Raw genomic sequence first — 55607 nt, 5'->3', positions numbered from 1 at the left:
TCGGCCCCGGTGGCCTCTACCACAACGTCGCTGGCGTGCCGGCCACCGATGGCACGGCCAGGGGCGTCGACGCGCGCTTCCACCCGAACATGCCGGTGCAGAACCACAATTCGGTGTGGACCTTCGACGGCACCCTGCCGCCCAAACTGTTGATGGTGCGCTACGGCCAGCCGGTGCTGATGCGTCACTACAACGGCCTGCCGATCGACCCGGCGGCGAACATGGGCTTTGGCCTGCACACCATCAGCACCCACGAACACAACGGCCACGCGCCGGCGGAAAGCGACGGATATGCCAACGCGTTTTTCTTCCCCGGGCAGTACTACGACTATCGCTGGCCGATCCAGTTGGCCGGCTACGACAGCATCAACACCGACGCCCGTGACCCCCGTGCGGCATTCCCCTGCGCACCCGGCGAAACCCTGTGGACCAACGACCTGAGCCCCAGCCGCAAGACCTGCGAGAACGGCACGATCAAGATCCGCGGCGACTGGCGCGAAACCATGAGCACTCACTGGTTCCACGACCACATGCTCGATTTCACAGCGCAGAATGTCTACAAGGGCAACGCGGCGATGATGAACTACTACAGCGCCCTGGACCGTGGCAACGAGTCGGTGAACGACGGCGTCAACCTGCGTTTCCCCAGCGGCAGCGTCTTGCCGTGGGGCAACCGCGACTACGACGTCAACCTGGTGATCGCCGACAAGGCCTGGGATCAGGGCGGCCAACTGTGGTTTAACCCGTTTAACACCGACGGCTTCCTCGGTGACCAGATACTGGTCAACTGGCAGTGGAAACCGACCCTCGATGTGCGCGCCCGCAGCTATCGCCTGCGCGTTCTCAATGGCTCGGTTTCGCGTTACTTCAAGCTGGCCATCGTGCGCGAAATCAAGGGCAGCAGCGGCGAGTTCCAAGGCCCGAAAAACTCCGGGGTGTCCTATAGCCGCGTACCGTTCCACATGATCGGCAACGACGGCAATATCATGGAGCACAGCGTGCCGTTCGACGGCAGCATGGACCTCGATGCCGACGGCGACAAACAGAATCACAACGCGATCCTGCCCACCCAGGGCATCGCCGAGCGCTTCGATATCATCGTCAACTTTGCGAAGAACGGTATCAAGCCGGGGGACAAGCTGTTCGTGGTCAACCTGCTGGCTCACGACGATGGCAAGGGCCCTAAAGAGCCGATCCCCCTGGGCGATGTGCTCTCGGAAAAATACCTCGCCGTCATCAAGCAATCGAGCAAGGGCCCGCAGTGGGACAAGGGTGACCCGGGCGTGGGCAAATTGCTGCAGTTCAACGTCAAGGCCTACACCGGCCAGGACCTGGCGATGGACCCGGCGGCCTATGAACCGGCGAAACCGGGCAAGGCCGAAGGCATGGTGATGATCCCGCTGAAGATCCATCGCGACAACGCCGCCGACAAGGTGCTGCTGTCCCAGGCTCGTCACCGCACGTTCACCTACGGTCGCTCCGACGGCACCGATGCCGCGCCCTGGACGGTCAAGACCGATGGCGGCTTCGGCTTCCACATGGACCCGCGGCGCCTCAACACCTCGATCCAACTGAAGACCGGGCCCACCGACGCCGGTGTCAGCGGTTTCGGCACCCTGGAAGTGTGGAACATCAAGGCCGGCGGCAAAGGCTGGAGCCACCCCGTGCATGTGCACTTCGAGGAAGGGATCATCCTCAGTCGCGGCGGCAAGGCGCCGCCGGAATGGGAAAAATGGGCGCGCAAGGATGTGTACCGCATCGGCTCGGAAACCGATGGCCTGGATAGCGTGGAATTCGCGATCAACTTCCGTGAATTCGGCGGCACCTATATGGAGCACTGTCACAACACCCAGCACGAGGACAACTCGATGCTGCTGCGTTGGGACCTCGAGAAGCCCGGGCAATTGCAGTTGATGCCCACCCCTCTGCCAAGCTGGGACGGCGTGCGCTACGTCAACTCCGCTGCACTGCCAACCTTCCGCACCGGTGACGGCTTTGGCCCGCAAGTAACGGTGAAAAAATGAACCGCCCGGGAGCCGACAAGCCACTCTACACACCGCGCTCCCGCGCCCTGGGCATGCACTTGGTGCTGATGTTGGTTGCATGCCTGCTGGGCAGTCGGTTGCTGGTGGCGCACGAGGTTGCGCCGGCGTCGACCGCCTCGGCGACCCCCTGGGGCGGCGACTATTTCCCCAACACCCTGCTGACCAACCAGGAGGGTCGGCAGGTGCATTTTTTCGATGACCTGATCAAGGGCAAGGTGGTGGTTATCAATTTCATCTTCACCTCTTGCAGCGATTCCTGTCCGCTGGAAACTGCGCGCCTGCGCCAGGTACAAAACTTGCTTGGCGATCGGGTAGGCAAGGACATTTTTTTCTACTCGATCAGCATCGATCCGCTGAGCGACACACCCGAGGTGCTCAAGGCTTACGCGCAACGCTTCAAGGTGGGTCCGGGCTGGCAGTTTCTCACCGGTGAATTCGAAGATGTGACCGAGCTGCGGCACAAGCTCGGGCTGTTCATCGAAGGCGTGGACAATGGACGCAACAAGGACCACAACCTGAGCCTGATCGTAGGCAATCAGGCAACCGGGCGCTGGATGAAAGCTTCACCTTTTGAAAGCCCGTGGATCCTCGCCGATCAACTGGCCAACACGCTGCAGAACTGGAAGCAACCGAGCATGGAACAGAGCTACGCCGACGCGCCGGACATTCGTCCACCGAGCAGTGGCGAAGAGTTGTTCCGCACCCGCTGCGCTTCGTGTCACAGCCTCGGCCCGCAGGACGGCCAGGGCATTGGGATGCGCAGTATCGGCCCGGACCTGATCGGCGTGACCGGGCAGCGTGACCTGGCCTGGTTGAGTCGCTGGATTCGCGAGCCGGATCGCATGCTGGCGGAGAAGGACCCGATTGCCACGGCACTGTTCGAACGCTTCGAAAAAATTCCGATGCCCAACCTGCGACTGGATGAAAACTCGGCGCAGGCGATCATCGATTTTCTCAAGGAAGAGACCGATCGCCAGCAAACACTGGCGGCGCAAACTCAATAGCGGCTATTTACTATCATTGCAGCGCCAGTGGTGGTGAATGCCACCTACACTGATTTGGAACGGGCTCCTAAAAAACCGGGATCAGCTCATGCAGACACCAGAACAATCAAAAGTATCTGCGCCACCAGGGGCAGCAGTGCGTGAGGGCTGGCCCGGACGGTTCAATCTGCTGCGTTGGTTTTCCGTGGGCAGCTTCGTCATCATCGCCGCCGTGGCCTTGGGCCTGGGCTACATTTCCACGCGTTTTGTGGTTGAGGAGAGTATCGAACGTGACTCCATGCTGACCGCGCAATTTGTCCAGGCCATCGGCGAGGCCGAGATCCGCCACGCCTCGATTAATCCGAACCGGACCATGGGCGAAATGCTCGACCCTCGGGACGACAACGCCTATCCCGACGTCGTTGCGGCGACTCGCGCCTCGGCGCGCACTGAATTTCTCGATCACGTGGAGCACCTGCCGGACATTCTGCTGGCCACCGTGTATGCCCTGGATCGCACAGTGGTGTGGTCGACCAACCCCGAGTTGATCGGCGTGCGCATCAAAGACGACGATGAGCTCGACGAGTCGTTCGAGATGAAGGAGGCGGTGTCCACCAGCTACCACGAGGTCGATGACGAGCGGCCTGAGCAGCGCCTGCTGCGGGAACCGGATTACCTGTTCATCGAGAACTACATCCCGATGTTCAATGCCGACAGGAGCAAGGTCATTGCCATGGTGGAAATCTACAAGGAGCCCGTGGACCTGGTTGCGCGCATCCAGCGCGGTTTCAAGTTGATCTGGCTGGCCACTGCCCTGGGTGGGGCGGCCATCTACCTGGGTTTGTTCTGGATCGTGCGCCGCGCCGCGAGCCTGTTGGAAAGCCAGCAAAAACAATTGATCTCCAATGAAACGTTCGTCGCTCTCGGGGAAATGTCCTCGGCGGTGGCGCACAGCCTGCGCAATCCCCTGGCGAACATTCGCTCCAGTGCCGAACTGGCCCAGGAAATCGCCAGCCAGGGCGCGCAGAAAAACATCGGCGACATCATCAGCCAGGTCGATCGCATGTCGCGCTGGGTCCGGGAATTGCTGGTGTCTTTGCGCCCGGCCAACGACGACTCCGAGGCGGTGGACCTGCTGCTCGCCATCGAAGACACGCTGAGTGCCTTTGAGCCACTGATCCAGCGTTCGAACGTCGAGGTGCGCTTCACTCCACGATCGGTCGAACCGGTCGTCAGCCAGCGGGTGCTGCTCACACAAATTCTCAATAGCCTGTTCGCCAATGCTTTGGAAGCCATGCCCAAGGGCGGCGTGTTGACGATCGACGTCGATTCGTCGCAGCCCGGGCAGTTGAGCCTGACGTTGGGCGACACCGGCAAGGGCATGAACGTCCAGCAGCAGCAAATGGTCTTCAAGCCGTTTTTCACCACCAAACAAGGCGGGTTGGGCGTGGGCCTGGCTTTGGTCAAAAGAATAATGGAGCGTTTCGCAGGCTCGGTCGAACTGACCAGTCGTGAGCAGGAAGGAACCCGCGTATGTCTCAACTTCAAAGTGGCAACGGGAGGGGAATATGGAGCACAGCATACTGCTGGTCGAGGATGACGAACTTCTCGCCGAGAATATTCAGACCTACCTGGAGCGCAAGGACTTCGAGGTAACGGTCTGCCACTCGGCGGAAGATGCACTGGAGCAATTGCGCACGTTCGCACCTGATGTGGTACTGACCGACAACTCGTTGCCGGGCATGAGCGGCCACGACCTGATCCAGAAGCTGCGCATCAGCGCGCCGGATCTGAAAGTGATCATGATGACCGGCTACGGCAATGTCGAAGACGCCGTGGTGGCGATGAAAGAGGGCGCGTTCCACTACGTCACCAAACCGGTGGCCCTGCCAGAGCTCAAGCTGCTGCTGGACAAGGCCCTGGCCACGGACCGGATGGAACGTACGCTGTCGTTTTACCAGGAGCGCGAGGCGCAGAAATCTGGCGTGCAGGCGCTGATCGGCGACTCGGCCCCCATGCAATACCTCAAGGGCACCATCGCCCAGTTGCTCGACGCCGAGCGGCGCATGGCCAACACCGATCTGCCGCCGGTGCTGGTGGAAGGTGAGACCGGCACCGGCAAGGAACTGGTGGCACGGGCCCTGCATTTCGACGGGCCGCGCAGCAAAGGCCCGTTCATTGAATTCAACTGCGCTTCGATTCCGTCGAACCTGGTGGAGTCGGAGCTGTTCGGTCATGAGAAGGGCGCGTTCACCGATGCCAAGGACCGTCGGGTCGGGCTGGTCGAAGCGGCGGACGGCGGCACCCTGTTTCTCGATGAAGTGGGCGAGATGGACTTGTTGCTGCAGGCCAAGCTGCTCAAGCTGCTGGAAGACCGGACCATCCGACGGGTCGGTTCGGTGAAGGAGCGCAAGGTCGACCTGCGGGTGATCAGCGCCACCAACTGCAACCTCGAACAGATGGTCCAGCAAGGCAAGTTCCGTCGCGATCTGTTCTTCCGCTTGCGCATCATCTCGATCAAGGTGCCGCGCCTGTATGCCCGCGGCGAAGACATCCTGCTGCTGGCCAGGCACTTCCTCGCCGCCCACGGCAAGCGCTATGGCAAACCGCACCTGCACTTCAGCGATCAGGCCGAAGAACTGCTGCTGAGCTACAGCTGGCCGGGCAACGTGCGCGAGCTGCGCAACATGCTTGAACAAACCGTGCTGCTGGCCCAGAGCGACACCATCGCCGCCCATCAGCTCAACGTGTGCCTGAGCCTGGTGGACGATCCGCCGATCATCCAGGAACCGCAGCACCACGAGCCGCGCCCGGTGTACAGCGGCGGCGAGTCGATGAACCTGCCGGAGGTCGAGCGCGACATGGTGCGCAAGATGCTCGACAAGACCGACTGGAACGTCACCAAGTCCGCACGCCTGCTGGGCTTGAGCCGCGACATGTTGCGCTACCGCATCGAAAAGCTCGGCCTGTCACGCCCGGACAAACGCCAGTGGTAACCCGGTTACAACGCCGGGCCCTGGCGGCTCAGGCAGGCAAGCAGGCACGTCGGGTCGAGAACTTCCTCGTTGACGTACACCCCGCGCTCCGGGTCATAGGAGCGAATGAACACCCGCACGCTGGCGTCCGCAATGGTCGGCAAGCGTGAGTCGGAAAACTCGTGCTGGGTGGCGATCGGGATAAAATCCTGCGGCGAAGTCGAGATATACGCCCCGGGCGGCACGGTGCTGATCGATGGCGGCGAGGGGTGGGCGAAGGGCTGATCCGCCCCGTAGTAATCGAACTCGCTGTTATAGGTTTGCGTCTGCATTGGACTGTCATCGGCCTGGGCGCCGTTGGCGGCGAGCAGGCATACACTGAGCATCAGCATGATTTTTTTCATGGCATCACCCGGTTTTCGGCGTTTCCCCAAGGTCATTAACTATAGACCCTGCGCTCGATACACACGTTCAACTGCCTTGCACAGCCCTGTAACTGTGGGAGTGAGCCTGCTCGCGATGACGCCAGTACAGTCGCCCCAAATCCAAAATGTCCACAGCACCCACTTACAACTACCCGACAATCCCCCAATAGAATTCCCCGAAACCCTCACCTAAACTCCCCCGGCCAATCAAGACCCGCCTCCTGGAGCCTGCAATGGAAATGCCGACCAAAGAAAACGCCATCGCCAGCAACCGCGAGGCCTGGAACGCCTCCGCCCGTCATCATCGTGACAACCCCGAATGGCCCATACTGCTAAAAGCTGTCGAACACAGCGACTTCAGCTGCATCGACGACACCCTGCGCAGTCTGCTGGAGCAAGTCGGCGTCGCGGACAAAGACCTCGTGCAAGTGGGCTGCAACAACGGCCGTGAAAGCCTCTCGCTGTTCGCTCTGGGCGCCCGCAGCGTGGTGGGCATCGACCAATCCGCAGCGTTCCTCGAGCAAGCGCGGGAACTGGCCGCACGCTCACCCCATGCCGCGCACTTCATCGAAGCCGACATCCATCACCTGCCAAGCGAACTGCACAACCGCTTCGACGTGGCGCTGATCACCATCGGCGTACTGAACTGGATGCCGGACATCGGCGAATTCTTCCGTCATGTGGCCAACATTCTCAAACCCGGTGGCGCGCTGGTGATCTACGAGACCCACCCGTTCCTGGAAATGTTCGACCCCGAGGCCAGCGATCCCTACAGCTTGCAAAGCGCCTACTTTCGCCGCGAGCCGTTCGTGCAAACCCAGCCGATCGTCTATGAAGGCAAAGTCGAGCAGCAGTCGGCGGCGTCGTACTGGTTCGTGCATACCCTGGGTGACATCTTCACCGGCGCCCTCGAAGCGGGGCTGGCGGTCAGCCATTTCAAGGAATACCCGCACTCTAATCGCGAAGAGCTCTACGATCGTTATGAACGGCAGCAGGCGCAGTTGCCGTTGTGCTTTACCTGGGTGGCGGTGAAAAGCTGATTGGGAACCCGTATCCTGTGGCGGCAGGCGCAACAGCGTCTGCCTGATCAGGAGTGAAAATGCACACCAGCGCTGGACTCACGGTTGCCTTGTTGTTGACACTGTCCGCTGCACCGGCCAATGCCGCCGGGGATGCAGAGGCAGGGCAGAAACTGTTCAGCCGCATCTGCGGCGGCTGCCATCAGGTCGGTGAGTCCGCCCGGGCGTCTTTTGGCCCGCAGCTCAATCACATCTTCGGACGGATGTCCGGCACCACCACGGACTATCAGTATTCCGATGCGATGAAATCAGCCGGCATCGTCTGGACCACGCAAACGCTCACCGCGTACCTGGAAGCACCGAAAAAGGTGGTCCCGGGAACCCGGATGATTTTCTGGGGCCTCAGCGATCCCGAGAAAGTCAACAACGTGTTGGCGTACCTGCAGACCTTCCAGAACATGTGACTTGCGATATTCCCTGTAGGAGCTGCCGAAGGCTGCGATCTTGGCAATATTCCCCGCGCTCCAAAAACGCCAGGCATAAAAAAACCCGGCTGCTGAGGCCGGGCTTTTCGTCGAAGATTATTCGTTAAAGCTGCAATCATGCGTTGCGGCTCTCGATCAGACGATCAGAACCACCTTCGGCAACACGGCGTTCCAGCAGACGGTCCGAACCACCTTCGGCGACGCGGCGTTCCAGCAGACGATCAGAACCACCTTCAGCGACACGGCGTTCCAGCAAACGATCCGAACCGCCCTCAGCCACTCGACTTTCAATCAGACGATCCGAGCCGCCTTCAGCGACAACCGGGTGAATCGAAGTAGCGGCAAAAGCGTTAACTGCAAAAACCGAGAAAGCGATGCTGAGGAAGATTTGGCGTTTCATGATGGTGTGCTCCGGGGTGCCTATTGGTTGGTATGGAGCTGATGTTACGCCGAGGATTTTTTATGAGAACTTCATTGAGTTGATGGTGACTATCGACGCCAGCAATGGATGCCGACCACCCATCACTGCGTAGTGATACACAATTCACCGGTGGCCCGGATCAGGCCCTGGCCATGCAAAGTGTCCTTGATCAGCCCGGAGCGCACGGTCTCCAGCCACAGCGGACAGTTCGGATCCGCACGATAGCGCACGAACGCAGCATATTCGGTGAGCAGGCGGCTCTGCAGCTCATCCAGCCGCGGCCGTACCTGCGTGGTCAGGTCCGGCCGTGGCGTATCAGGCGCCTTGCCAGACGCTTGCCAATGGGCGAGTAACCCGTATTGCACCAGCTTGCTGGCTTCAATCTGCGCGGCAATCAACTCGGCGACATCATCCGGATCGAGCTTGCGCTCAAGCGCCTGTTTCCGCGCGTTGGCAATCACCTGCGCCTCCCGCGCACTGTCCTGCGTCGGCTGGCGCGTATCCCACTTGCTCAGCGCCACCTGATCGGCAATGTTCAATCGCTCATTCATCGTCACCAGCAACGGGCGCAAACTGTCAGGCGCCGGGGAGGGCACAGCCGCCTGCGCGCCAAACGAGAACATACCCACAACGACAACAGACGACAGCTTTGACAGTGACGGGCAGAAGCGCATTGGCAAAAACCTCATGGGCAGGGTGTTTACTACTCAGTGATTATGTAACACAGGTGCGCCAGAGGTGATAAGCAGCAATTGGGTGGTTCACCCACAAAAAAGCCCGGCTGCAGAGGCCGGGCTTTCTGTAAATACTGATCCAGAGCGGTTTATCATGCTGCGCGGTACTTGATCAATTGGTCAGAACCACCTTCAGCCACTCGACGCTCCAGCAAACGATCCGAACCACCTTCAGCTACACGACGCTCCAGCAGACGATCCGAGCCACCTTCAGCCACACGACTTTCAATCAGACGATCCGAACCGCCTTCAGCGACGACCGGGTGAGTCGAAGTAGCGGCAAAAGCGTTAACTGCAAAAACCGAGAATGCGATGCTGAGAAGGACTTGGCGTTTCATGAGGGTGTGCTCCGGGGTGTTATTGGTTGGTATGGATGCGATGTTACGCCCCAGGGTTTTTAAGAGAACTTCATTGAGTTGATGGTGACTATCGACGGCAGCGATGACCCCGCCGTATGCTTCGAAACCGACTACCTTTCGCCATAGCCCTTCATTTCACCAAAACACTGTAGGAGCTGCGGAGCGTAGCGAGGCTGCGATCTTTTGATCTCGCTTCCCATACCCACCCCCCAAGAGACGGACCTCCTTTTCATGCCAACCCAGCCCCTCTGGAAAACCTATCTGCTGTTTCTTGCGCCCATGGTGCTGTCGAATTTCCTGCAATCGATGTCGGGCACCATCAACAGCATCTACATCGGTCAGATGCTCGGGACCCAGGCGCTGGCTGCGGTATCCGGGATGTTCCCGATCGTGTTCTTTTTCATCGCCCTGGTGATCGGTCTCGGTGCCGGGGCAGGGGTGCTGATCGGCCAGGCGTGGGGCGCGCGCGAGGCGCATATGGTCAAGGCCATCGCCGGTACCACGTTGTTGCTGGGGGCGATTATCGGTCTGACCGCTGCGGTGCTCGGCAGCGTGTTTGCCAGAGCTGCCTTGCAAGGCTTGGGCACGCCGGCCGATGTGCTGGATGATGCCGTCGCCTATGCCCACGTGATGATGTGGATCATGCCGTCGCTGCTGGTGTACGTGCTGTTTACCCAATTGCTGCGCGGGGTCAGCGATACGATGTCGCCGCTGGTGGCGCTGCTGGTGTCGACCTGCATCGGCCTGGCGCTGACGCCGGTATTGATTCGCGGCTGGCTGGGGTTTCCACCCATGGGTATTCAAAGCGCGGCTTATGCCGGGTTGGCGGGCAACCTGGCGGCGATGGCCTGGCTGGCGTGGCGGTTGATTGCCAGGGAACATCCGCTGGCGCCGGACCGCGAGATGTTTGCGGCGATGCGGCTGGACCGGGTGATCCTCGGCAAAGTATTGCGCATCGGCTTGCCTACCGGTTTGCAGATGGTGGTGCTGTCGCTGTCGGAGCTGGTGATCCTGGCGCTGGTCAATCAGCACGGGTCCCAGGCAACGGCGGCGTATGGCGCGGTGACGCAGATTGTTAATTACGTGCAATTTCCAGCGCTGTCGATCGCGATCACCGCATCGATTCTCGGCGCCCAGGCGATCGGCGCCGGGCGCCTGGAACGCATGGGGCCGATCCTGCGCACGGGTCTGTGGATCAACGTGTGCCTGACCGGTGGCCTGGTGCTCCTGGGTTACCTGTTGTCGCACTGGTTGCTGGGGCTGTTTCTCACGGACGACTCGACCCGGGCGATGGCCGAACACCTGCTGCACATCATGCTCTGGAGCCTGTTGATCTTCGGCTTCCAGGCAATCATCGGCGGCATCATGCGCGCCAGCGGCACGGTGCTGGTGCCCATGGCGATTTCGATCGTCTGCGTGCTGTTGGTGCAGTTGCCGGTGGCGTATGTGCTGGATGCGCAGTTTGGCCTGCAAGGGGTATGGATGGCGTTTCCGGTGGCGTACCTGGGGATGCTGGCGTTGCAGACGGCGTACTACAGGTTTGTGTGGCTGCATCGCCGGATTGAGCGGTTGGTTTAAGAGGGGAGTTACTGTCGGCCTTGGGATGGCCTGGCGCAAATCTGGAGGAGCCGGCTTGCTGGCGATTGCGATGGTGGATGTACCGCCGCCATCGCGAGCAAGCTCGGCTCCTACAGGTTTACAGGGGAACTACCTCACTTCAATACCAGCAAGCGCGAAACACCGTCTTCGGTTTCAATCCCGTGGGTGTCATGGGTGAAGCCCGGGAAGGATTTGTCGAAGCTCTGCAACGCCTTCAGATACGCCAGCAACGGCCCATCCGCGGGTCCTGCGTTTTCGCCCGGCATCAGCAGCGGAATGCCCGGTGGATACGGCACGATCCCGGTCGCGACAATGCGCCCGGCGGCCTCTTCCAGGGTCACCAGCTCGACCTCGTTTTTCACCAGTTTTTCATAGGCTTCCACCGGGCTGAACTCGGCTTGCGGCAGCATGCCGAAGGCCTGGGCCATGGTGGAAGTGGTCTTGTTCTCCTTCATCGCTGCGAAGATATCGGTGGCGAGGTCCTTGAGGCCCATCCCGGCGTAGCGCTGCTGGTTGGCGGCAACCAGGTCCGGCAAACACAACTCCAGCTCGACGTTGTCGTCATAGTCGCGCTTGAAGTCGAGCAGGGCGTTGACCAGCGTGCCCCATTTGCCTTTGGTGATGCCGATGGAGAACAGGAACAGGATGGTGAAGTCGGTGGTTTTCTCCACCACGATGCCTTGGCGACCGAGGTAGGCCGTGAGCACGCAGGCGGGAATGCCGAAGTCCAGCAGGTTGCCGTCGTCGCCCATGCCCGGGCTCAGGACCGAGACCTTGATCGGGTCGAGCATGCAGTAGCCGTCTTCGATGTCGCCGAAACCGTGCCATACCTCGTTCGGGTGCAGGACCCAACAGTTTGGCTCGGATTTCAACAGCACCGGGTCGACTTCATGGAACGGCACCGCAGCCGCGCCCACTTGCACGGTGGGTGGCTGCCAGCAAGTGAAGAACCACTGGTCATTGCTCGCCATCTCGTGGTGCATGCGCGAAATGACCTGGCGGAAGCTGATCGCTTCTTCGATCGATTCGGTGGTGAGGATCTGCCCGCTGGGCGCTTCCATCATCGCCGAGCTGACGTCGCATGAAGCCATGATCGCGTAGTTCGGCGAGGTCGAGGCGTGCATCATGTACGATTCGTTGAAGCGCGCATGGGGGATCGGATTACGACCGTTACGCACATGAATCATCGACGCCTGGGACAGCGCGGCCAACAGTTTGTGGGTTGATTGCGTGGCAAATACGGTCGGCCGTGATTCGTCGTGATCCTCCGGCGCGCCATGCATGGCGAAGCGGTCCCGGTACAGCGGGTTGAACCGCGCATAGCCGTACCAGGCCTCGTCGAAATGCAGGCGGTCGACACTTTCCCCGAGCAATTTTTCCACCCGGGTAACGTTGTAGGTCAGGCCGTCGTAGGTGGAGTTGGTGACGATGGCGTGGACCGGGGTCGGATCGATGCCTTCCTTGACCAGCGGGTTGTTGGCAATAGCGGCCTTGACGCCCTCGGCGCTCAGGGTCTGCGGCAGGATCGGGCCGATGATGCCGTAGCGGTTGCGGGTCGGCACCAAATACGTCGGAATGGCGCCGGACAACGTCATCGCATGTTCAGCCGACTTGTGGCAATTGCGGTCGCACAGGGCAATCTGATCGCGCGTGACGCTGGCCATCAGGATGACGCGGTTGGACATCGAGGAACCGTTGGTCACGTAGTAGGTGCGGTGCGCGCCAAACACCTTGGCCGCGTAGCGCTCGCCCTGGCCGATCGGGCCGCTGTGATCGAGCAGCGAACCGAGTTCGCCGACCGAAATCGACAGGTCGGAGCGCAGCAGGTTTTCGCCGAAAAATTCGTAGAACGCACGGCCCGCCGTGCTTTTCAGGAACGCGGTACCACCGGCATGGCCCGGGGTGTGCCACGAGTATTCATAGGAACGTGAGAATTTCACCAGCGCGCCGAACATCGGCGGCAGTGCGGCCTGACGGTAGCGCTCGATGGCCGCCAGGATGCGCCCGCTGAGGAAACGGCTGGTGTCTTCCGGCAGCCAGATGAAGTCATCGGCATGCTGCATCACCACCAGCGGAATGTTCGACGCGGTGCTGCGGTCGCTGATCAGGAACACCGGTACGCGGGTGTTGCGCTCGCGCAGGGTGGTCAGCAGCTTGATGCATTCCTGATGGCCTTCGCTTTCGTCCATTTCCCAGCTGAGCAACACGCACTGGATGGCCGAGTCCGAGCGCAGGATCGACGTCGCGTCGCTCAGGCTCTCCGACATCAACACGCTGATGGAGCGGTGTTCCACATCGTGGATCAGTTGATCCAGGGCACGCCCGAAGACGGTACGTTTGTCCGGGGGAGTGCCCACGACCAGCGCGAGCATTCCCAGCGAGTGTTTATAATCCGTCATGATCTAACCTCCACAGGTACAGCATTCAAATGATTCACCGGCACCGGTTCGCCCGTAATGTGCTGGGCGCTGACCGTTTGTGTCGGCACGCTATTGTTGCGCGCTTCGAGGGCGATGAGGCGGTTGTTGACGAAGCTGAACAGGGTGTAGCCGAATATCGTCGCCACGCCGCCGAGCATCAGTGCCTGCTCGCCGGAACTGTACAGCGCCAGGTAGCTGTAGGCCGTGGCGACCCCAGCGATGATGTTGGTAACCAGCGCCTTGCCTGCCGGTACGTTGGAAACCTTCTGGATCGTCATCAAGGCCGCCATGGACAGGATGTACGGGATCAGGTTGGTAACCACCGCCAGGTTGACCAGGATGTCGAACTGCTTGCTCAGGTCCGGACTGATGGTGAGGAACCCGATCGCCGTCTGAATCGCCAGCAGGATCAACATGCCGATAATCGGCGTGCCGGCCTTGGTGGCCTTGGCGAAGATCGGCAGGAAGTAACCGGTGTCAGCCGAGCTCTTGAACACCTGGGCAATGGTGAACTGCCAGCCCAGCAACGAGCCGATGCAAGCCAGGATCATCGCCGCCATCACGATGTCACCGACCATCGGGTTGAACATCTTGGCGAACACCAAACCGAACGGCGCGGTGGAGGAGGCCAGTTCCGGGTTGCCGACGATGCCGGCGATCACGTTGGTCGAGACGATGTAGATCACCGCCGCGCCCAGAGTGCCGCCGAGTACGGCGATCGGTACGTTTTTCTCCGGATTTTCCACCGCGTCGGTGTTGGCGCACGCCGATTCAAGGCCCAGGAAGGCCCACAGGGTGATCGCCACGGAGGCGCCCGCTGCTTCCAGATAGCCCATGTTGTGCGGGTTCCATCCCGCAGCGTAGACGCTGCTGTCGAACCAGAACCAGCCGACGGTGGACACCAGTACTACGGGCGCGATTACGCCCCAGACGGTGATCGCCCCGATCCTGCCGGTGATTCGCGCGCCGCCGAAGTTGGCAAAGGTAGTGATCCACAGCAATGCGATGGTCGCCAGGCCTACTTGCAGCGAGTCGAGTTTGACGTCGAACAGCGTCTGTATGTAGCCGACGGCCGTGATACTGATCGCCACGTTGGCAATCAGCAGCGAGACGCCGTAGGTGTAGTTGGTCAGGTAGTTGCCGGCCTTGCCGAAGGTGTATTCAGCGTAGCCGCCCATGCCGCCCGTCTTGCGACTGAGCATCCCGCAGCGCGCGAAGGCATACGCCAGCGCCAGGGAACCGGTGGCTGTGATCAGCCAGGAGAGGATTGAGATACCGCCGACTTCGGCGAGTTTGGTTGGCAACAATACGATGCCGGAGCCCAGCATGTTGACGGCCGTCAACATCGTCAGTTGCCCCACCGTCATTTTTTTTGCGACTGACATTCCGTTGCCTCACTTTAGAACATTGGGAGTGTTAGCTATAGCTAACATTTTGAATGTAGCAAGAAATGTCTTGGGTGTATCAAGAATTATTCCCATGTACAGGTAAGGCATTTTACTGGCCCCGAAAGCTGCAACATTTGATCAAAATCAATTTAATTACAGATTGTTAGGGTCCAATGTAAATGCGCAATGTGATGATCGCGTTAATGTCGTGCGGGCTGGCCAGCTTGGCGACGATGGCCGAAGCCAAGGAGCTGGAGACGCATGATCGTTATATGTGCAGCTGGGGCGCGGGGACTGCGGCGAAAGCCCAGGAATTGAAGCTGGCAGGGGTTTCCCTGTATGCGGCGCGGCAGAAACTGCAAACCTACAGGTTCACCAAGCCATGGATGCGCATGATGGCCATGGGCATCACCGAGCAGACCTACGACAGCCCGTCGCGGATCAAGCCAGCGGCGATTCGCCAGGGTTTTTATGAGGATTGTGTGCGGTACAAGCTGGCGCGCAGGTGAACACCATTCTTGAAATCGCATGGATCCCTGTAGGAGCTGTCGAGTGAAACGAGGCTGCGATCTTTTGATCCTGACAATCAAAAGATCGCAGCCTGCGGCAGCTCCTACAGGGTCAGGGCCGTCCACACGATTTGTGCAGCGCAGCAGAATCAATGTCCCGAACCGTCTCCTATACTGACCCGTCCCAGCAGTTTCCTACCCTTCACAGCGAGGAGAACGCACATGAGCATCCGTATCGGCGACGAAGCACCGGATTTCACGGTCGAGAGCACCGAGGGCACGCTGCACTTCCATGAATGGATCGGCGATCAGTGGGCCATTCTGTTTTCCCATCCCAAGGACTTCACCCCGGTGTGCACCACCGAACTGGGTTACATGGCCGGGCTCAAGCCGGAGTTCGACAAGCGCAACACCAAGATCGTCGGGCTCAGCGTCGATCCGGTCGGCAACCATCAAAGCTGGGCCAAGGACATCGAGGAAACCCAGGGCCACGCGGTCAATTACCCCATGATCGGTGACGAAAACCTGGTGGTGGCCAAGCTCTACGACATGATCCACCCCAATGCCAGCGGCGGCACGCGCACTGCCGTGGACAACGCTACCGTACGCTCGGTGTTCATTATCGGTCCGGACAAAAAGATCAAGGCCATGCTGATCTACCCGATGAGTGCCGGGCGCAACTTCGATGAAGTGCTGCGCCTGCTCGACGCGATCCAGCTCAATGCCAAGCACACCGTGGCCACTCCGGTGAACTGGCGCCCGGGCCAGGACGTGATCATCCCGACCTCGGTGTCTGATGAAGACGCGAAGAAGAAGTATCCGGATGGTTTTAAAACTGTGAAACCTTACCTGCGCACGGTGGCGCAACCCAAGTAGCTCAGTTGCTCATCCCGTCTTCAATCGCGATGCCCTGTGCGCGCATCGCCTTGATCAGCTCGGCGCGGGCGCCTGGGAGATTGAGCATGGTGGTGGCGCGCAGCTGCGTAACTTCTTCAGCGCTGTACGGCTGGTAGTTGGCGGGCATGCTGTTGCCGGCCATACCGTCTTCGCGCAGCAGCCAGTTGAGCAGGTCGGACAGCTGCGCATTGTTCAATGCCGACTGTGACATGCCCGGCACTCGCACGAGAAACTCGCGACCACCCGGCACCTTGAGAAAATTGCCGACGAAGCCGGTCATGCGTGGCGTGTCGTTGGCGGGGGAGCCCATGCCGTTGCCCAGGTGGCAACCGGCGCATTGCAACTGGTAGTTCACACCGACGCTGTAACCGGCTTCAGCGATGGGTTTTTGCAGGTCTTCGTTGCCCGGCGCGTGGCGCTGCGCCGGGTTGGGGATGGCCCGGGCATGAACGAGCGGGGCGGTCATGGCGCAGACGAGAGCGAGGATGAGCAACCTGTGCATCAACAAATACCTCCGCAAAAAATCACGGTTGTTTATGTAGCAGCTGGCGAAGCCTGTGGGAGCAAAGCTTGCTCGCGATTGGGGGCCTACATTCAATATTGATGGTGGCTGACACATCGTAATCGCGAGCAAGCTTTGTTCCCACAGGCTTCGCCAACTGCTACAAGGGGCGCGTTAAACGGCGACGCCGCGGATGATCGAAACGGTGCAGTGATAGATGTGCGATTTGGCGGCCAGGCACCAGTTCACGTCGTTGTTATTGAACGGGCGGTACGCCGGCTCTTCACTGTCGTTACGGGTGCAGGCGCACTGTGCGCAGCTTTGTTTGCCGCAGCAATCGTTGTACGAAATGATGTAGTCCTTGTTGTCGGCCGGGTTGCGGCAGGTGCCGATCCAGGTCACTTGCGAGGCTTCGGTGCCTGGCGGGCAGGACGTCACCGAACCGCCGCAGCAGCTGCACAGGAAGCCGTCGATGGAACAGTAGCGCCAGTAGTCGCAGCTGTTTGGATCACCTGGGTCACCGGCTCTCGGGTTATCGGCGGCCAGCGCCTTGCTGGTGCGATCCAGCGGCAGCAGCAGCGGCAACGCGGCACCGGCCACCATCAGCGAGCCCATGCGTGCCAGCAGTTTGCGGCGCGAGGTGGTGTCAGCAACGCGGCGCGAAGAACGTTCGAACAACAGATCCAGCAATTTCATAACAGTCTCCCTGCCTTATCAGTGGCTATGGCCGTGGCTGTGGTCATGCGCATGGGGACGCGGCTGGCTGTTCAGGTATTCCTGCAGCGTCGCGCTTTTCAGGTGCTCGACTTCGAACAGGCTGTCCAGGTGCTCGCGGGAATTGACCAGGCCTTTGGCGCGCAGGGTGCCGGTCTTGTCGATCAGCGCGGCATACGGCAGCTTGCCGATCTGGTAGGTCATGCCCACTTCCGGGCCGACCACGTAGGTAACGTCATCCAGTTTGTGTTCGCGGATCAGCGCCTGCTGGGCGTCCATGTCGCCGTCGCTGATGAACACCACGTCCAGACGATCCGCCTGTTCCCTGGCAATCGACTTGATCGCCGGCAGCAGCGACTTGCAGATCGGGCAGGTCGGCGAGAGGAAGAACAGCAGCTGGGATTTCTCGCTGGCGTAGCCGAAGTTCACCGGACGACCATTACGATCGGACGCGGTGACTTGCGGTGCAGCCTCGTTCACGGCCACGCCTTTATCAACCATCAGCGCACCGGCCGGCGCAATCCGCCCGTGCAGCACGCCAATTTGCCGAACCAGACCCATCACGGCGAATGCCAGGGCCAAAAGCAAAATCCAGAGCAACGCGTTGGAAACGATTAAGCCGTCCATTGATCACCTACCAATCAGTTTGAGCAGAAGAGGGGAGTTCGCCAGCAAGCCATCGGCTGCGGCGTAAATCAGCAGCGCCACGGCGCTGGCGGCGATGGTCACAAAGCCGTCGAAGACATGCAGGTCACGGGCGAGCGGCGCGAGGCTGGCGAGCAGCGCCAGGCTGATCAGCACGCTGTTGCGCAGCAGCAGCACCGGGCGCAACGGCTGCGCCTGGTCCGGCCCGGCACAACCGCAGTCGATGTCGCGCCGACCGCGCCACAGGTTGATGCCGATGGCGCTGGCGTACAGCGCGATCAGGCCGGCGGCAGCCAGCGCTGCCCACGAACGGCTGATCGGCACCAGCAGCGCGAACGCAATCACCAGTTCCAGCAACGGGATCACTCGGGACGCAGGACGCACCAGGGCGTCGGGCAGTAACTGGTAATCCGCCAGCTGTTGGTTAAAACGTGCCGGCGCGCGCAACTTGTGGGTCGCGGCGCTGGCCAACAGCACGGCGATGGCCAGTGCGCTGGCAATGATAAAGATCGGATCGATAGACATGGCCGAACCTCGTTAGTAGCTCATGACCTGGGTCGCGGTCTTCGCGACTTTCGCCATGCTGCCGGTGAGCTTGTTGGTCTTGAGGTCGAAGATCTGCAAGCCGCCTTCAACATCAGTGCCGAGCAACAGCGGATTGTCGTCGCCGGTCGCCTGCATGCTCCACACCGGAACCGGTGCTTCCAGGGTCGCGATTTTCTTCCCGGTCTTCAGGTCGAACGCCCAGATCAGAGGGCTGGGGTCTTCCCACTTCATCGGCTCATGGGCGTCGTGCATCAGCACGTACAAGCGGTTCAATTTCGGCGCCACCGCCAGCAGCTGCCAGCCACCGGGTGCCCAGCCGGCCTTCTTTTCCTCGTCAGTGGTCAGCGACCAGGACGGCAGGATCTTCGGCGCATCGGCGGCGAAATCTACCGGGCGCACGGTGCCAGTCGTGGTGGTGAAGTAGTAGGTATCACCCACGTTCACCGCGCGCTCGACCAGTTTTTCCGCGTTGGGGTCGAAGAACGGCGTGCGACTGCGCGCAGTTTCCAGACCCTGGTCATTCAGCGTGACTACCTGCAGGCTGCCGTCGCCGCACAGCGAGGCGAAGCGGCGATTGCCCACCGGATAGTTGAGCACGCAACCGGGGATGGCGATCTCCGAGGTAACGGCTTTGGCCTGGGTGTCGACCACCGTCACCGAGGTCGACGGGGTGAAGTTGTAGACGTAGACGAAGCGGTCATCGCCGCTGGTTTTCAGCCCGTAGCGCTGGGTCAGCGACTCGGCACGCTTGGTCGGAATCAGCAATTCCCAAGCGGGCGCCAGGGTCGAACTGTCCCAGGCGGTCAGCACGTCAGTGCGGGTGCCGCGGGTACCACGGGAATAGAAGATGTCGGCGCTGTACAGGGTTTTCTGATCGTGGCTTAGCGTCGAGGGCGCGGCAAAACCGGTTGGCACCATGCCAAGGATGCGTTTTTTATCCGGGTCGACCACGGTGACGCGGCCCGCCACGAAACTCTCGAATTCGACGTCGACGATAAACGTGCGGTGGGCTTCCGGCGGAAAGGCCAGAACGGTCTGGCCGATCGTGTCAGCGGGCAGGTCGGCGCTGGCATTGTTCAAACCGAGTACTAGCAGGCTGAGACTCAGCGCTGACTGTACGGTGATCCTGGTGGCTCGCATTAGGGGGAACTCCCTGAATTATTGTTCACGCGAATCGCGGGTGCAGAGGCAGATTTTTGCAGTTCGATTCTGCCTTGCCGGGCAAACCGGAGAATTGCTGTGGCTGCCAAGTGCTTGTGTGTCTGTGCCAGTCATTGGCAAATGCCTGGCGAACGAGTAAAAATTCTCCGACGGGGAAGGTTATGCGCGGGTTTGCCTGGCGTTTCCGCTCGTCTGGTAGTGGCGCGTCAACCCTAAACAACGCTGGCAAGGCCGCGCGGGAGCCTGAAGAATGACGATCCGGCGGCAGTCAAGGGAGGGGCACGGCCAGGTGCGAACATTTGCCGAACCGCTCGACGAAGCGGTCGAAAAATAATAAATACGTGAGGCTTTGCAGTGATGATGAGTTCTTCGACGGTTCGCAACGAGGCGTTCGAACATTGGTTGAGCCAGGTCAACCAGGCTTGCGGGCGTTTCGATGCACGGGCGCTGGACCGCGATTTTTATGGCGAGCTGGCGGAGTTTCGCAGTGGCGCCATCAACCTCAGTGTCGCCGACATGGCCCACGTGCACCTGTATCGCACCAGCAAGGACGTCAGCGCCAGCAGTGATAGGCATTACTACGCGGTGTTCCAGATGCGTGGCAGCTCGCAACTGGAGCAGGGCGACAATCGTGCGCTCCTGGCCACAGGCGACATCGCCCTGATCGATGCCAGCCGCCCGAGCGACATGACCTACCACGAAGATTCCCGGCAATTGTCACTGATCCTGCCGCGCCAGGTGGTGGAGCGCGGCTCGCATTTCAGCGGCCTCAACTGCGCCACGCGCATCGCCGCCGGCACGCCACTGGCGGCAATGGCCAACCGGCTGGTGCTGGAAACCCGTCAGCAGGATGGCCTGGACATGCAGGAAAGCGAGGCGGTGCTGGATGCGCTGGCCAGCCTGTTGTTGCCGGGCATCAGCGCCCGCGACAGCGGCGGCGATGCCCACGAACGGCAGTTTCGCAAGATCATTGCCTACATCGACGAGCACATCAGCACCGAAGAGCTGTGCCCGGAGTCGATTGCCCAGGACGTAGGGATATCGGTGCGTGGCTTGTACCGGATGTTCTCCAAGCGCGGGTTGGTGGTGGCGCAATACATCAAGCACCGACGCCTGGATTTCTGCGCACAGAACCTGCGTGATGCTCAGGTCGAACAGAAACTTTCGGCGCTGTGTTATGCCTGGGGATTTTCCGATTCCAGCTACTTTTCCTCGGCGTTCAAAGCCCGCTTCGGCGTGTCGCCGGGGGCGTATCGCAAGCGCTATAGCCAGGCCTGAGTGCGCGTTATCGTTCATCGCGGGCAGGCTCACTCCTACAGGGATTGTTGGTGACGCTCCTGTAGGAGTGAGCCTGCTCGCGATGGCGGTGGGGCGGTCACATTCATGTTGAAGGTGCCAGCGGCCGCCCTCTGTAGGAGCTGCCGAAGGCTCGGGCCGCGATCGGACGATCTTTTGATTTTGTTAAACATCAAAAGATCGCAGCCTCGTTTCTCTCGACAGCTCCTACGCAGCTCCTACGCAGCTCCCATCCCGGTCAAAACGTCGTGGCAAAAACCACCTGGCTGTACAGGTTCCTGTCGTTGTTCCCGAGCTGCGTACCACCTTGCTCAACGCTCTTGTCCGGCTGATACAGACCCACCAACGGCATCACCGTCAAGTGCTCGTTGATGTGCCATTCGGCATACAAGTCGATCTCGTGACCATCGGTATTGCCAAGATTGCGATCGATAGTGTCGTAGTTGAAATACATCGCACCGACACTCAAGTTTTCCAGGGGCGCGACCTTCAACGTCACGTTCTGGATTCGTGAGTTGCTGTTGAACGGACCCGCATAGTTACCCGCCACTTCACCCTGGAACCAGGTGCCAAATCCGCGACTGAAACCATAGAACAACGTGTCATAACCTTCCGAAAACCTGCTGTAGCGATAGCTAACGTACGGCGTCCAGGGCACGTCGGCGAAGGTCCAGCCGGCTTCCAGGTACCAGGCGTCTTCGGTGGCGGTGTGGGGTTTGTCCTGCTTCGCGTATTCGCCGGAGAGGAACAGGTTGGGCACCCCTGCATTGCCTTGCGCCCGCAGGCTGTAGGTCTTCATGCCGTCGCGTTCGAGCTGCTGGGGCGAGGCGTATTGCTCGTCGACATCGGTGGTGTCGATGTAAGTCAGGCCCACTGTGCCGGCTTCACTGACGTGCTCAAGGGTGCCGACGTACATCTCGGTTTTCGCTTGCGCGCGATTGTTGGATTTCAGCCACATCAGGTCACTGCGCCAACCTTCCTTGCCTCCCACACGCAACACGGCGGTCTCGTCGAAGGCTTTGCGCGCAGCCAGCCAGTAGGCGCCCCCGCGGTTGAACTCACCGTCCGCCAAGCCCTTGCCGATGTTCAGGGCGTCGCCGTTAATCAGGAAGCCGTCGCCGACCACGATGTTCTGCCGGCCGAACGACAGGTCAACGCCATCCTCGCCCAGCACTTCGAACAGCTTGCCCGAACGCCAGCCGAGGTAGGCGTCTTCGAACTTTGTGGTGCGCTCCGAACCATCGCTGAAGCCTGCCGCATCACCGTCACCCCAGGTGCCGGAACTGAGCAGGTTCGCCGCGCCGTAGGCCGTGCCTGCGCCTGCCAGGCCCTGGTCGAAGCTCAGGCCATATTTGATATAGCCCTCACGCCACGATGACGAGCCCTGATCGAGTCGGCCGGACAGCGCATAGTTTTCCTGGCTGTGGAAAATGCCGAAGACCGCTTCCAGGGTGGCGTTCAGATGGGTGTCGTCATCGGCGTAAAGCTCATGGGCGCCGGCATTGCCCGCGCTGATCAGCAGCGCGAGCGTCGAGAGGCGAAGCAAGGGGGACTTGGGCATCGTGTGGCATCCGTTCTTGTTCTTGAACGCAGGGTTGCGGTCTTTTTCGATACTACGGCGACGAATTTCTCAAGCCTTTTGTGTGGTTGCCAAAGAGTTGGCTGTGCTTGCCAAAATGCCCGGTTTGGCAGCCTCGCCAATACGACTGGCACGCAGGGCAAATCCTCCACGGCGACGACCATCGACAATCCGTACCAACCCTGCCGGTGCCCCGTGTACCGGTATTCTCAGTGATGCTGTTCGCCACCGGCGAGCGCGCGGATTTCAAGGTCGTTTTCCTATGTTCACCTCGCTGCGATTGCCCCTTATCGGTCTGCTCTCATACACCCTGGCCATTGCTGCGCTGGCCGCCGACTGTGCGCCGGACCAGGGCCACGGTGCCCAGGTATTCGCCAATGAATGTGCGGTCTGCCACTCGGTGACCAAGGGCATGACCGGAATGATGGGGCCCAACCTGGCTGGCGTGGTCGGACGCAAATCCGGTTCGCTGGATGGCTTCAGGTATTCCCAGGCGATGCGCAGCAAAGACATCGACTGGCAGGCCGAGAACATCGCGCAACTGATCGCCCAACCCCAGGCCTTCGTGCCAGGCACCTACATGCCCTACATGGGCCTGGCCTCGGCGGACGATCGCCAGGCGGTTGTGTGCTACCTCAAACAACAAAAATAATCGGCCGGTGTGCGCGCCGGACAACTTGTCTGAACCAAAGGTGACTTATGAGCAACGTTGAAATTCTGCCGCAGGTGGCTGCTTTTCTTGAGCGCCGGCATGGCTGCTTTATCGATGGCCAGTGGGTGTTTGCCGAAGGACAAGGCATCGCAGTGATCAACCCGGCCACCGGGCAAACCCTGTGCGAGACCCTTGATGCGCCACTGGAAATCGTCGAGCAAGCCGTGCAGTCGTCCCATGCCGCGTTTAAATCCGGCGTGTGGTCGGGCCTGCGTCCGGCAGATCGCGAACGCATCCTGCTGAACTTCACCCGCCTGGTGGAAGAACACGCCGAGGAGCTGGCGCAACTGGAAACCCTGAGCCAGGGCAAGTCGATCAACATGGCCCGCGGGCTGGATCTGAACGCCACCGTGGAGTTCATGCGCTACATGTCCGGCTGGGCCACCAAGATCGAAGGCCAGACGTTCGACGTGTCGATCCCGCTGCCACCGGGTGCCAAATTCACCGCGTTCACCAAGCGCGAGCCGGTCGGTGTCGTGGTCGGGATCGTGCCGTGGAACTTCCCGCTGCTGATCGCTGCCTGGAAACTCATGCCGGCGCTGGCCACCGGCTGCACAGTAATCATCAAGCCGGCCATGGAAACCCCGCTGACCGCCATGCGCCTGGCTGAGCTGGCCCTGGAAGCAGGCATTCCGGCCGGCGTGTTTAACGTCGTGACCGGTGGCGGCGCCTCGGTGGGCGGCGTACTGACCGCGCATCCGCTGGTGAGCAAGGTGTCCTTCACCGGGTCCACTGCGGTGGGCAAAAGTGTTGGCGTGGCGTGCATGGCCAACATGACGCGCTTTGCCCTGGAGCTGGGTGGCAAGAATCCGATGATCGTGCTCGCCGATGCCGACATCGACAAAGCCATCCAGGGCGCGATCCTTGGCGGCCTGCTCAACAACGGCCAGGTTTGCGCTGCGGCTTCGCGCTTTTACGTGCATCGCTCGATCCACGACCGCTTCGTCGAAGGTCTCGCAGCAGCCGTGTCAGCCATGCCGATCGGCGCGGGCATGAACTGTAACGCAGCGATCAACCCGCTGGTGTCGCGCAAGCAACAGCAGGGCGTGCTCAAGCACATCGAACTGGCTCGCCAGGAAGGCGCGCGGGTGGTCTGCGGCGGTGAGTTGCTGGAAGGCGAGGGCTTTTACGTGCAGCCGACAATCCTCGCCGACATCGACCACAGCATGACGGTGGCCAGGGAAGAAGTGTTCGGTCCGGTACTGGGAGTGATGCCCTTCGACGATGAAGACGCCGTCATCGCCCTGGCCAACGACAACCGCTACGGCCTGGCCGCCAGCCTGTGGACCAATGACCTGGGCAAGGCGATGAACCTGGTCCCGCGCATCGAAGCCGGCACCGTATGGGTCAACGCCCACGTCTTGCTCGACCCGGCCATGCCATTCGGCGGGGTCAAGCAATCGGGCATGGGCCGCGAGTTCGGTCGCGCGGTGATCGAGGCGTACACCGAGTTGAAATCGGTGTGTATTGCGCATTGATTCACTCTGGTTTCTGGGCAAATACCTGACAGAGCCGCACCTACTTCCACTGTAGGAGCGAGCTTGCTCGCGATGGATTTGAGGGCAGCGCGTTTATCCTGAATGCCGGCGTTATCGTTAACGCCAATCGCTTAAGGATGAAGGGCAGCGGGTGCCATTGATTATCGCGAGCGGCGCTGGCCTTGCGGTGTAGCAAAGGCCTGGTTCATTCAGCGCCGGCCGCGACCTGCTCAGTGATCAGCTGCACCAAAATCCGCACAGGCTCGGTGAACGTTTGCCGAGACCTGTGGACCAACCCGATATCGCGATGAAAAGTATGCAGGCCAAGGTCCAGCGCCCGCACACCTGCGGGCCATTCCCGAAGGGTTTCCGTCTGCGGCACCAGCGCGACTCCGACGCCGTTTTCCACCAGCTTGACGATGGCGTCCAGTTCATCCAGCTCGCACACCTCACGCAAAGTCGGACTAGAAGAAGGTCGTTCCAGCAGCCAGTGGGTCGACTTCAACTTCTATGGCCATCAGTTGGTCATCCATGAACATCCCAAGACTGCCTCCCAGGAGAGTGTCCACAGCAACCCGGTCGACGGGCACGATGTTCCCGTTCCGCACTTTGGCATCATTCTCAACTGGGATCAGTGGGAAGCACTGGCTGAGCGCCTGAAGTCGTTCGGGACCGAATTCGTGATCGAGCCCTACATTCGCTTCAAAGGGCAGGTCGGCGAGCAGGCCACCATGTTCCTGTTCGACCCTTGCAGCAATGCCCTGGAATTCATGGCCTTCAAGGATATGAGCCAGCTGTTCGCAAAGTGACAAGACAATGACGCAGCTGTCTGTGGCCAGTTCTTTCAGAGAAAAGGACTTCTCTAGACGACCGGTCTAGTTTGCTGTAGTCTGCTTCCCCTATGAAGAAACCAATCCAGGATATGCGGCAGCACATCATTGATGTTGCGAAGTCGTTGATGACGTTCAAAGGCTACACCGCCGTGGGCTTGACGGAAGTCCTGACCACTGCCGGCGTACCCAAAGGCTCGTTTTACCATTACTTCAAGTCCAAGGAAGAGTTCGGCCAGGCGCTGCTTGAAGAGTATTTCACCGAGTACCTGGGCAGGGTGGATGGGCTGATGAATGCCCAGGGCAATGCGGCCGAGCGCCTGGTGGGCTATTTCCGCTACTGGGCTGAAACCCAAGGTGCCGATGTGCCGAAAGAAAAATGCCTGGTGGTCAAGCTGGGTGCCGAGGTGTGTGACTTTTCCGAAGACATGCGCAACGTACTGCTGGTGGGCACGGACCAGATCATTCAACGAATCAGCGGCTGTATCGAAAAGGGCAAGGCTGACGGCTCGATAGCCGCGACGCTGGAGTCGCACGAGTTGGCGCAGTCGCTCTATCAGCTGTGGCTGGGCGCTTCACTGTTGGCCAAGGTCAACAAGTCGACCAAGCCGTTTGAAACCGCCTTGAGCATGACGAATCGCATGATTGTGTGATTCGTCCTTTTTTTTTCGATTATTTACTAGACGACCGGTCTAATAACTGGAGATACCGATGACTGACAACAGCCTTCGAACCGATCTGTTTTCCCCTGTACAAATGGGTGCGTTCGAACTTACCAATCGAATTGTCATGGCCCCTGTCACCCGTAGCCGTATGGGTGAAGACGGCGTTCCCAACGAGTTGCATGCCACTTACTACGCCCAGCGGGCCAGTGCCGGTCTGCTCATCAGCGAAGCTACCAACATCTGCGCGCAAGGCCGTGGGTATGCAATGACTCCCGGCATCTGGACCAAGGAACAGGTGCAGGGCTGGAAGAAAGTCACCGATGCGGTACACGCGGCGGGCGGGCGGATCGTTTGCCAGCTGTGGCACGTCGGCCGCTTTTCCCATGTTGACCTGCAACCGGACGGGGCACAGCCCGTGGCTCCGTCGGCCATCAAGGCCGAAGGCACTACCTATACCAACGAAGGCATGGTCGAAGTGTCCATGCCGCGAGCGCTTGAGACCGGGGAAATTCCAGGCATTCTCGAGCAGTACAGGCACGCCGCCGAATGCGCAAAGCGGGCAGGGTTTGACGGGGTTGAAGTGCACTCGGCCAACAGCTATCTGCTCGATCAGTTCCTGCGCGATTCCACCAACCAGCGCACCGATCAGTACGGCGGTTCCATCGAAAACCGCACGCGCCTGACTCTCGAAGTCACCGAGGCCGTGGTGGCGATCTGGGGCAGTGACCGGGTCGGCATTCGTCTCTCGCCGGTGACCCCGGACGCAGGCAATACACCGCCTGACAGCAACGTCATGGCGACCTATGGCTACCTGATCGAGCAGCTCAACCGGTTCAACCTGGCCTATCTGCACTTTGTCGAAGGCGCCACCGCCACCTCGCGCACGGTTCCCGAAGGCGTGGATCTGGATGCTCTGAGTGCGCGGTTCGATGGACCGTTCATTGGCAACAACAACTATGACCTGGAGATGGCAGTGCAGCGGCGGGCGCAAGGCCGGATTGACGCAGTAGCGTTTGGCCGCTTGTTCATTGCCAACCCGGACCTGGTAGCGCGCCTGCGTAATGGCCGCGAACTGACCATCGCGCCACGGGAGAGTTACTACGGTGGCGGGGCCGAGGGTTACACCGACTGGCCCGCCGCCAACGCCTGAGTCGCGTTGTTACGCCACACAGTTGCTCCCACAGGCATTTGCGCAGCGACACAACCGCGGGCGAAGCGCTTTGCCTCGCCCTCAAGCAAAGGAAATAACCATGTCGAAGAATATCAAGGCAGTACCCACCGCCGAATACAACGCTGTCATCGCGACCGCCAATCAATACGTCGAAGGGCTGCGTTTAGGCAGTGCTGACGGTGTTGCGCAGGCGTTCCACAAAGACGCAGTGATGTACGGATTCACCAACGGCCGGTTACTCGGCGGCCCAATCAGCAACTTGTTCGATTTCGTCGAGAACAATGGCGCAGCCCCACAGATCACTACCCGACTCGACGTGCTGGCGATCACCCCGACTACCGCTGTGGTGCGAGTGGACATGGAGCACGATGCCATCGGCGCCGACTACAACGACTACCTGACGCTGCTCAAGATTGATGGCGCCTGGAAAGTGATTGCCAAGGTGTATCACCAGTTTGAGAGTTGAACATCGACCGATCCCGGTGATCGAGAATCGGTGTCCTCGAATGAATGCCGTATGTCGGCACTGAGGAACCGCCGGCCACAGCAGACGCCCAACCAGAAACAACCGTTGGGAGTCTGGCCATGAACGATGATCGAAAGCAGCAAGCAATGGCGGCCTGGAACCAACTGCTCAAGGAACCGCTGATTCGCATGGATTGTGAAGAACAGTACGATGAACTGCTCAAGGCCGCCGACGAGATGGAGCGCACTGGGCTGATTACCAGCCACGAGTGGCGCCAGCTGGTGCGCGAAGCCGGGACGGCGTTTGCCCAGGCTAATGAAGGGATTGGTGGCGGCACCTAGGTTTTCAAGGATCGTTTTTCGCTTGATCGGCCTGCTGGGCAAACCACTCGAGGATTAGCCCGCAGGCCGGATGTGCGCTCGCCGAGGGCTGCAGGTTCAGCGCATACACGCCATGAGTCTTCAATGGCTCGCCAAAGGGGATCACCAACACCCCACGATCGACGGATTCGCCCGCCAGGGTCAGGTCCGTCATGGCCACACCCAGTCCCCGCGCTGCCGCATCCAGTGCCAGTTCATCAAGGTTGAAGGGAATGTGCCGGTAGTCCTCCAGCGACCTGCCGCCATTGGCCGTCAACCATTGCACCCAGTCATGCCGGTCCGACGAGCGATGCAGCAGGGTGAAATGCACCAGGTCTTCCACGGCTTGCAGCGGTCGGTCCGGGCACGCCAGCCCCGGCGCGCACACTGGCACCAGCGCCTCCTCGAACAGGGTCAGGCACTGCGGATCACTTGATGGCTGCGCAAGGTAAAGGATGTAGGCGTCGCTATCGGCGCCAGGCTCGACCACCTCGGTGGCCACCGTTTCGATCGACAGCGAAACCTCCGGATGGCACCGATAGAACTCACTCAACTTCGGCAGCAACCAGCGCACCGCCAGTGACACGTGCATGCGAATGCGAAACGGCCGTTCCTGGGGAGCGAGCCTTTCCTCCAGGGTTTTCAGTTGCCCAAGAATGGCACGAGCAGTGTCCAGCACCTGCTCGCCTTCCGCGGTCAGGCGCAGGCTGCGACTGGTGCGCACGAACAACGGCACGCTGAAGTGACTCTCCAGCTGTTGAATCTGCCGGCTCACTGCGCTTTGGGTCAAGCACAGCTTTGCTGCGGCCAGGGTGAAGCTGCCGCAATCGGCGACTTCCACCAGCGCTTGCAGCGCCTGCAGTGACGGCACATGACGAATCTTATCCATGCGGTTTCCGAATGTTTCGATGATTTTATAACGATGGTTGTATCACCCCGGGGCCTATAAATTCCAGTCATGACCGACGCGATATTTCAGTTTCCATGCGCGCGACGCATGTGTTCGAACAATACGCACGGCGCAACGACAGCGAATCGAGGTGATGCATGATCAATGAATGTGGCTGGATTGCGCAGGCGGGCAGCTCGCCCTTGCGCGGCTCCCTGAAGGGCACCGAGAAAGCTGACTGGCTGATTATCGGTGCTGGCATTACCGGGTTGAACGCCGCCCACACCCTCGCACACATGCACCCTCAGGCGCGGATCGTGATCGTCGACCGGCAGCGCGCGGCGCAGGGTGCATCGGCGCGCAACTCAGGGTTCGCCGTGGCCCACGAGCACCCGGGCACCGATGAGCTGCTGGGTGCCAAGGGCTTTGCCGACTACCAGGTTGACACCGAGATCTCCCGGGTCGCCAGCCTGGAAGTGCGCCAGCGCATCGCCCAACACGGCATCGAATGCGATTTTCGCGACGACGGCTACTTCTTTGCCGTGAGCGATCCCGGCAAGTTGACCCACGTCGAAGACAAACTGGAAACCCTGCGCGCGGTGGGTGCGTCGGCGCATTTTCTGCAGGGCGAGGCGCTGTACGACAAACTCGGTACCCGGCACTACCAGGCGGGAATCTGGTGCGGCAACGGCAATGCGCTGTTGCAGCCGGCCAAGTACGTCAAGGGCCTGCTGGACGCGCTGCCCGCCAGCGTCACCCTCTACGAAAACACCGACATTACCGGCCTCGAGCGCCTGAGTCAGGCGCGCGTGCGTGCCAATGGTGTCGCCGGCAGCATTGAAGCGCAGCAAGTTCTGGTGTGCCTGAATGCGTTCATCCCGCGCTCGGGCATTGACGACAGCGCGACCTTTGCCATGGAACTCAGCGCCAGCCTCACCCGGCCGCTGACGGATGCCGAGTACCAGGCCATCGGTGCGGTCGAGCCCTGGGGCGTGCTGTCTACCCGGCCGCTGGGGGCCACCGTGCGCTTGACGCCGGACCGTCGGGTGATGATCCGCAACACGGCGGAATATCGCTCGCGGGATTTGACCGACAGCGAACTGCGAGTACGGCGTGAGCATCATGTACTGGGTTTGCAGCGGCGTTTTCCGTTCCTCGGCGCGCAGGACATCCAGTACACCTGGACCGGCCATCTAAGCGCATCGCGCAGTGGCCAACCGTATTTCGCCAAGGTCGAAGAGGGCGTGTATGCGGTGGCCGGTTGCAACGGTTCCGGCGTGGCCCGCGGCACCCTGTGGGGGCGCTTGCTCGCGGAAATGTCCTGCGGAGTCGACTCCCCCGTCCTGCAATCGGTGATGCGGCGCGCCCAGCCCGGCTGGCTGCCGCCCAAACCCTTGCTGGATATCGGTGCCATGCTGCGAATGCGCGTGGAGGCGGTCAGGGCCAGAACTGAAATCTAGAACATCCGTCGATCAACCAAGAACAAAAACTCAGCCAACACACGGTGACAGAAGATGCGCATCAACAACATTTCCCTGATGGTCATGCTTGCCACGCTTTCAGCAGCCAGTCACGCCGACGAAGTCGTCAATATTTCCAACTGGAACGGCTACATCGCCGACGACACCCTGACCACGTTCACCAAGGAAACGGGGATCAAGGCCACGTACGACATCCATGACAGCAACGAGGTGCTGGAGTCCAAGCTCATGACCGGCAACACCGGTTATGACGTGGTCAGCCCTTCGAACCATTTTCTGTCACGCCTGATCAAGGCCGGCGCCGTGCAAAAGCTCGACAAGAGCCAGCTGCCGAACTGGAAGAACCTCGACCCGGTGTTGATGCAAAAGCTTGAGGTCAACGATCCGGGCAACCAGTACGGCTACCCGTACATGTGGGGCACGGCGGGGATCGGCTACAACGTCGAGAAGATCAAGGCGATCTTTGGCAATACCGATATCACCCGTTCGTGGAAGCTGTTCTTCGATGAAGAGAACATCAAGAAACTCAGCCAGTGCGGCGTGGCGATCATCGACAACCCGACGCAGGTGCTGCCGATCACCCTCAACTACCTGGGCCTGCCGCCCCACAGCCACGAGCCGGCAGACTACAAAAAAGCCGAGCAGGCGCTGCTGAAAATCCGCCCGTACGTGCAGTACTTCCACGCCTCCAAGTACATCAGCGACCTGGCCAACGGCAACGTCTGCGCAGTGATCGGCTTCAACGGCGACGTAGTGCAGGCGGCTGCCAGTGCCAAGGAAGCCAAGAATGGCATCGACATCGCCTATTCGATTCCCGACGAGGGCTCCACCCTGTGGTTCGACATGGTGGTGATGCCCAAGAGCGCGCCCCATGAGAAGAACGGTTATACCTATATGAATTACCTGCTTGAGCCGAAGGTGATTGCCAACATCAGCAACAGCATTCATTACGCCAACCCGAACCTGGCGGCGGATCCGCTGGTGGTGCCAGCGGTGAAGCAGGACCTGGCAATCTACCCGCCGAAGGCCGTGCTGGAGAAACTGTTCACCGTTGAAGAATTGCCAGCGGCGATTGCGCGGTTGAGCACGCGGTTGTGGACGCGGTTGAAGACCAATACCTGACATTGCGCACTGACCACACTGTAGGAGCTGCCGAAGGCTGCGATCTTTTGATCTCCACGGGCACGCCTGGAAAGATCAAAAGATCGTCCGATCGCCGCCCGAGCCTTCGGCAGCTCCTACAGTGCTTCGGTTATCAACGGCGCAGTTCGGCACGTTCGCTGCGAAAATGCGGCAGGATGTGCTCGCCCAGGCGGTAGGCTTCCTCCAGATGCGGGTAGCCTGCGAGGAAGAACAGGTCGACGCCGAGCGCGTTGTACTCACGAATCCGCGCCACCACATTTTCATAGCTGCCCACCAGCGCGCAGCCCGGTGGAATGCCGATGTAGCCGAAGCCGGTCCAGACATTCGGGTGGATGAAAAAGTCGTCGAAATGCTGGGTTTGCACCTTCTGCGCGAACTCGTTTTCATAGCTGAGTTTACGCGCGGTGCGCAGCCCGGCATGCGCGGCCACGGCTTTCACCGCGCCGCGGGCAATGCCTTCATCGAAGAAGCGCTGGGCTTCGGTGCGCGCCAGTTCCTCGGTCTCGCGGGTGATGACGTCGATCGATAAACCGAAGCGAATGTCGCTGCGTCCATACTTCAGCGCGCGCTCACGAATGTCGGCAATCAGCGCGGCGATCTCGTTCGGGTGCTCGGCGCGCATCAGGTAAAAGTGGGCGTGTCTGGCGGCGAATTCCCGAGCCGGGATCGACGAGCCGGCAGTGCAGATCAGCGGCAGCTCGGCTTTTTTCAGAGGCCCGCGCAGGCCACCGCCGTCGGCCTGGTAGAACTTCCCGGCGTAGTGAAAGTTTTCGTTGTGCCAGTAACCCTTGACCACGTCCATGAACTCGATGGCCCGCTCGTAGCGTTCATCGTGCTCGCTGAAGTCGCCGACCTGCCGCTGAATCGCATCCGAACCGCCATTGATGATGTTCCACACCAGGCGGTTGCCGGTCGCGCGTTGATAGGTCGCGGCCTGTTGCACCGCAACCCACGGCGTGTAGTGGTAGGGCTGGAATGCAGTGACGAATTTCAGCGTGCGGGTTTCCCGGGCGAGCAGCGAGCAGACCGTCCACGGCTCTTCGCCGGAGGGCGCGTTGACCATCAACGCGCCGCCGAAGCCGTTGATCTCTGCCGCCTTGGCGATCTGTCCGAGGTAGTCGATGTAGGTGAAATGATCACCGACGCTGAAGCCGGAGACCGCGCCGGTGCTGGGGCCGCCTGCGTGCCAGTCGCCGCGGTTGCGCGGGTCGCCAGGGAGGAATTGGGTTTCGCCATGCAGGGGCAGGCGGGTGAAAAATTCAATGCTCATGTCCAGGTTCCTTGTCACTGTACGCTGGGGCTTCATGGATTGTTGCTGACCTGGCCGCGCAGGGCTGACCAGTAGTCGGTGAGTTGCAGATCGATCAGCGCCTGGTGGGTGAAACCGGTGGCCAGCGAAGGGGTGATGTCGTAGGCATCGCGGATCAGGTGGTTGGCCAGCGCGTAGGCGGTCAAGGCCTGGTAGTGAGCCTTGATTTGCTGGTCACTCTTGGGCGCCCAGCGGTCTTTCCAGGCCACAGGGTCGTCCTGGTCGTCACGGCGCAGGACGCTTTCAGCGGTGCCCGCGCGGGCGGAAAGCTGGTAGTAGGCGTCCTGGTTCTGTTCCTGGGAAATCCACCACGCGGCTTTGATCCAGGCGGTCGCCAGCAATTGAGTAATGTCCGGATGCTGGCTGACGAAGCTGTCGGTGCCCCACAGGTCGGAGATCAGGCGCCAGTCGTTGGCACCTTGCTTGGTCGACCAGATGATCTTGCCGACGCCTTTGTCTTCCAGTGCGTAGGCTTCGCTGAGCAGGACTGCAGCGTCGACCTTGCCGGCGGATACCGCCGCAGCGCCAACCTGTGGATTGAGGTTGGCGATTTTGAAGTCGTCGAGTTTCAGGCCTTTGCTGGCGAGGAAGTTGCTGAAGGCGAACTCCCAGGGACGCCCGCGATGCAGGGCCAGGCGTTTGCCCTTGAGGTCTTCGATGCTGTTGGCACTGGAGCCGGCGGGTACCACCAGGTAGATATTGTTGCCGCTGCCTCCGGGCACGATCAGCTTGCCCGGCACGCCACCGGCGCCGGCAATCACCGAAGGCAAATCGCCGCGCACCGCGAAGTCGATGCTGTTGTTGCTGAAGCCTTCGTTGATCTGCGGCCCGGCGCCGGCGTGGGGCAGGGCGATCCAGTCGAGCTTGACGCCGCGCTGGGCCAGTTGCTGCTCCAGCCAGCCATCCTCGATCACCCGCCCGGCGATCCCGCCAAACACCGGCTTGCCGCCCTGCGTGTACGCCACGATGGCGATCTTCACCGAAGCTGGTGCCTGTTCGGCGAGTGCCGTCGCACTCAGCAGTAACCCGGTCAAGGCGACCAGGCTGTTACGCCAGAAACGTTTCATTGAAATCCCCTGTAGTGCTGTGTGGGAGTGACAGAGCAGATTGCATGCCAGCGATCGAAATAATCGCTGCAGGCCAGGCGCGCTGGGCGTTCTAGCGGAGGAAGAGGATGTTGCGTCGCGGCAGCGCTGTTGATCTGCCAGCACCCCAATGCACACGCGTTGCTGCTCCAGCAGCAAGCCGCCAGCAAGTTCGGCGTATATGCGCAACAGGAATAACCAAATGCTAATTAAGAATTTTTTAGTCTATGTAACTTCATGCATTATTGAGCACGCGCCTTTATTGCCAGGAATGCACCATGTCGCTGATCACTCATCCCAACGCTCGTGAATTGACCAAGTCGGTACGAGCCACCGTTCTGGTGTTCAAGGACCCGCGCTCCCAGGAACTGCTAAGCCGCATCGAACGCCTGGCACCCAGTGAAGCCAACACCTTGATCATCGGCGAGACCGGCACCGGCAAGGAATTGGTCGCCCGGCACATTCACCACCTCAGTCGTCGCGGACGCGAACCCTTCGTTGCGGTGAACTGTGGGGCCTTTGCCGAAACGCTGGTAGAGAGCGAGCTGTTCGGCCATGAGAAGGGCGCATTCACCGGTGCCACATCGAACAAGGCGGGCTGGTTCGAAGCGGCCAATGGCGGCACGCTGTTTCTCGATGAGATTGGGGATCTGCCGCTGAACATGCAGGTCAAGTTGCTGCGCGTCCTGCAGGAGCGCGAGGTGGTGCGGCTGGGGTCGCGTACGCCGATTCCAATCAACGTACGTCTGGTGGCGGCGACCAACGTCAACCTGGCTGACGCGGTCGTTGCCGGACATTTTCGTGAAGATCTGTTCTACCGCCTGCACGTCGCCACCATCCGCCTGCCACCGCTACGCGAGCGTCCGGGTGACATCCTACCCCTGGCCGAATTTTTCCTCGAGGAACATTGCCAGCGCCTCGGCTACAACCGCGCCACCCTCAGTATCGAAGCCGAACGCAAGCTGCTGGAACACAGCTGGCCAGGCAACATCCGCGAGCTGGAAAACTCCATTCACCATGCCTTGCTGGTGTGCCGCAATCAGCGGGTCGCGCCGGCGGATCTGCACCTGGTGGACATGCGTTCATCGGGTATTCGTCAGGAACAGGCCAGTGCATCCTACCCGGCGCCTGCAGGGCCGGTGGATCTGGAAACTGCGTTGAACGCCCTGTTCGAACAGAACATTCCAGACCTCTACGAACACATCGAAGAGACCATATTCCGCGCCGCCTACCGTTATTGCCACGGCAACCAGTTACAGACCGGACGGCTGCTGAACATCAGCCGCAACATCGTCAGGGCGCGTCTGGAAAAGATTGGCGAGTTGAACAAGTCGCTCACGGCAGCGCCTCCCATCTGACCTCGGTCAACCCGCACTGGTGCGCCTGCGCGCGCAGTTCGGCTAGCCCCTGGCTGCCAGGGTCTTCACCATATGCCAGGCCCACGCCGGCGTGCAGGCAGGCGTAGTACCAGGCATCGGCATCGGTCATGTGTGAGTCGGGCTGGACGAAGACTCGTCGAGCGTCATTCAAGCGGTAAGTGATTTGAAAATGCAGGGGGCGCATCCGATTCTCCAGGCGAAGCCACTACGACCCTAATGGCTCATAGCCAGTTCCCTTTCTTTTCGGATGCCCCCTTGGGTGTTCGGCGTCAACCCTGCTCCAGTGCCGATCGATGGACTCAGCGGAACGCCGGCACCACCTGTTTGATGAACAGCTCCAGGGATTTTTTCTTCTCCGCGTGGGGCAGGCTGTTATCGCACCAGAAGCTGAACTCGTCGACGCCCAGTTCCTGATAATACTTGATGCGCGGGATGATCTCTTCGGCCGTGCCGATCATCGCGGTCTTGTGCAGGCTTTCCAGTTCGAACTCGGGGCGCGCGGCGAATTTTTCTTCAGGGCTCGGCTCGAGGAAACCGTTGACCGGCACAGTCTTGTTGCCGAACCAGGCGTCGAACGTGCGGTAGAAGCGCGAGATCGCCTTGGCCCCGACCTTCCAGCCATCCGGGTCGTCGGCGGCGTGCACGTGGGTGTGGCGCAGCACCATCAGTTGCGGGCGTGGCACATCCGGATTGTTGTCCAGTGCAGCCTGGAATTTGTTCTTCAGGTCGAGGACTTCCTCGTCGCCTTTCATCAGCGGCGTGACCATGACGTTGCAGCCGTTGGCTACCGCGAAATTATGCGAATCCGGGTCACGGGCGGCGATCCACATCGGTGGGTTCGGCTTCTGGATCGGCTTCGGCACGCTGGTGGAAGTGGGGAATTTCCAGATGTCGCCGTCGTGGGCGTAGTCGCCTTGCCACAGGGCGCGCACCACCGGGACCATTTCGCGAAGTGCCTGGCCGCCCGAAGAAGCGGGCATGCCGCCGGCCATGCGGTCGAACTCGACCTGGTAAGCACCGCGGGCCAGGCCGACTTCCATACGCCCGTTGCTGATCACGTCGAGCAAGGCACATTCACCGGCTACCCGCAGCGGGTGCCAGAACGGCGCGATGATGGTACCGGCGCCGAGATGGATGGTGGTGGTTTTCGCAGCCAGATAAGCCAGCAGCGGCATCGGGCTTGGCGAGATGGTGTATTCCATGGCGTGGTGTTCGCCGATCCACACGGTGCTGAACCCTCCGGCCTCGGCCATCAGGGTCAGTTCAGTCAGGTCCTCGAACAGCTGGCGGTGGCTGACACTTTCGTCCCAACGTTCCATGTGCACGAAAAGGGAAAACTTCATGACGCTTACCTCGGATCTTTTGTTGGCGGCCTGTCGAGTGCGGGCCTGTTGATTGTTGGTATACCATAATACGCAAATGATGCAAAATTTATCAGATCAAAAGATCGCAGCCTCCGGCAGCTCCTACACAGGAATGCGAACACCTGTAGGAGCTGCCGCAGGCTGCGATCTTTTGTTGTGTCAGGCCAGGACCGGAAGGGCGCCCATTTTGCCGTGGCAGTAGACCAGGGGGCCGGCGGTTTGCCGGGGTACGATCAGGTTCTTCACCGCGCCGACCATGATGGCGTGATCGCCGCCTTCGTATTCGCGCCACAGCTCGCATTCGATCACCGCAGTGGCATTCGCCAGGATCGGATTACCCAGTTCGCTCAACGTCCACTCAATGCCCTGCGCCTTATCCTTGCCCTTGCGTGCGAAGGCATACGCTTCGCTTTGCTGGCCGCCCGACAGGACGTGAATGGCGAAGCGCTTGTTCTTGATCAACACCGGATAAGAATCGGAACTGTAGTTGGGGCAGAACAGCACCAGGGCCGGGTCGATGGACAGCGAGCTGAATGCACTGGCGGTCAGGCCAACGATTTGCCCGTCGTCATCCAGGGTGGTGATCACGGTGACCCCGGACGGAAACGAACCCATCACTTGTTTGTAGATGGCGGCATCGATCATCGGACGGTCCTCTGGCGGTGAAACTGGATTTTTATGGGTTTATAGGTCTGATGGTATACCGTAATACGTCGTTTGCAAGGGCTTTTTGTGTGACCCGATAAACGTACATTTTTGGTTTTAACCCCAATAAATACGGGACTTAACGCCTGCGTGGGGGGGCGGTTAGGTCGCGTTTATACGGATCAGATCGGCATTTCATAACCGGATCAGTCTTGTTTAAAAGTTGGAATACCATAATATGGCTCGCATCTGAGGGGTTGCCGAAGAGCACCCCCGGTTTGGCTTCATACAAATATAAGATCAGACAAACTCGAGTTCATTCCCATGTTCCAGATGTCCCGGCAAGACCCCCTGATCGAGAATCACACGGTCGACTATGTTCCACTGGCGGAACGCCACGGGAAGGCCCGTGACCTGTTCACTTTGTGGTTCAGCACCAACATCGCGCCACTGCCCATCGTCACCGGCGCGATGGTGGTCCAGGTGTTCCATCTCGACCTGTTCTGGGGACTGCTCGCCATTGCCCTGGGGCACATGATCGGCGGCCTGGTGATTGCCCTTGCCTCGGCCCAGGGGCCGCGCATGGGCATTCCACAAATGGTCCAGAGCCGTGGCCAATTCGGCCGCTACGGAGCGCTGCTGATCGTGTTCTTCGCGGCGATCATCTACATCGGCTTTTTCATCTCCAACATCGTGCTGGCGGGCAAGTCGATCGTCGGCATTGCGCCGTCGGTCCCGGTACCGGTCAGCATCCTGGTCGGCGCGCTGGGCGCCACGGCAATCGGGGTGATCGGCTACCGCTTTATCCATACCCTCAACCGCATCGGCACCTGGGTCATGGGTGGCGCCTTGCTCGCCGGTTTCCTCTACATCTTCGCCCATGACCTGCCCGCAGATTTCTTCACTCGCGGCAGTTTCAACCTGTCCGGCTGGTTGGCAACGGTGTCGCTGGGGATCATCTGGCAGATCAGTTTCTCGCCCTATGTCTCGGACTATTCCCGTTACCTGCCGGCGGATATCGGCATCGCCCGACCTTTCCTGGCGACCTACCTGGGCGCGACCCTGGGCACGATCCTGTCCTTCAGCTTTGGCGCCGTGGCGGTGCTGGCAACACCGCAAGGCACTGAAGCGATGACGGCGGTGAAGCAGTCCACCGGCTGGCTGGGGCCGATTCTGATGGTGTTGTTCCTGCTTAATATCATCAGTCACAACGCGTTGAACCTGTATGGCGCGGTCCTCTCGATCATCACTTCGATCCAGACGTTTGCCAGCCAGTGGACGCCGAGCATCAAGGTGCGCGTGGTGTTGTCGAGTGTGGTTCTGGCGGGCTGCTGCGTGGTGGCGCTGGGGGCTTCGGCGGATTTCATTTCGCAGTTTATCGGGCTGATTCTGGCGCTGTTGCTGGTGCTGGTGCCTTGGGCTTCGATCAACCTGATTGATTTCTACCTGATCAAGCGCGGGTGCTACGACATTGCTTCGATCTTTCGGGCGGATGGCGGGGTGTATGGGCGTTTCAACGTGCATGCGATCGTGGCGTATTTCATCGGGATCATTGTGCAGTTGCCGTTTGCCAATACGTCGTTGTATGTCGGGCCTTATGCCAATCTGGTCGAGGGTGCGGATTTGTCCTGGCTGGTGGGGTTGGTGGTGACTTGTCCGTTGTATTACTGCCTGGCTACCCGGGGGCAGGCTCAGGGGGTGAAGGCTGGGCGGTTGGGTTATAGCGATTGATTTGTTTGAGTACATATCCATTTCTGCGGTAACAGCCGCTAATGGTTTCGCCTTGATGACCCACGAATTCCCGTAGGAGCTGCGCAGGAGCTGCGTAGGAGCTGTCGAGTGCAACGAGGCTGCGATCTTTTGATCCTGCTTTGTGTACATATCCATTCCTGCGGTAACGACTTCCATTGGTTCCGCTTTTACAGCGGGTTACTTGGGGCTTTTCCAAGTGACCCGCCGTAAGGGCGGAACCATTACGAGCCGTTACCGCGATAACGGATATGTACGCAAAGAGGCAAGATCAAAAGATCGCAGCCTCGTTGCACTCGACAGCTCCTACAGAAAACGGAGTGACCCGCTGTAAAAGCGGAACTAATAGAAGCCGTTACCGCAGGAATGGATATGTACACAGCAAGATCAAAAAATCGCAGCCTCGTTGCTCTCGACAGCTCCTACACAACTGCATCCGGGGGATTTACCAAACCGTTGCAAGCCGCAAACAGCTATTCCTTGACGCTCATAAATTCCTCAGCCCAACGAATATATTCCTCCGGCTGCGTATAGGTATGCGTCAACTCCGTAGCACTCAAATCCGCCGCCTGGGTAAAGACCTGGCGCTGCTCACGCAGACTGTCGTAGGTCGCCTTGATCGCCGCAAAATACGCACCATGCCCATCAATCGTGACCCGCACACCCAGTTCGGCCAGGCGCTTGTCGTCGCGCAGCAGCGGGTTGCCATAAGTCACCAGCATCAGCGGCACCGTCAGGTGTTCGGCAAGCTGCTCAAGATGATCAAAGTCACGCACGCCCACCATGCAAATCCCGTCCGCCCCGGCACGTTGATACTGCTGGGTGCGGCTGATGATTTCCTGCACCGGGAGAATGCCTGCGTTGGTTCGGGCGATGATCGCCATTTCCGAATCAACCCGGGCTTCCAGCGCCGCGCGGATCTTGCCGACACCTTCGGCGACCGAAATCAGGTCGGTGGATTTACGTCCGAACTGCGCCGGCAGCAATGTATCTTCAATGGTCAGGGCGGAGATGCCCGCGCGCTCAAGCTCGACAATGGTGCGCATCACGTTCAGCGCATTGCCGTAGCCATGGTCGGCGTCGGCGATCACCGGCAATTGGGCGACGCGACCGATGCGCGTGGCCTGCTCGGCGAATTCGCTGAGAGTGATCAAGGCAAAGTCCGGAGCGCCCAGAACCTGTAGCGAGGCGACCGAGCCGCCGAGGATGCCGACTTCAAAACCCAGGTCCGCAGCAATGCGCGCCGACATCGGGTCGAAAACCGATGCCGTGTGGTAGCAGGCGCTGGATGCCAGCAGTTCGCGGAAGTTACGGCGTAAATCTTGATGAGAAAGCCTGGACATGTGAGTTCCACCAATGAAATGGACGGGCTTGAGCAAAAGTGTCAACGCCGAAGAAACAAAAGGCTATCACGCGAGCGCAGGAACAATGATGACGAATTTACCGGGTAGCCTGGCAAAAGGCAGGTCAACGGCAATCATGCGACCGCTGCATCCCGTCGCGGGTTGACCAATGGTGCCGCGCGCACCGAGTCGCCGGGTTGCAGTTGCAGGCGCTTGGCGGTGAGACGGTCGACCACCAGGCATTCGCCCGCCTGCCTGCCACGGGCAGCCGTGATCCGGCAGTTTTCCAGACGGCGATTGTGGATCAGCCAGACCGGCGCTTGCTCGTCGGGTATGCCGATGACCAGGACCAGTGCCTGGCTGTCGCGTACCGTGCGAATCTGCGAAGTCGGCGCCTCGATCACAGGACCGGCGTCGAAGATGTCGATGTAGCCCTGATGGGCAAATCCCTCGGAGGTGAGGATTTTCAGCGCCGGCTCGGTGTTCGGGTGAGCCTTGCCGATCACCGCCTGGGCCTGCTCCGTCAGCAGGCAGGTATAGAGTGGCTGGCGCGGCATCAGTTCGGCGATGAAGGACTTGCTGCCCAGGCCGGACAACTGATCGGCATGGCTGAAATCCTTCTGGAAAAAGTGCCGACCCAGGCTGTCCCAGAAAGGTGAGCAGCCATCAAGGTCGGCATGCCCACGCAGTTCGGCAATCAGCCGGTCGCCGAACAGGTGGGTGAACTCGGCCACGAACAGCAGGCGTCCCAATGACAGCAGCCTGCCGTTGCTGCCCAGGCGCTGATCGGGGCGCAGGAACAGCGAGCAAAGCTCCGATTGCCCGGTCATTTCGTTGTTCATGAAGAGTGTGGGGATCTGGCGCTGGATCCCCAGGTCTGGCGATGAACTGTGGGTGAGGCCGACCCGATAGTTGTACCAGGGCTCGCGCAGACCGACGGCGCCCTTCAAGGCGCTGACGCCGACGATTTGCTGTTCGTCGTCCTCGAGCACGAACAGGTAATCGGCATCGGCGCGTTCGACCTGTTCGGCAAATGTCCGCCGGGCCCAGCGCAGCCGGTGCGCCAGTCGATCTTCGTTGGCCGGCAGACTGGTAAACCCGGGGCCGGCTTGCCGCGTCAGCGCCAGCAGGGCAGCGAGGTCGGTGACACTGGCGGGGCGCACGATCATCCGGCTGTTCCCTGTACATGCCGGGCCGCACACTGTTTTGCCGCGAGTCGTCGAAGAGTGTTCACAGCGCCACCAGCCGCACAAGACTGCCAGCATGCACATTCAACGCGGCGCACATCTGAGGGTGCAACTCCACGGCCTGCCCGTCGCGCACATCCAGCTCGGCAACGATCGCCCGATAATCCTTGAGCGAGTCATTGCTGACCATATAGCGGCCGCGCGCATCGATGGCGGTCCCGGGCCTGACGCTGGCCGTGACGTTGTGCACCACGGACCGGATAGAGGACAGTCGCGCCTGCAACGTCGGACCGCCGTCAAACAGGTCGACATACTGGTTGGTCTTGAAGCCCTCACGCTCGAGTATGTCGAACGCTTCCTGGCCATCGGGATGAACACGTCCGATGCACTCCTGAGCTGCCTTGGGCAGCATCGGCACGTAGATTGGATAATGTGGCATCAGTTCCGCCAGGAAAGACCGGCTCTCCAGGCCACACAGGCGCTCGGCCTCGGCGTAGGGCAGGTCGAAAAAGTGCCTGCCCACCGCATCCCAGAACGGTGAATGACCCTCAGCATCACTGAACCCGACTATCTCGGTAATCACCGAGTCGGCAAAACGCTGGAGATGAGCGCCGATGAACATCAGGCGAGCCCGTGACAGCAATTCGCTGAAGCGGCTGCCGACCAAGGTTGGGTCGATATGAAAGCCGCGCAACAAAGTGTGGCCGCTCAGGTCCTGACACAACGACAGTGCGGGCACCCCGTGCTCGATGTTGAGTTCCCGCGAGGCGGCGGTGTATTCACGGTTGCGCAGGCTGTAGAAGGGCGCGGCGTAACCCGCCGTGGCGAGAATTTCCGAGCAGCCCAGCAGCCGCTGGGTGTGCAGGTCTTCCAGCACGAAGAAATAGTTCTCCGATCCTTGCACGGCCAGGTCTTTTTCAAATGAGTCGCAAGAACCGATGATCCGCTCGCGCAGGCGCTCGGTATCGTCCGGCAGGGACGTGACGCCCAGCAAACTTTCCCGGGCGAGCAGTTGCAACTGGGGCAGATCACTCAATTCGACTGGACGCAAGACCAGCATGGATGCACTCCTGTATCAAAGGGTCTGGTGACAAGCACCCAACCTGACTATCACTGTCGGTTTCCACGCATTGCAGGGGCGGCTCACCTGATCGAGTTCAGGCGCCACTCTTGATGTCTTTCAGTTTTTCTTTTCACGTTCGGTGAGTTGTTTAACCGGGGGTTCAACGGCAGACCTGTAACAACGAAGCGACGGGGTGAAGGAGGTGATTATCTGCGAGGCTATCCGGGCTCCTGCTGGATGTTTTTCGTTTAATTGCCTGGTCGTTGGATCCAGTATTTATGCAACGCGCACTGGCTGTCTAGTGATTTTTTCAGCGGTTTTTTTTGCCATGGATGCAGCGTGAATTCTGTCAGTAAAGGGCTACAGGCAAGGCTGAGGATCGTGAAAGACACTGGCCAATCAACGCGTCAGACGCTGCCTTTAGACACGCAAGAAAACGTCTGGCGAGTATCACCAGCGTGTTACCTTTTCCTGACTTTTACTGCGAGTAATCCCATGCGGGCGACCCGTTTGACCTTGATCTGCCATGCGAGAACCGTCGCACAAAAACTGGGGCGGTTTCCTACAAATGAGCCGCTGGAGATGGATTGGCAATCTGCACAGGGTTCGCGCGGTGGCCGGTTCAAATCTTCGTCACGAATCATGTCCGCCCCGGAATTGCGCGCGCAGCAGACGGCCAGTTTGTTCGGCGGGGTGGTCGAGTCGGTCGAGGCGTTGCGCGACTGCGACTTCGGTCGGTGGCGCGGCGTGCAGCTCGATGACCTGCAAAAGGCTGAGCCCGAAGCACTGCAGGCCTGGTTCGAGGACCCCGAATCGGCGCCCCATGGCGGCGAGTCGGTCGCTGCCCTCATTCGCCGGGTGGTCGCCTGGATGACCCTGCTTGAGGCGACACCAGGGCACATCGTGGCGATCACCCATCCGTTCGTGATTCGTGCAGCGCTGGCCTCGGTGCTGCAAAGCGCGGCGTTCAACCAGATTGATGTTGAACCGCTCTCGTTCATCGAGTTGCGGTTCAACGGGTGCTGGCGTTTTCGTTTAATGGCGGATGAGCATGAGGACCTGCAGTCATGAAAAAACTCCTGGTGATCGGCATCGGTGCCGGCAACCCTGACTACATCACCCTGCAGGCCGTGAAAGCGCTGAACAGCGTCGATGTGTTTTTCCTGATGGACAAGGGCGAAAGCAAGGACAAGCTGATCGAGCTGCGTCGCGAGATTTGCGAGCGCTACATTACCGATCAGGATTATCGCTTCGTCGAGGCCCCGAGTCCCGAGCGCGAGCGCGGTGAGGGGGACTACCGGTCCAGTGTGGAGGCGCTGAACCAGGCGAAGCAAATGACCTTCCAGCGCCTGATCAAGGAGCAAATGTCCGACAGCGAATGCGCAGGTTTCCTGGTGTGGGGCGATCCGGCGCTGTATGACAGCACCATCAGGATCCTGCAGGCAATCCTTGCCTCAGGCGCCTGTGAGTTCGAGTTCGAGGTAATCCCCGGCATCACCAGCGTGCAGGCGCTGTGCGCGCAGCACAAGATGCCCCTGAACAGCATCGGCCAGTCCGTTGAAATCACCACCGGGCGGCGCCTGGCCGCAGGGCAGGTAAGCGATGCCGACAGCCTGGTGGTGATGCTTGACGCCCAGGATGCCTACCGGCAGGTCGCAGACCTGGAGACCGAGATTTACTGGGGCGCGTACCTGGGCACGGCGGACGAACTGCTGATCAGCGGCAAGCTCAAGGATGTGGCGCCGCAAATCGAGCGGGTGCGCAAGGCGGCTCGGTTGGCGAATGGGTGGATCATGGATACTTATCTGTTGCGCAGGCCTTGAGGTTGGCGAGGCACATGCCGGCCCTATCGCGAGCAGGCTCACTCCTACAGGAGATCCCAGCGCCCCTGTAGGAGTGAGCCTGCTCGCGATAGGGCCCTCAGCCACACCTCAACAATCAGCTTTAACCCCGCGCCCAAACCGCTCCCGATACACCGAAGGCGGCACCCCCACCACACTACGAAACGCCACCCGAAAACTCTCCACCGAACGATACCCGCAGCGCTCGGCAATCTGCTCGGAATTCTGCCGGGTGCTCTCCAGCAATTCCCGCGCCCGGCCCAGGCGTTCATGCTGCAGCCACGCCTTGGGTGGCATGCCGGTGGCTTCGGTGAAACGGCGCAGGAAGGTGCGCTCGCTCATGGCCGCCTCGCTGGCCAGGTCACGCACTTCCAGTGGCTGGTGCAGGCGCTCGCGGGTCCATTGCATCACCCGGGACAGATCACTGCGCGGCGCCGCACTCACCGGCGTCGGAATGAATTGCGCCTGGCCACCGGTGCGTTGCGGTGACATCACCAGGCGCCGCGCCACCGAGTTCGCGACCTGGGTGCCGAAATCCCGCGCCACCAGATGCAGGCAGGCATCGATGCCGGCGGCGCTGCCCGCAGAAGTAATCAGCTGACCGGCATCGACATACAGCACTTGCGGGTCCACCAGGATCTCCGGAAAGCGCTCAGCCAGTTCGGCACTGTAACGCCAGTGGGTGGTGGCGCCATGGCCATTGAGCAAGCCGGTGGCTGCCAGCACGAACACCCCGGAACAGATCGACAGCAACCGGGTGCCTCGCGCATGGGCCTGGCGCAAGGCCGCGAGCAATTCCTCGGGCACCGGTGCACTGCGGTCGCGCCAGCCGGGAATGATGATAGTGCGGGCCTGTTCCAGTAATTCCATGCCGCCATCGGCCAGCACCTGGATACCGCCCATGGCGCGCATCGGGCCCGAGTCCACGGCGACTATCCGATGGGTGTACCAGGGGAAGTCGAACTCCGGCCGGGCCAGGCCGAAGATCTCCACGGCGATGCCGAACTCGAATGTGCACAGGCCGTCGTAGGCCAGGATCGCGACCAATCCAGGGCAGGAATGCATTTGGCGGAAAACTCCCGGTGAGTGTCTTGTGCGCCACTGTAGCCCGAAGCGTGTGACGGATAAAGTCGTCTCACACCGCACAAGACTCTGGAGTACAACCCATGACCAGCCTGGTCCGTGAAATTCCCGCCGCACCCTCGGCCATCGCCCTGATGCATTTCAGCCAGCGCCTGACCTTCGAAACCGATTGCTCCGACGTCTACGGCAGCCAACAGGCCGGCGAAATGGATTTCGTGCTGGTGGACGTGCGCGGTCCGCTGGCGTTCGAACGCGGCCACGTGCCCGGCGCGATCAATATTCCCGGGCGCTTGCTGACGCCCGAAGGTTTGGCGCAATACCCGAAAAACAGCCTGTTCGTGGTGTATTGCGCCGGCCCCCACTGCAACGGCGCCAACAAGGCGGCAGTGAAGCTGGCGGCACTCGGCTACCCGGTCAAGGAGATGATCGGCGGGGTGACCGGGTGGCTGGATGAGGGATTTACCTTAAGTGACGCGGTGCAACCGGCCGTCAGCCCGGGGATCGGCTGCGACTGTTGAGCTAGCACGCTGCAGCACCGGGCCATTTGGCGGCTGCTGCGGATCATCACCAACCGACATCACGCTCATCATTCTTGCTGCGTTCCTGTAAGTATTTGTCGCCTGGACGTAATTTGCTGGCCAGTAGCCGCTCTAGACTGCCGACCACTTCGGTTTTCACCGACCGAAAGCGACCAATCGAACGCTGCCAATAAAAACCTCCGTACACAGGAGTTATGAATGAAGAAGCTAGTGATGTTCGGTGCCCTGGCACTGTCGATGCTGTCCCTGTCCGCCGTAGCCGACGACGCCAAGCCGATCCGTATCGGCATTGAAGCCGGTTACCCGCCATTTTCGATGAAGACCGCCGACGGTAAACTCACCGGTTTCGACGTGGATATCGGCGACGCATTGTGTGAGCAGATGAAGGTCAAGTGCACCTGGGTCGAGCAAGAGTTCGACGGCCTGATTCCCGCGCTGAAGGTCAAGAAAATCGACGCCATCCTGTCGTCCATGACCATCACCGACGACCGCAAGAAGAACGTCGATTTCACCATCAAGTACTACCACACCCCTGCGCGCTTCGTGATGAAGCAAGGCAGCGACGTCAAGGATCCACTGACCGAGCTCAAGGGCAAGAAAGTCGGCGTGTTGCGCGCCAGTACCCATGATCGCTTCGCCACTGAAGTACTGCAGCCGGCCGGGATCGTCCTGGTGCGTTACGGCTCCCAGCAGGAAGCCAACCTGGACATGGTCTCCGGACGCCTTGACGCGACGCTGGCCGACTCGGTAACCCTCGACGACGGCTTCCTGAAAACCGACGCGGGCAAGGGCTTTGCATTTGTCGGCCCGACCTACGAAGACGCCAAGTACTTCGGCGGCGGCGCGGGTATTGCAGTGCGCAAGGGTGATACCGAGCTGGCGGAAAAATTCAACACCGCCATCACCGAAATCCGCGCCAACGGCAAGTACAAGCAAGTGCAGGACAAGTACTTTGATTTTGACGTTTACGGTCATTGATCAAAGCGTTTAAAAAAGATGGCAGCCGTTGACGCGGCTGCCATTTTTTTTGGGTGAAACAGCAAACTGTAGGAGTGAGCCTGCTCGCGATGGCGTCGTTCCATTCAATATCAATGTGACTGACACTACGCCATCGCGAGCAGGCTCACTCCTACAGGGAGAATCAGGAGTCCTCAATGCAACGCATCGACCATCCACTGCCCTGGAGTCACCTGGGCACCGAACGCACCCTCAGTGTGTTTCGCTACGGCCAAGGCACTCGCAAGGTATATATCCAGGCCAGCCTGCATGCCGACGAATTGCCCGGCATGCGCACCGCCTGGGAATTGAAGAAACGCCTGGCCGAACTTGAGGCCCAGGGGCAGCTGCAGGGCGTAATCGAACTGGTGCCGGTGGCCAATCCGATCGGCCTTGATCAACACCTGCAAGGCAGCCACATGGGCCGCTTTGAGCTCGGCAGCGGCAAGAACTTCAACCGTTCGTTTGTCGAACTCAGCGCGCCGGTCGGGCAGTTGGTGGGTGATAAACTGGGCACCGATGCCCAGGCCAATATTGCCCTGATTCGCCAGGCCATGGCCCAGGTGCTAGACGGCTTGCCGGCACCGCTGTCGCAACTCGAAGCCATGCACCGGCTGCTGTTACGCCATGCCTGCGACGCGGACATCACGCTTGACCTGCACTGCGACTTCGAGGCGGCGATTCACATTTACGCCTTGCCGCAACACTGGCCGCAGTGGCAATCCCTGGCCGCGCGACTGCAGGCCGGCGTGGCACTGCTGTGCGAAGACTCCGGTGGCAGCTCGTTCGACGAATCCTGTTCTTCGCCCTGGTTACGCCTGGCGCGAGCTTTCCCCGGAGCCGCGATTCCACCTGCCAACCTGGCAACCACCCTGGAACTTGGCAGCATGGGCGATACCCGGGTCGATCAGGCGCAGGCCAATTGCGAGGCGATCCTGGGTTTTCTCGCCGAGCAGGGTTTCATCCTGGGCGAATGGCCGGCCGCGCCGGACGAATGCTGTGAAGGCATGCCGTTCGAGGGCACCGAGTATCTGTTCGCGCCTCATCACGGCGTGGTCAGTTTTCTGCGCGAGGCCGGAGAGTGGGTCGAGCGGGGTGATGGGTTGTTTGAAGTGGTGGACCCGTTGAATGACCGGGTCACCACGGTGCGTGCCGGGACCAGTGGAGTATTGTTCGCCATTGATCGAGGGCGTTACACCCAACCTGGGACATGGCAGGCGAAGGTGGCGGGACGGGAGCCGATACGGGTCGGGAAGTTGATCAACGATTGATTGTCAGATTCTGTGGTGCTCTTGATGCAGCTATCGCGAGCAGGCTCACTCCTACAGGGGAATGCATTTCAATTGTAGGAGTGAGCCTGCTCGCGATGGCGGCATCAGCAGCACCCGGAGCTTCACAGTGTTAGGCTTCAAACCAATCCTGCCCCATGAAGGAAGGTTCATGTTGAAGTTTTTCGCTGTGCTGACACTCCTGGCGTCTGCCGCCGTCCAGGCGCAAACCCCGCTGCAAACCGATCTGCCGCTCAAGTACCTGGAGCAGGCCCACGCCGAATCGCGCAACCAGCCCCTGGTGATTTTTCTCCACGGCTATGGCAGCAACGAGCAGGACCTGTTTGGCATCAAGGATGAATTGCCCGAGCAGTACAACTACCTGTCAGTGCGCGCGCCAATCGTGATGGAAGAGGGCAGTTACCAGTGGTTCCGCCAGAAGGGCCAGGGCGCCTACAACGGCGAAACCGAGGACCTGAAAAACAGCGGTCAGGTCTTGCTCGATTTCATCGCCCAGGCCACCCGCAAATATCACACCGAGCCGAGCAAGGTGTTCCTGGTCGGTTTCAGTCAAGGTGCGATCATGTCCTACGAGGTGGCGCTGCGTCATCCGCAGACGTTGGGTGGTATCGCGGCGTTGAGCGGGCGGATTCTGCCGGTGCTGCGGTCCGAGCTCAAGCCCGATGAAAAACGCCAGCAACTGGCGATCTTCATCGGTCATGGCACGGTCGATAAACGCCTGCCGTACGTCGATGGCACGGAGGCCAACAGCCTTTTGCAGGGCCTGGCACTCAAGCCTGAGTTTCACAGCTACGAGGGGCTGGGTCACAGCATCAGTGGCGCCGAGATGCAGGACCTGAGCGCCTGGTTGCAACGGCTCAATCCTTAAAGCTTATTTGCCGCTAAGCATTTGCTTGATCAGGGTTTCATGCGCCGCCATGTCGCCGGGTCGGGAAATCACCCGCACCACGGCCATGTGGCTACCGGAGGCGGCCATCAGCGTGGTGTTGAGGGTTTGCCCACCACCCTGGGTGGCCGTGCTGTCGACCTGGCGCACCCCCAGGCCGCTTTTCAGGGTCAGGCTTTTCTCGCTCAACTTGTTGTAGTCGGGCAGGGCCTTGAGTTGCGCCGCGTCAAAATCCGCTGCGGTGCCGTCGAGGAAAGCATTGTCGTTGTCCTTGACCTTGATGCCTTCGGGCAGGCTGTTTTCTGCGGCGATCACCACGGTCTTGGTGGTTTCGTTGGCGTACATGGTGCCACTCGCACCGGTGGAACTGGCGGGCAGTGGCGTGGCGACGAAACCTTTTGGCAGGCTGAAGATAAACTTGCCGCCCAGCATCGAGACCTTCTGCGACGCGCCGGTATTGCTGCTGGCCTTGGCAGCCTGAGCATTCAGGGTCCCCAGGCTGGCAGCTACTGCCAGCAACAGGACAACGGCTTTCTTGCTCAACAAAGACATTCGGGATCTCCAGGGATAGTCGCGTATTGGCCGCGATCATCCCATGCCGCGTGCAGGTCACTCCAGTACCGATGCTCGGCTGGTGTCACTCGCTGGAAGCCTGGACGCGCACGGTGACCGCCGGTTTGGCCAGCAGACGCCGGGTCACCCCCAGCATGGCCACCGATACTGCAACGCCCAAGGCAAAAGCGTTGAGCCCCATCCCGGGCAGTGCCAGGGCCAGGACCAGGCAAAAGGCCGCGAACGAATACATGCCAGTGGCCGTGGCCTGCAGCAACGCTGCGGTGAATGCCGGCCCGCGGGTTTGCTGGGAGAACACCGCCATCACGCTGCCGAGCACCGGGAACACCGCCAGCAAGCCGCTCCAGCGCTCGCCGACGGTACTCGCCAGCAAGGTAACCGCCAGGGTCAGCAGCGCGCCGGCGACCATGCGCCACAGCAGGCGGTCGGACTTCGGCGCAGGCCCCGAGACCACGGGTTGCACCGACGGAAACAGGTAAGGTGCAGCCAGTAGCGCGCTCGCGGCGGCTATTGCCGAGAACCACAGGGATGCAGGGATCAGCGACAGCACCAGTGCCAACACCGCCCACACCGATAACGAAATACTCAGTGCCCAGGGCCAGCTACGGCGTTGTGCTACCTGCGCGTAGGTCACGCAGAAAGCAATCATTGCGAACATCGCGGACAACGCCGCAGTGGCGGAGCGGGCGGCAAACACTTCGCCTTGTTCAATGGCGAGAAAGAACAGAATAGGCCCGACCACCACCGGCAGCCCCGACAGCCATCCGGCTACGCTCGGTCCCCAGCGTTTACCCGCCAGGGAAATCAGCAGCAGAAATCCGGGAATGACCAGCAGTTTGAGCAGTAGCACGCACGTGTCTCCGACCTGAGTGGGACGGCCACGTTAGCATGCACGGGATGGATTGCTGCAAAGAATTGCATTTTTTGTATACAACATTCTGGCCTTGTACAGTTGGGCATTCGGCGTATAACTTTTAGCACTCCTCTGTGCGATTCGAGCCCACCATGACCCGACCCCGTTCACTTCTGCGCCACGGTCTGTGGCTGCTGGCCCTGTTGGGCAGTCATGCGCTGGCCAACTGGCAGGACTCGTTGCCCGGCGCGCGGATCATCGGCGCGGGCGAATTCAGCCTGTTCGGTTTTGATGTCTACAACGCCCGTCTGTGGAGCGCGGTTCGCCCGTTGGCGAGTGACCAGCCGTTCGCCCTTGAGCTCATCTACCAGCGCAAGATTTCCCGGGACGACCTGGTTCAGGCCAGCGTCGATGAGATCAAGCGCCTGTCGGGGGAGTCTGTGAGCGACGGGCAGCTGGCGCAATGGCAGGGGCAGATGCAGCAGGCGTTTGTCGATGTGCAGGCCGGAACGCGGATTACCGGCGTGTTTCTACCGGGGCAGGGCGCGCGCTTTTATGTCGGGCAGCAGTTGCAGCATGAGGTCAATGATCCGGCGTTTGCCCGGGCGTTTTTTGCCATATGGCTGGATCCGCGAACGCGCAATCCGCAATTGCGGAAGCAGTTGATGGGAGTGGCGCAATCCCCGTAGGAGCTGCCGAAGGCTGCGATCTTTTGACCTTGCTTGCAAGCGGTTCCGAAAAAACAAGATCAAAAGATCGCAGCCTTCGGCAGCTCCTACAATAGATCGGGTTGGTTGGGACCCGGTGCGACGTGGTCGCACCGGGTGTGTTGCCAGGCTGCGCGGTTCTTCGTGGGTCCCCGCGCCGTCTGTTGAACGCTTTACGCCCGTTCGATCGCCAGCGCCACGCCCTGGCCGCCACCGATGCACAGGGTCGCGAGGCCTTTCTTGGCGTCGCGCTTGATCATTTCATGCAGCAAGGTCACCAGCACACGGCAGCCCGATGCACCGATCGGGTGACCGAGGGCAATGGCGCCGCCGTTGACGTTGACCTTGTTCAAGTCCCATTCCAGGTCCTTGGCCACGGCCAGGGATTGTGCGGCGAAAGCTTCGTTGGCCTCGATCAGGTCCAGTTGACCGATCGACCAGCCGGCCTTGTCCAGGCACCGGCGAGTGGCCGAGACCGGGCCAATGCCCATGATCGCCGGATCGACGCCCGCATTGGCATAGGCGGCGATTTTCGCCAGTACCGGCAAGCCCAGTGCCTTGGCTTTCTCGGCGCTCATCAGGATCACGGCGGCGGCGCCATCGTTGAGCGACGAAGCGTTACCGGCCGTCACCGAGCCGTCTTTCTTGAACGCCGGTTTCAGTTTGGCCAGGGCTGCAGCGGTAGTGCCGGCGCGCGGCTGTTCATCGGTCGCGAACGACAGCGGTTCGCCCTTGCGCTGGGGAATCAGGATCGGCGTGATCTCGTCGACAAAACGCCCGCCTTCGATAGCCGCCACGGCTTTCTGCTGCGAGGCCGCAGCGAAGGCGTCCTGCTGCTCGCGGGTCAGGCTGTACTTCTCGACCAGGTTTTCCGCAGTGATGCCCATGTGGTAGTCGTTGAACGCATCCCACAGGCCATCGCTGATCATGGTGTCGACCAGTTGCGCATGGCCCATGCGCAGTCCGGTGCGGGCGCCGGGCATTACATAGTTGGACAGGCTCATGTTCTCCTGGCCGCCAGCAATGATCACCTCGGCGTCGCCGCAGCGAATCGCCTGGGTGGCCAGGTGCAGGGCCTTGAGGCCCGAGCCGCAGACTTTGTTCAGGGTCATGGCCGGTACGGTGAAAGGCAGCCCGGCCTTGATCGCCGACTGGCGCGCAGGGTTTTGCCCGGCGCCTGCGGTCAACACCTGACCCATGATCACTTCATCGACCAGCGCCGGGTCGAGCCCGGTCTGCGCCAGCAACTGGCGGATCACCGCAGCGCCCAGGTCAACGGCCGACACACCGGCCAACGCGCCCTGGAAGCTGCCAACGGCGGTGCGGGTGGCGGCAACAATTACGACGTCTTGCATGGAATGATTCCTCACTGGGCAGCGAACTGCATTTGCGGCACGTGATCAGGCACGATCAGTTTACCGGCGGTCTTGGCGACGATTTCCTCGACGCTGACGCCCGGTGCACGTTCCTTGAGAATGAACGCGCCGTTGTCGATTTCAAGGTAAGCCAGGTCGGTCAGGACCCGCTTGATGCACCCGGCGCCGGTCAGCGGCAGACTGCATTTGGACAGAAGCTTGGACTCACCGTCTTTCGACGCGTGGGTCATGATGACGATGATGTTTTCAGCGCCTGCCACCAGGTCCATGGCGCCGCCCATACCCTTGACCAGCTTGCCGGGAATCATCCATGAAGCGATGTTGCCCTGCACGTCGACTTCAAAGGCGCCGAGCACGGTCAGGTCGACATGACCGCCGCGAATCATCGCGAAGGACTCGGCCGAGGAAAAGATCGACGCGCCGGTACGCGCGGTCACCGTCTGCTTACCGGCGTTGATCATGTCGGCATCGATGGTTTCTTCAGTCGGGAACGGACCCATGCCGAGCAGGCCGTTTTCCGATTGCAGCATGACTTCCATGCCTTCGGGAATGTAGTTGGCAACCAGGGTCGGAATGCCGATGCCCAGGTTCACGTAGAAGCCGTCCTGCATTTCGCGGGCGACGCGTTGAGCCATTTGTTCGCGGGAAAGTGCCATTGTTGTTATTCCTTCATTCGGGCCGGGGGCAGGGGTTCACTTACGCACGGTGCGCTGTTCGATGCGCTTCTCGAACGTGCCGCAAATGACCCGGTCGACGTAGATGCCAGGGGTATGGATCTGCGCCGGGTCCAGCTCGCCGGGCTCGACGATTTCTTCGACTTCGACCACGGTGATCTTGCCGGCGGTAGCCGCCAGCGGGTTGAAGTTCTGGGCTGTGTGGCGATAGATAACGTTGCCGAAGTGGTCGGCTTTCCAGCCTTTGACGATGGCGAAGTCACCGGTGATGGACTCTTCCATCAGATACTTGCGGCCGTGAAATTCGCGCACTTCCTTGCCGTCGGCGACCGGGGTGCCGACGCCGGTGGCGGTGAAGAACGCAGGAATGCCGGCGCCGCCCGCGCGCATTTTTTCCGCGAGGGTGCCTTGGGGTGTCAGGACGACTTCGATTTCGCCTTTGAGCAGTTGGTCTTCGAACAGTTTGTTCTCGCCAACGTAGGAGGCCACCACTTTGCTGATCTGCCGGTCTTCGAGCAGCACGCCGAGGCCAAAACCGTCGACGCCGCAGTTGTTGGAGACTACGGTAAGGTCGCGTGTGCCTTTGCGCTTGATCTCGGCGATGAGATTTTCCGGGATGCCGCACAGACCGAACCCGCCGGCGATTACGGTCATGCCGTCTTCAAGACCTGCCAGAGCTTCCTCGTAGGAACTCACGCGCTTGTCGAAACCTGCCATATGCACCTCTTTTATTCTTAATGGGCGGCTGGCTAGCCGAATGAAACCAGTGTCGCGCTGGATGATTGATTTGTTAAGTTGATTTTTATGGCTGATTAATAGATAAAACTAAATACCCCTCTGTAGGAGCTGCCGAAGGCTGCGATCTTTTGATCTCGATTTTAAGTGCCCACTACAACATAAGATCAAAAGATCGCAGCCTGCGGCAGCTCCTACGCCGACCGACCGACCGACCGACCGACCGACCTACCGAGCGAAGCGACCATGACCATCAAACAAATCCGCGCCTTCCTCGCCGTCGCCCAAAGCCTCAGTTTTGCCGTGGCCTGCGAACGCCTGCACCTGTCGCAGTCGGCGCTCAGCCTGACCATCAAGGCGCTCGAAGAGGGCCTGGGCGGGCGACTGTTCACCCGCAACACGCGCAACGTCGCCCTGACCGCTGAAGGTGAATCCCTGGTGCCCCTGGCGCGTCGGCTGATCGCCGACTGGGACAACGCCGAGGACGAGCTGCGCCAGCGTTTCACCCTGCAGCGCGGGCGGGTCACGCTGGCGGCCATGCCCTCGTTCGCCGGCAACCTGCTGCCGCCGATCCTCAAGACTTTCCGCGCGCGTTACCCCAAGGTCAACGTCACCGTGAATGACGTGATCAACGAGCAGGTCCTGGAAATGGTGCGGGACCGGCAGGTCGAGCTGGGCGTGGCGTTCGAGCCGGCCACCAGTTCGACCCTGGCCTTCACGCCGCTGTACATGGACCGCTTCGTCGCGGTCGTGCCCCAGGACTCGCCGTTGGCGCAGCTGGACGAGATCGCCTGGCAGACGCTGCTGCAGGAGCCATTTATCACTTTGCAGCGCCCGTCAACAGTGCGGGTGATGCTCGAAGAGCACTTGCAGGCACGGGGGATGAAGTTACCGGTGGAGTTTGAAAGCCATCAACTGGCGACAGTCGGGCGCATGGTTGCCAGCGGGCTGGGGGTCAGCGCGGTGCCGGCCTTGTGCGCGGGGCAGATGCGCGAATTGGGGGCGCACTGCCTGACCCTGCATGACCCGGTGGTG

Annotated in this window: 53 protein-coding genes and 4 pseudogenes (2 of these 57 only partly in view); 29 read left to right on the top strand and 28 right to left on the bottom strand. The window is 60.5% G+C overall.

What is annotated here, in order from left to right; translation table 11 throughout:
* From ACYZTK_RS04815 to ACYZTK_RS04800, 4 genes are all read left to right on the top strand, one after another.
* On the top strand, positions 1-2024 hold the 3' portion of the coding sequence (locus tag ACYZTK_RS04815; protein ID WP_462013393.1) for a multicopper oxidase domain-containing protein. Its footprint begins 784 nt before the window's first position; only the last 2024 of its 2808 coding nucleotides appear in the window; its start codon lies beyond the left edge, outside the window; it ends in the stop codon at positions 2022-2024.
* A complete protein-coding gene (locus ACYZTK_RS04810) occupies positions 2021-3049 on the top strand; it encodes an SCO family protein (protein WP_462013392.1) in 1029 nt (342 codons plus the stop codon). The genes ACYZTK_RS04815 and ACYZTK_RS04810 overlap by 4 nt, the downstream gene beginning before the upstream one ends.
* An 88-nt stretch (positions 3050-3137) precedes the next feature.
* The gene (locus ACYZTK_RS04805; RefSeq protein ID WP_462013391.1) at positions 3138-4628 is read left to right on the top strand and encodes an ATP-binding protein; all 1491 of its coding nucleotides are present in this window, start codon (positions 3138-3140) and stop codon (positions 4626-4628) included.
* Complete coding sequence (locus tag ACYZTK_RS04800; RefSeq protein WP_462013390.1) at positions 4597-6024, top strand: sigma-54-dependent transcriptional regulator; 1428 nt, start codon at positions 4597-4599, stop codon at positions 6022-6024. The genes ACYZTK_RS04805 and ACYZTK_RS04800 overlap by 32 nt, the downstream gene beginning before the upstream one ends.
* A gap of 5 nt (positions 6025-6029) precedes the next feature.
* On the opposite strand, the gene ACYZTK_RS04795 is transcribed toward ACYZTK_RS04800, so the two are convergent.
* Entirely contained in the window at positions 6030-6407 is a 378-nt protein-coding gene (locus ACYZTK_RS04795) for a hypothetical protein (protein WP_462013389.1), read from the bottom strand.
* Between the two features lie 254 nt (positions 6408-6661).
* Here ACYZTK_RS04795 and ACYZTK_RS04790 point away from each other — a divergent pair, with 254 nt between their 5' ends.
* Positions 6662-7468: a class I SAM-dependent methyltransferase gene (locus ACYZTK_RS04790; RefSeq protein ID WP_462013388.1), complete on the top strand. Its 807-nt coding sequence runs from the start codon at positions 6662-6664 to the stop codon at positions 7466-7468.
* Between the two features lie 59 nt (positions 7469-7527).
* A complete protein-coding gene (locus ACYZTK_RS04785; protein WP_462013387.1) occupies positions 7528-7911 on the top strand; it encodes a c-type cytochrome in 384 nt (127 codons plus the stop codon).
* 139 nt (positions 7912-8050) lie between these two features.
* Here ACYZTK_RS04785 and ACYZTK_RS04780 read toward each other — a convergent pair.
* The 3 genes and pseudogenes from ACYZTK_RS04780 to ACYZTK_RS04770 form a co-directional block, all read right to left on the bottom strand.
* Positions 8051-8332 (bottom strand): annotated as a pseudogene (locus ACYZTK_RS04780) (hypothetical protein); the annotation flags it as partial.
* Between the two features lie 122 nt (positions 8333-8454).
* Positions 8455-8976 (bottom strand): chorismate mutase, encoded by a 522-nt coding sequence (locus ACYZTK_RS04775; protein ID WP_462013386.1) that lies wholly within the window; start codon positions 8974-8976, stop codon positions 8455-8457.
* A 206-nt stretch (positions 8977-9182) separates the two neighbouring features.
* Positions 9183-9425, bottom strand: a pseudogene (locus tag ACYZTK_RS04770) (phage infection protein); the annotation flags it as partial.
* 252 nt (positions 9426-9677) lie between these two features.
* Between ACYZTK_RS04770 and ACYZTK_RS04765 the strand changes: the two are divergent.
* The gene (locus ACYZTK_RS04765) at positions 9678-11024 is read left to right on the top strand and encodes an MATE family efflux transporter (protein ID WP_462013385.1); all 1347 of its coding nucleotides are present in this window, start codon (positions 9678-9680) and stop codon (positions 11022-11024) included.
* A gap of 134 nt (positions 11025-11158) precedes the next feature.
* Here the strand turns inward: ACYZTK_RS04765 and ACYZTK_RS04760 are convergent, their stop codons facing one another.
* Both ACYZTK_RS04760 and potE read right to left on the bottom strand, forming a co-directional pair.
* Positions 11159-13444, bottom strand: a complete 2286-nt coding sequence (locus ACYZTK_RS04760) for an Orn/Lys/Arg family decarboxylase (RefSeq protein WP_462013384.1) — start codon at positions 13442-13444, stop codon at positions 11159-11161.
* Complete coding sequence (gene potE, locus ACYZTK_RS04755; RefSeq protein WP_462013383.1) at positions 13441-14850, bottom strand: putrescine-ornithine antiporter; 1410 nt, start codon at positions 14848-14850, stop codon at positions 13441-13443. The genes ACYZTK_RS04760 and potE overlap by 4 nt, the downstream gene beginning before the upstream one ends.
* Before the next feature lie 182 nt (positions 14851-15032).
* Between potE and ACYZTK_RS04750 the strand changes: the two genes are divergently transcribed.
* Both ACYZTK_RS04750 and ACYZTK_RS04745 read left to right on the top strand, forming a co-directional pair.
* A complete protein-coding gene (locus tag ACYZTK_RS04750; protein WP_462013382.1) occupies positions 15033-15362 on the top strand; it encodes a hypothetical protein in 330 nt (109 codons plus the stop codon).
* A 222-nt stretch (positions 15363-15584) separates the two neighbouring features.
* On the top strand, positions 15585-16238 hold the full coding sequence (locus tag ACYZTK_RS04745; protein ID WP_462013381.1) for a peroxiredoxin: 654 nt from the start codon (positions 15585-15587) through the stop codon (positions 16236-16238).
* Between the two features lies 1 nt (position 16239).
* On the opposite strand, the gene ACYZTK_RS04740 is transcribed toward ACYZTK_RS04745, so the two are convergent.
* From ACYZTK_RS04740 to ACYZTK_RS04720, 5 genes are all read right to left on the bottom strand, one after another.
* Complete coding sequence (locus tag ACYZTK_RS04740; protein ID WP_462013380.1) at positions 16240-16761, bottom strand: cytochrome C; 522 nt, start codon at positions 16759-16761, stop codon at positions 16240-16242.
* 174 nt (positions 16762-16935) lie between these two features.
* A complete protein-coding gene (locus ACYZTK_RS04735; protein WP_462013379.1) occupies positions 16936-17457 on the bottom strand; it encodes a methylamine dehydrogenase light chain in 522 nt (173 codons plus the stop codon).
* An 18-nt stretch (positions 17458-17475) separates the two neighbouring features.
* A complete protein-coding gene (mauD, locus tag ACYZTK_RS04730; RefSeq protein ID WP_462013378.1) occupies positions 17476-18102 on the bottom strand; it encodes a methylamine dehydrogenase accessory protein MauD in 627 nt (208 codons plus the stop codon).
* Positions 18103-18105: 3 nt separating this feature from the next.
* Entirely contained in the window at positions 18106-18645 is a 540-nt protein-coding gene (locus tag ACYZTK_RS04725; RefSeq protein WP_462013377.1) for a MauE/DoxX family redox-associated membrane protein, read from the bottom strand.
* 12 nt (positions 18646-18657) lie between these two features.
* The gene (locus ACYZTK_RS04720; RefSeq protein WP_462013376.1) at positions 18658-19806 is read right to left on the bottom strand and encodes an amine dehydrogenase large subunit; all 1149 of its coding nucleotides are present in this window, start codon (positions 19804-19806) and stop codon (positions 18658-18660) included.
* Positions 19807-20184: 378 nt separating this feature from the next.
* Here ACYZTK_RS04720 and feaR point away from each other — a divergent pair, with 378 nt between their 5' ends.
* The gene (gene feaR / locus ACYZTK_RS04715) at positions 20185-21105 is read left to right on the top strand and encodes a transcriptional regulator FeaR (protein WP_462013375.1); all 921 of its coding nucleotides are present in this window, start codon (positions 20185-20187) and stop codon (positions 21103-21105) included.
* A 256-nt stretch (positions 21106-21361) separates the two neighbouring features.
* Here the strand turns inward: feaR and ACYZTK_RS04710 are convergent, their stop codons facing one another.
* Positions 21362-22684 (bottom strand): alginate export family protein, encoded by a 1323-nt coding sequence (locus ACYZTK_RS04710; RefSeq protein ID WP_462013374.1) that lies wholly within the window; start codon positions 22682-22684, stop codon positions 21362-21364.
* A 280-nt stretch (positions 22685-22964) separates the two neighbouring features.
* Here ACYZTK_RS04710 and ACYZTK_RS04705 point away from each other — a divergent pair, with 280 nt between their 5' ends.
* Entirely contained in the window at positions 22965-23354 is a 390-nt protein-coding gene (locus tag ACYZTK_RS04705; protein WP_462013373.1) for a c-type cytochrome, read from the top strand.
* 47 nt (positions 23355-23401) lie between these two features.
* Positions 23402-24892, top strand: coding sequence for an aldehyde dehydrogenase family protein (locus ACYZTK_RS04700; protein WP_462013372.1), 1491 nt, complete (start codon positions 23402-23404; stop codon positions 24890-24892).
* A 205-nt stretch (positions 24893-25097) separates the two neighbouring features.
* On the opposite strand, the pseudogene ACYZTK_RS04695 reads toward ACYZTK_RS04700, so the two are convergent.
* Positions 25098-25352 (bottom strand): annotated as a pseudogene (locus ACYZTK_RS04695) (LysR substrate-binding domain-containing protein); the annotation flags it as partial.
* Position 25353: 1 nt separating this feature from the next.
* Between ACYZTK_RS04695 and ACYZTK_RS04690 the strand changes: the two are divergent.
* From ACYZTK_RS04690 to ACYZTK_RS04670, 5 genes and pseudogenes are all read left to right on the top strand, one after another.
* Positions 25354-25701: pseudogene (locus ACYZTK_RS04690) on the top strand (VOC family protein); the annotation flags it as partial.
* A gap of 92 nt (positions 25702-25793) precedes the next feature.
* Positions 25794-26375, top strand: coding sequence for a TetR/AcrR family transcriptional regulator (locus ACYZTK_RS04685; RefSeq protein ID WP_462013370.1), 582 nt, complete (start codon positions 25794-25796; stop codon positions 26373-26375).
* A gap of 58 nt (positions 26376-26433) precedes the next feature.
* Entirely contained in the window at positions 26434-27537 is a 1104-nt protein-coding gene (locus ACYZTK_RS04680) for an alkene reductase (protein ID WP_462013369.1), read from the top strand.
* A 100-nt stretch (positions 27538-27637) separates the two neighbouring features.
* Positions 27638-28024 carry a nuclear transport factor 2 family protein gene (locus ACYZTK_RS04675; protein ID WP_462013368.1) on the top strand — a complete coding sequence of 129 codons (387 nt, stop codon included), beginning with the start codon at positions 27638-27640 and terminating at the stop codon, positions 28022-28024.
* A 119-nt stretch (positions 28025-28143) separates the two neighbouring features.
* Complete coding sequence (locus ACYZTK_RS04670) at positions 28144-28365, top strand: hypothetical protein (RefSeq protein ID WP_462013367.1); 222 nt, start codon at positions 28144-28146, stop codon at positions 28363-28365.
* Between the two features lie 4 nt (positions 28366-28369).
* Here ACYZTK_RS04670 and ACYZTK_RS04665 read toward each other — a convergent pair whose 3' ends face one another.
* Complete coding sequence (locus ACYZTK_RS04665) at positions 28370-29272, bottom strand: LysR family transcriptional regulator (protein ID WP_462013366.1); 903 nt, start codon at positions 29270-29272, stop codon at positions 28370-28372.
* A 158-nt stretch (positions 29273-29430) separates the two neighbouring features.
* Here ACYZTK_RS04665 and ACYZTK_RS04660 point away from each other — a divergent pair, with 158 nt between their 5' ends.
* Together ACYZTK_RS04660 and ACYZTK_RS04655 are read left to right on the top strand one after the other, a co-directional pair.
* Positions 29431-30732, top strand: coding sequence for an NAD(P)/FAD-dependent oxidoreductase (locus tag ACYZTK_RS04660; RefSeq protein WP_462013365.1), 1302 nt, complete (start codon positions 29431-29433; stop codon positions 30730-30732).
* 54 nt (positions 30733-30786) lie between these two features.
* Positions 30787-31875, top strand: a complete 1089-nt coding sequence (locus ACYZTK_RS04655) for a polyamine ABC transporter substrate-binding protein (RefSeq protein ID WP_462013364.1) — start codon at positions 30787-30789, stop codon at positions 31873-31875.
* Between the two features lie 133 nt (positions 31876-32008).
* Here the strand turns inward: ACYZTK_RS04655 and ACYZTK_RS04650 are convergent, their stop codons facing one another.
* The gene (locus ACYZTK_RS04650) at positions 32009-33166 is read right to left on the bottom strand and encodes an LLM class flavin-dependent oxidoreductase (RefSeq protein ID WP_462013363.1); all 1158 of its coding nucleotides are present in this window, start codon (positions 33164-33166) and stop codon (positions 32009-32011) included.
* A gap of 32 nt (positions 33167-33198) precedes the next feature.
* Positions 33199-34272 (bottom strand): ABC transporter substrate-binding protein, encoded by a 1074-nt coding sequence (locus tag ACYZTK_RS04645; protein WP_462013362.1) that lies wholly within the window; start codon positions 34270-34272, stop codon positions 33199-33201.
* Between the two features lie 296 nt (positions 34273-34568).
* On the opposite strand from ACYZTK_RS04645, the gene ACYZTK_RS04640 reads away from it, so the two are divergent.
* A complete protein-coding gene (locus ACYZTK_RS04640; protein ID WP_462013361.1) occupies positions 34569-35648 on the top strand; it encodes a sigma-54 interaction domain-containing protein in 1080 nt (359 codons plus the stop codon).
* Here the strand turns inward: ACYZTK_RS04640 and ACYZTK_RS04635 are convergent.
* From ACYZTK_RS04635 to ACYZTK_RS04625, 3 genes are all read right to left on the bottom strand, one after another.
* Positions 35626-35853 (bottom strand): DUF6555 family protein, encoded by a 228-nt coding sequence (locus ACYZTK_RS04635; RefSeq protein WP_462013360.1) that lies wholly within the window; start codon positions 35851-35853, stop codon positions 35626-35628. The two genes, ACYZTK_RS04640 and ACYZTK_RS04635, sit on opposite strands and share 23 nt — an antisense overlap.
* Before the next feature lie 115 nt (positions 35854-35968).
* Positions 35969-37012, bottom strand: coding sequence for an LLM class flavin-dependent oxidoreductase (locus tag ACYZTK_RS04630; protein ID WP_462013359.1), 1044 nt, complete (start codon positions 37010-37012; stop codon positions 35969-35971).
* A 180-nt stretch (positions 37013-37192) separates the two neighbouring features.
* Positions 37193-37678, bottom strand: coding sequence for a flavin reductase family protein (locus ACYZTK_RS04625; protein WP_462013358.1), 486 nt, complete (start codon positions 37676-37678; stop codon positions 37193-37195).
* Positions 37679-38002: 324 nt separating this feature from the next.
* Between ACYZTK_RS04625 and ACYZTK_RS04620 the strand changes: the two genes are divergently transcribed.
* Positions 38003-39409: a purine-cytosine permease family protein gene (locus ACYZTK_RS04620; RefSeq protein ID WP_462013357.1), complete on the top strand. Its 1407-nt coding sequence runs from the start codon at positions 38003-38005 to the stop codon at positions 39407-39409.
* A gap of 491 nt (positions 39410-39900) precedes the next feature.
* Here the strand turns inward: ACYZTK_RS04620 and ACYZTK_RS04615 are convergent, their stop codons facing one another.
* The 3 genes from ACYZTK_RS04615 to ACYZTK_RS04605 all read right to left on the bottom strand — a co-directional run bounded on the left by ACYZTK_RS04615 (position 39901) and on the right by ACYZTK_RS04605 (position 43017).
* Positions 39901-40770 (bottom strand): isocitrate lyase/PEP mutase family protein, encoded by an 870-nt coding sequence (locus ACYZTK_RS04615; protein WP_462013356.1) that lies wholly within the window; start codon positions 40768-40770, stop codon positions 39901-39903.
* Positions 40771-40904: 134 nt separating this feature from the next.
* Entirely contained in the window at positions 40905-41939 is a 1035-nt protein-coding gene (gene astA / locus ACYZTK_RS04610; protein WP_462013355.1) for an arginine N-succinyltransferase, read from the bottom strand.
* A 61-nt stretch (positions 41940-42000) separates the two neighbouring features.
* A complete protein-coding gene (locus ACYZTK_RS04605) occupies positions 42001-43017 on the bottom strand; it encodes an arginine N-succinyltransferase (protein WP_462013354.1) in 1017 nt (338 codons plus the stop codon).
* A 498-nt stretch (positions 43018-43515) separates the two neighbouring features.
* Between ACYZTK_RS04605 and ACYZTK_RS04600 the strand changes: the two genes are divergently transcribed.
* Both ACYZTK_RS04600 and cobF read left to right on the top strand, forming a co-directional pair.
* Positions 43516-44091, top strand: a complete 576-nt coding sequence (locus ACYZTK_RS04600) for a histidine phosphatase family protein (protein ID WP_462013353.1) — start codon at positions 43516-43518, stop codon at positions 44089-44091.
* The gene (cobF, locus tag ACYZTK_RS04595) at positions 44088-44843 is read left to right on the top strand and encodes a precorrin-6A synthase (deacetylating) (protein WP_462013352.1); all 756 of its coding nucleotides are present in this window, start codon (positions 44088-44090) and stop codon (positions 44841-44843) included. The genes ACYZTK_RS04600 and cobF overlap by 4 nt, the downstream gene beginning before the upstream one ends.
* A 108-nt stretch (positions 44844-44951) precedes the next feature.
* Here the strand turns inward: cobF and ftrA are convergent, their stop codons facing one another.
* Positions 44952-45926 (bottom strand): transcriptional regulator FtrA, encoded by a 975-nt coding sequence (ftrA, locus tag ACYZTK_RS04590; RefSeq protein ID WP_462013351.1) that lies wholly within the window; start codon positions 45924-45926, stop codon positions 44952-44954.
* Positions 45927-46027: 101 nt separating this feature from the next.
* On the opposite strand from ftrA, the gene ACYZTK_RS04585 reads away from it, so the two are divergent.
* The 4 genes from ACYZTK_RS04585 (at position 46028) to ACYZTK_RS04570 (ending at position 49636) form a co-directional block, all read left to right on the top strand.
* Positions 46028-46462, top strand: a complete 435-nt coding sequence (locus ACYZTK_RS04585) for a rhodanese-like domain-containing protein (protein WP_462013350.1) — start codon at positions 46028-46030, stop codon at positions 46460-46462.
* A 219-nt stretch (positions 46463-46681) separates the two neighbouring features.
* Positions 46682-47461, top strand: coding sequence for an ABC transporter substrate-binding protein (locus tag ACYZTK_RS04580; protein WP_462013349.1), 780 nt, complete (start codon positions 46682-46684; stop codon positions 47459-47461).
* 176 nt (positions 47462-47637) lie between these two features.
* The gene (locus tag ACYZTK_RS04575; protein ID WP_462013348.1) at positions 47638-48750 is read left to right on the top strand and encodes a succinylglutamate desuccinylase/aspartoacylase family protein; all 1113 of its coding nucleotides are present in this window, start codon (positions 47638-47640) and stop codon (positions 48748-48750) included.
* Between the two features lie 169 nt (positions 48751-48919).
* Positions 48920-49636, top strand: a complete 717-nt coding sequence (locus ACYZTK_RS04570; RefSeq protein WP_462013347.1) for an alpha/beta hydrolase — start codon at positions 48920-48922, stop codon at positions 49634-49636.
* Between the two features lie 3 nt (positions 49637-49639).
* Here the strand turns inward: ACYZTK_RS04570 and ACYZTK_RS04565 are convergent, their stop codons facing one another.
* Positions 49640-50206, bottom strand: coding sequence for a DcrB/PsbP domain-containing protein (locus ACYZTK_RS04565; RefSeq protein ID WP_462013346.1), 567 nt, complete (start codon positions 50204-50206; stop codon positions 49640-49642).
* A gap of 85 nt (positions 50207-50291) precedes the next feature.
* A complete protein-coding gene (locus ACYZTK_RS04560; RefSeq protein WP_462013345.1) occupies positions 50292-51077 on the bottom strand; it encodes a hypothetical protein in 786 nt (261 codons plus the stop codon).
* Positions 51078-51232: 155 nt separating this feature from the next.
* Between ACYZTK_RS04560 and ACYZTK_RS04555 the strand changes: the two genes are divergently transcribed.
* Positions 51233-51769, top strand: coding sequence for a chalcone isomerase family protein (locus ACYZTK_RS04555; protein ID WP_462013344.1), 537 nt, complete (start codon positions 51233-51235; stop codon positions 51767-51769).
* Between the two features lie 191 nt (positions 51770-51960).
* Here the strand turns inward: ACYZTK_RS04555 and ACYZTK_RS04550 are convergent, their stop codons facing one another.
* Genes ACYZTK_RS04550 through ACYZTK_RS04540 form a run of 3 tightly spaced genes read right to left on the bottom strand, consistent with a single transcriptional unit; the run spans position 51961 to position 54554 of the window.
* On the bottom strand, positions 51961-53142 hold the full coding sequence (locus ACYZTK_RS04550; RefSeq protein ID WP_462013343.1) for an acetyl-CoA C-acetyltransferase: 1182 nt from the start codon (positions 53140-53142) through the stop codon (positions 51961-51963).
* A gap of 11 nt (positions 53143-53153) precedes the next feature.
* Entirely contained in the window at positions 53154-53819 is a 666-nt protein-coding gene (locus tag ACYZTK_RS04545) for a CoA transferase subunit B (protein ID WP_462013342.1), read from the bottom strand.
* Between the two features lie 36 nt (positions 53820-53855).
* Entirely contained in the window at positions 53856-54554 is a 699-nt protein-coding gene (locus tag ACYZTK_RS04540; protein ID WP_149630450.1) for a CoA transferase subunit A, read from the bottom strand.
* Positions 54555-54818: 264 nt separating this feature from the next.
* On the opposite strand from ACYZTK_RS04540, the gene ACYZTK_RS04535 reads away from it, so the two are divergent.
* Positions 54819-55607, top strand: the 5' portion of a protein-coding gene (locus tag ACYZTK_RS04535) for a LysR family transcriptional regulator (RefSeq protein WP_462013341.1). It continues 114 nt past the right edge of the window; 789 of the gene's 903 nt are visible here — the first part of the coding sequence; it begins with the start codon at positions 54819-54821; its stop codon lies off the right edge, out of view.

The sequence above is a fragment of the Pseudomonas sp. LB3P31 genome (genome assembly GCF_054897945.1).
This window is presented reverse-complemented; position numbering and strand designations above follow the sequence as displayed.

Coding starts and splice junctions, on each gene's coding strand:
- ACYZTK_RS04810 (WP_462013392.1), top strand. CDS start 2,021: ATGAACCGCCCGGGAGCCGACAAGCCACTCTACACACCGCGCTCCCGC.
- ACYZTK_RS04805 (WP_462013391.1), top strand. CDS start 3,138: ATGCAGACACCAGAACAATCAAAAGTATCTGCGCCACCAGGGGCAGCA.
- ACYZTK_RS04800 (WP_462013390.1), top strand. CDS start 4,597: ATGGAGCACAGCATACTGCTGGTCGAGGATGACGAACTTCTCGCCGAG.
- ACYZTK_RS04795 (WP_462013389.1), bottom strand. CDS start 6,407: ATGAAAAAAATCATGCTGATGCTCAGTGTATGCCTGCTCGCCGCCAAC.
- ACYZTK_RS04790 (WP_462013388.1), top strand. CDS start 6,662: ATGGAAATGCCGACCAAAGAAAACGCCATCGCCAGCAACCGCGAGGCC.
- ACYZTK_RS04785 (WP_462013387.1), top strand. CDS start 7,528: ATGCACACCAGCGCTGGACTCACGGTTGCCTTGTTGTTGACACTGTCC.
- ACYZTK_RS04775 (WP_462013386.1), bottom strand. CDS start 8,976: ATGTTCTCGTTTGGCGCGCAGGCGGCTGTGCCCTCCCCGGCGCCTGAC.
- ACYZTK_RS04765 (WP_462013385.1), top strand. CDS start 9,678: ATGCCAACCCAGCCCCTCTGGAAAACCTATCTGCTGTTTCTTGCGCCC.
- ACYZTK_RS04760 (WP_462013384.1), bottom strand. CDS start 13,444: ATGACGGATTATAAACACTCGCTGGGAATGCTCGCGCTGGTCGTGGGC.
- potE (WP_462013383.1), bottom strand. CDS start 14,850: ATGTCAGTCGCAAAAAAAATGACGGTGGGGCAACTGACGATGTTGACG.
- ACYZTK_RS04750 (WP_462013382.1), top strand. CDS start 15,033: ATGCGCAATGTGATGATCGCGTTAATGTCGTGCGGGCTGGCCAGCTTG.
- ACYZTK_RS04745 (WP_462013381.1), top strand. CDS start 15,585: ATGAGCATCCGTATCGGCGACGAAGCACCGGATTTCACGGTCGAGAGC.
- ACYZTK_RS04740 (WP_462013380.1), bottom strand. CDS start 16,761: ATGCACAGGTTGCTCATCCTCGCTCTCGTCTGCGCCATGACCGCCCCG.
- ACYZTK_RS04735 (WP_462013379.1), bottom strand. CDS start 17,457: ATGAAATTGCTGGATCTGTTGTTCGAACGTTCTTCGCGCCGCGTTGCT.
- mauD (WP_462013378.1), bottom strand. CDS start 18,102: ATGGACGGCTTAATCGTTTCCAACGCGTTGCTCTGGATTTTGCTTTTG.
- ACYZTK_RS04725 (WP_462013377.1), bottom strand. CDS start 18,645: ATGTCTATCGATCCGATCTTTATCATTGCCAGCGCACTGGCCATCGCC.
- ACYZTK_RS04720 (WP_462013376.1), bottom strand. CDS start 19,806: ATGCGAGCCACCAGGATCACCGTACAGTCAGCGCTGAGTCTCAGCCTG.
- feaR (WP_462013375.1), top strand. CDS start 20,185: ATGATGAGTTCTTCGACGGTTCGCAACGAGGCGTTCGAACATTGGTTG.
- ACYZTK_RS04710 (WP_462013374.1), bottom strand. CDS start 22,684: ATGCCCAAGTCCCCCTTGCTTCGCCTCTCGACGCTCGCGCTGCTGATC.
- ACYZTK_RS04705 (WP_462013373.1), top strand. CDS start 22,965: ATGTTCACCTCGCTGCGATTGCCCCTTATCGGTCTGCTCTCATACACC.
- ACYZTK_RS04700 (WP_462013372.1), top strand. CDS start 23,402: ATGAGCAACGTTGAAATTCTGCCGCAGGTGGCTGCTTTTCTTGAGCGC.
- ACYZTK_RS04685 (WP_462013370.1), top strand. CDS start 25,794: ATGAAGAAACCAATCCAGGATATGCGGCAGCACATCATTGATGTTGCG.
- ACYZTK_RS04680 (WP_462013369.1), top strand. CDS start 26,434: ATGACTGACAACAGCCTTCGAACCGATCTGTTTTCCCCTGTACAAATG.
- ACYZTK_RS04675 (WP_462013368.1), top strand. CDS start 27,638: ATGTCGAAGAATATCAAGGCAGTACCCACCGCCGAATACAACGCTGTC.
- ACYZTK_RS04670 (WP_462013367.1), top strand. CDS start 28,144: ATGAACGATGATCGAAAGCAGCAAGCAATGGCGGCCTGGAACCAACTG.
- ACYZTK_RS04665 (WP_462013366.1), bottom strand. CDS start 29,272: ATGGATAAGATTCGTCATGTGCCGTCACTGCAGGCGCTGCAAGCGCTG.
- ACYZTK_RS04660 (WP_462013365.1), top strand. CDS start 29,431: ATGATCAATGAATGTGGCTGGATTGCGCAGGCGGGCAGCTCGCCCTTG.
- ACYZTK_RS04655 (WP_462013364.1), top strand. CDS start 30,787: ATGCGCATCAACAACATTTCCCTGATGGTCATGCTTGCCACGCTTTCA.
- ACYZTK_RS04650 (WP_462013363.1), bottom strand. CDS start 33,166: ATGAGCATTGAATTTTTCACCCGCCTGCCCCTGCATGGCGAAACCCAA.
- ACYZTK_RS04645 (WP_462013362.1), bottom strand. CDS start 34,272: ATGAAACGTTTCTGGCGTAACAGCCTGGTCGCCTTGACCGGGTTACTG.
- ACYZTK_RS04640 (WP_462013361.1), top strand. CDS start 34,569: ATGTCGCTGATCACTCATCCCAACGCTCGTGAATTGACCAAGTCGGTA.
- ACYZTK_RS04635 (WP_462013360.1), bottom strand. CDS start 35,853: ATGCGCCCCCTGCATTTTCAAATCACTTACCGCTTGAATGACGCTCGA.
- ACYZTK_RS04630 (WP_462013359.1), bottom strand. CDS start 37,012: ATGAAGTTTTCCCTTTTCGTGCACATGGAACGTTGGGACGAAAGTGTC.
- ACYZTK_RS04625 (WP_462013358.1), bottom strand. CDS start 37,678: ATGATCGATGCCGCCATCTACAAACAAGTGATGGGTTCGTTTCCGTCC.
- ACYZTK_RS04620 (WP_462013357.1), top strand. CDS start 38,003: ATGTTCCAGATGTCCCGGCAAGACCCCCTGATCGAGAATCACACGGTC.
- ACYZTK_RS04615 (WP_462013356.1), bottom strand. CDS start 40,770: ATGTCCAGGCTTTCTCATCAAGATTTACGCCGTAACTTCCGCGAACTG.
- astA (WP_462013355.1), bottom strand. CDS start 41,939: ATGATCGTGCGCCCCGCCAGTGTCACCGACCTCGCTGCCCTGCTGGCG.
- ACYZTK_RS04605 (WP_462013354.1), bottom strand. CDS start 43,017: ATGCTGGTCTTGCGTCCAGTCGAATTGAGTGATCTGCCCCAGTTGCAA.
- ACYZTK_RS04600 (WP_462013353.1), top strand. CDS start 43,516: ATGCGGGCGACCCGTTTGACCTTGATCTGCCATGCGAGAACCGTCGCA.
- cobF (WP_462013352.1), top strand. CDS start 44,088: ATGAAAAAACTCCTGGTGATCGGCATCGGTGCCGGCAACCCTGACTAC.
- ftrA (WP_462013351.1), bottom strand. CDS start 45,926: ATGCATTCCTGCCCTGGATTGGTCGCGATCCTGGCCTACGACGGCCTG.
- ACYZTK_RS04585 (WP_462013350.1), top strand. CDS start 46,028: ATGACCAGCCTGGTCCGTGAAATTCCCGCCGCACCCTCGGCCATCGCC.
- ACYZTK_RS04580 (WP_462013349.1), top strand. CDS start 46,682: ATGAAGAAGCTAGTGATGTTCGGTGCCCTGGCACTGTCGATGCTGTCC.
- ACYZTK_RS04575 (WP_462013348.1), top strand. CDS start 47,638: ATGCAACGCATCGACCATCCACTGCCCTGGAGTCACCTGGGCACCGAA.
- ACYZTK_RS04570 (WP_462013347.1), top strand. CDS start 48,920: ATGTTGAAGTTTTTCGCTGTGCTGACACTCCTGGCGTCTGCCGCCGTC.
- ACYZTK_RS04565 (WP_462013346.1), bottom strand. CDS start 50,206: ATGTCTTTGTTGAGCAAGAAAGCCGTTGTCCTGTTGCTGGCAGTAGCT.
- ACYZTK_RS04555 (WP_462013344.1), top strand. CDS start 51,233: ATGACCCGACCCCGTTCACTTCTGCGCCACGGTCTGTGGCTGCTGGCC.
- ACYZTK_RS04550 (WP_462013343.1), bottom strand. CDS start 53,142: ATGCAAGACGTCGTAATTGTTGCCGCCACCCGCACCGCCGTTGGCAGC.
- ACYZTK_RS04545 (WP_462013342.1), bottom strand. CDS start 53,819: ATGGCACTTTCCCGCGAACAAATGGCTCAACGCGTCGCCCGCGAAATG.
- ACYZTK_RS04540 (WP_149630450.1), bottom strand. CDS start 54,554: ATGGCAGGTTTCGACAAGCGCGTGAGTTCCTACGAGGAAGCTCTGGCA.